Here is a 55,068-nt window from a genome sequence, read left to right on the forward strand (position 1 = left end):
CAGAAGCGGATCGGCAGGGCGAGCAGCATGGTGGCGGCGATCACCTGCAGCATCGGCACACCCAGCCAGCGCCACGGCTCGAGGGACCGGGCGCCGCCGCTCATCGTCCGGCTCCGGCCGGCGGCGTCGCCGTCTTGGCCGCGGGGCTCACCGTCTTGGGCGCCGGCGTCGCGGCGGACGGCGGCGGCGTCGCGGTCTTCGGGGCAGGTGCGACCGTCCTGGGCGTCGGCGCAGCCGCGGCCGGCTGGGCGCCCGCCGCGGGCGCGGACGTCGCAGCGGACGGCGCGACCGGCTCAGGCGGCGGCAGTGTCGGCGCGCCCGGGGTCGGCGGCGGGACGTGGGTCTTGTCCAGCTCGGCGCGGTTGGCGAGCTGGGTGAAATCCTCGAACAGCAGGATGCGCACGTAGTCCACGGGAGCGCGGTCCGAAGCCAGCACCACACGCCAGCGGCCATCCAGGCCCTTCACGGCGCGGCCCACCGGCAGGCCGCGCGGGAACACCCCGCCGTCGCCGGAGGTCAGAACGCGATCGCCGTTCCGCACCGGGTCCTGCCCGCGCAGGTACTCGAGCCGCGGATTCGGGCCGCCGTCGCCCGTCAGGATGGCGCGGGCGTTGGTGCGGTCGATCATCACCGGCGTACGGGAGGCGACGTCCGTGAGGGTCAGCACGCGGCTGACGCCGTCGGTCACCCCCACCACGCGACCGACCAGGCCGTTCTCGCTCATCACCGGATTGCCGACCTTCACGCCCGCTTCCTTGCCGATGTTGGCCAGGCGCGAGTTGGCGAAGGGGCCGCGGCTGTCGGTGACGATGCGTGCGGCGACCATCGGGATCGGCGGATCGGTCTTCAGGCCCAGGAGGGCCCGGTAGCGTTCGTTGTTGTCGCGGAGCGCGATGGCGACGTCGCGCCACTGCCGCATCTCCTTCAGCTCGGCCTTCAGCCGGCGGTTCTCGGAGACGGCGAAGAAGTAGCCCCGGATCGACTCGAAGCCTGCCCCGGTCCAGCGGCCAGGCGCCGACAGGGCGTTCCCCACAGGCTCGAGGGCCTTGTCGGTGGCGGTGCGGGTGCGGCCGTAAGCGTCCGTCTCGAACGCCTCGCGCCGGTCGGACAGCAGGATCGCCACCGACGCGATGAGGACGACGAGGAAGACGATCCCCGCCGTCCAGGTGAGGGGGACCTTCAGTTCACCGAGCGGATTGTCCCGCAAGGACATCTAACCTACGCCCCCAAGCGGCCCCCGCCGCGCCACGACTTCAGGCGGGTATCTTACGCCAGGGTCGATTCCAGGACGCCCTTCATCCACTTGGGATGCTCGAGCACTTTGCCGCAGCCCAGGGCCACGCACGACAGCGGGTCGTCGGCCACGGTCACCGGCAGGCCGGTGTGGTCGCGGATCTCGGCGTCCAGGCCGCGCAGCAGCGCGCCGCCGCCCGTCAGCATGATGCCCTTGTCGGCGATGTCCGAGGCGAGCTCGGGCGGCGTGGCTTCCAACGCCATCTTCACCGCGTCGACGATCTGGCCGACCGGCTCGGACAGCGCGTCCGAAGCCTGCTTCTCGGAAATGCGAACCTCGCGCGGCACGCCCTGCATCAGGTCACGGCCCTTCACCTCGATGGAGAGGCCTTCGCCGTCGGCCGGAGCCCGGGCGGTGCCGATCTCCTTCTTGATGCGCTCGGCGGTCGTCTCGCCGATCAGCAGGTTATGGTTGCGGCGCATGTAGCTGATGATCGCCTCGTCCATCTTGTCGCCGCCGACGCGGACCGAGCGCGAATAGACGATGCCCGAGAGCGACAGCACGGCCACCTCGGTGGTGCCGCCGCCGATGTCGACCACCATCGAGCCGGTAGGCTCGTGGATCGGCAGGCCCGCGCCGATCGCCGCGGCCATCGGCTCGTCGATCAGGCCCACGCGGCGGCCGCCGGCGTTCAGGCAGGAGTCGTTGATGGCGCGGCGTTCCACGGCGGTGGCGCCCGACGGCACGCACACGATCACCTTGGGGTTCACGAAGCCCTTGCGGTTGTGAACCTTGCGGATGAAGTACTTGATCATCTCCTCGGCGACTTCGAAGTCGGCGATGACCCCGTCGCGCATCGGGCGGATGGCCTCCATGTGGCCCGGCGTGCGGCCCAGCATCTGCTTGGCCTCGATGCCCACGGCGTGGACCACCTTGCGGCCGCCGACGTTGCGCAGAGCGACCACCGAGGGCTCGTTCAGCACGATGCCCTTGCCCTTCATGTAGATGAGGGTGTTGGCCGTTCCGAGATCGATGGCGATGTCGTTCGAGATCGCGCCGAAGAGGGATGAGATCATGCAGGGCCCTGGTCGATGGGGGCTTGGAGGGTCGCGTCGCCGGAGACCGTGAAGCGGCCCGACTGACGCCAAGCACAATGCGTCGAGTCGCTACGTTCTGTCCGGCAGGCTTGACGTCCCTCTGCCCTGCCCAAATTGCCATTTCAAGGCTTAAAGAGCGGTGTGCGCCTTCGCGTCGCGCGCGAGTTCTGACGCAGGGGTTTCGCCTTATCGCCGCCATGAATCCGGCGCAGCCGCTCGCGCCAGGATTTCAGGCCTCGTCGACAGGCCGCGAGATCCGCCGGTCGAGCAGCAGCAGCGAGAGCACGACCAGGAAGCCGAAGCCGACCAGCAACGCGCTCAGCGCATGCGCCCGCTCCCATTCCAGCGCCTCCACCAGCCGCCAGATCTCGATGGAGACCACGTCGGTGCGCCCGGGGATGCCGCCGCCGATCATCAGCACGACGCCGAACTCCCCGATGGTGTGGGCGAAGCTCAGCACGGCGGCCACCGCATAGCCCGGCGCCGCCAGCGGCAGAGCCACACGGCGAAACGTCTCCCATCCCGATGCGCCCAGCGTGGCGGCGGCGTCGAGGTTCTCGCCGCTGATCCCTCGAAAAGCGTTGCGCAGCGGCTGCACCGCGAACGGAAGCGAATACACGACTGAGCCGATGACGAGGCCGGTGAAGGTGAAAGCGAGGGTGCGGATGCCCAGCGCCTGCAAAGGGGCCATCAGCGGGCTGTCAGGCCCGAGCGCGATCAGCAGATAGAAGCCCAGCACCGTCGGCGGCAGCACCACCGGCAGGGCGACCAGCGCTCCCACGGCTTCGACCCACCAGGCCCGGCTCCGCGCCAGCCACCACGCAAGGGGCGTCCCGACCACGAGCAGGATCAAGGTCGTGACCAGCGCCAGCTTGACCGTCAGCCAGAGGATCGGAAGGAGCGCGCTCACCGCACCTCGTAGCCGTAGTTGCGGATGACGGCCTTGGCCTCGTCGGTCTTCAGGAAGTCGGCGAAGGCCTTGGCGGCGGGATTGCGCGCGCCGGCCTTCAGCACCAGCGCCTGCTGCTTGATGGGGGTGTGCAGCCTGGCCGGGACAAGCCAGCGGGAGCCGCCCTTCTCCGTCACCACCTGGGACAGCGCCACGAAGCCCAGCTCGGCAGCGCCGGTGCTGGCGAACTGGTACGCCTGGGTGATCGAAGAGCCTTGGACGATCCTTGGCCGAACACGGTCGTACAGGCCGAGCCGCCGAAGCGTCTCGACGGCGGCGAGGCCATAGGGCGCCACCTTCGGATCTGCGATGGCCAGCTTCTCGAAACCGCCCCGCGAAAGCACCTGCCCGTCGGTGTCGACCCGCCTGGGGTCGCGGCTCCACAACACCAGGCGGCCGGCGGCGTAGGTGAAGCGCGTCCCCGGGAGCGCCAGCCCGGCGGCCTCGGCCTGCAGCGGGCGCTCGGCGTCGGCCGAGAGGAAGACCCCGAACGGCGCGCCATTGGCGATCTGGGCCAGAAACTGCCCTGACGAACCGAAACTGAGCACGGCGCGGTGGCCCGTCTTCTGCTCGAAGCGTTCGGCGATCTCCTTGGCGGGCGCGGTGAAATTGGCCGCAACCGCCACCTGGACTTCCGCGGCCTGGGCGAAGGCGGGCGCCAGCATGGCGATCAGGATGGCGAGGAGTCGGGCCATGGTCAGAGCTTAGCCGATCCGCACGCCTACGGGACCAGAGCCTCGACGATCGCCGTCACCTGACCGCCCGACGCCTTCGCGCCGCCGCCGATGGCATAGATCCTGCCGCGCACCGCGGCGGCCGCAAGGCCGTGGCGCGGCGTGCGCATTCCCGGCTCCTGTCGCCATTGGTCGGTCTTCGGATCGTACGACCAGGTCTCGGGAATTACGCCCGGGTTCTCGCCGCCGAACACGTAGAGTCGCCCGCCCGCAGCGGCGCCCGCCAGCCCGCCAGACGCGCGTGGCATGGGCCGGAGCGTCTCCCAGCGGTCCGTCTTGGGGTCATAGCGGTCGAGACGGGCCGAGTTCCCCTCGCCCACCCGACGCCCGCCGGCCAGGTAGAACAGGCCGTCGATCACCGCGCCCGTGGCGCTGTTACGGGCCTCCGGACAGGGCGCGGCCGTGCTCCATCGGCCGCTGCGGACGTCGAAGACCTGATGCAGCGCGATATCGCCCTGGTCGTTCCAGTTGCGGTTCGCTTCGCCCTTCGGCGCGCGGCCCGAGGCGATATGGACGCGGTCGCCGAGCGTCACCGCGACGGTCTCGCACTGCAGCTTCGGCATCCGCGCGACGGCCGTCCAACCGTCCTCACCCAGCACCAGCGCATCGGGAATGGCCACCCAGCCGCCGGCGTCGGTGACACGATAGCCGCCGAAAGCGTAAGCGCGCCCGCGGGCGGCGGCGAGGACCGGGTGGTGCCGCGCGAACGGCAGCTTGGGTCCCTCGGTCCAGCGGTCCGTCGTCGGGTCGTATATGCCGGTGCGGTCCTGTGGATTGATGCCGCCGCCGAGCCCGCCCGCGCCTGGCGACATGCCGCCGGCGATGACGATGCGGTCGCCGAGCGCGGCGCCATAGACCTCCTGCACCGTCCAGGGCACGGCGACGCACGGCTCCCAGCGCGCGACGGCGCGGGCTAGGCCGGGCGCGGCGAAGACGGAAGCGGCGGAGAGCACGGCGCGGCGGTCGATCATTCCGCCATGGAAGCGTTCAGCCCAGCGCGGTCAAGGCCACCCCGGCCGCGGTCAGCACCCCGCCGACAATCGCGCGTGCGCTCAGGCGTTCGCGGAACAGCCGCCGCCCCACGGCCGCCGCCACGGGGGTTTCGATCAGGGCGACGGCGCGCACTGGCCCTGCGGGCGCGAGCGCCAGGGCTCCGAACCAAAAGGCCGAGGCCGCCGAGCCGAAGAACCCTGCGCCCAGCGACTGCCGCCAGGAGACGGCGACGGCCCGCAGCGCCTGGGGTCGAGCCACCGCGAGAATGAGGCCCAGCGCGACGGTCTGCATGGCCTGGGCGATCACCACGGCGGCTGTCGCCGAATAGATCGGATGGCCGGGATCGAGTGCGAGGCCCGCCTGTCGGTAGCCATTGAACGACACCGCGAAGGCGGCGCCGGCGGCGAGCCCCAGCAGGCCGCCGACGAAGGCATGGTGCGTCTGATCCTTGCGGGGCCATGAGACGATCGCGAGTCCGGCGCTGGCGACCGCCACGCCGATCCAGGCCTGGAGCGACAGCGCGTCGCCCAGCGCCAGGCCCATCACCGCCGCCAGCGGCAGCGAGGACTGCTGGAGCACGGTGGCCACCGCGAACCCCGATCGGTGCATGGCCATCAGCAGGAAGCCGGTGGCCGCCACCTGGCTGACCGCGCCGAAACTGACGCCGGTCCAGAAGCGCCATGACAGCACGGGCGCGGCGTCCGGCGTGAAGGCCGCGACGGCGCCGAAGATGAGGATCGAGAACGGCAGGCCAAACAGGAAGCGGACCAGCGTCGCGCCCCAGGGGCCCGCATCGCCGACCAGCCCGCGCTGCGCCGCGTTCCGCGCCACCTGCAGCGGCGCGGCGATCAGGGTGAAAACGATCCAGAGCACGTGAGCCCCCCGCTCCTCCTTAGCCGGAGGAGCCGCGGATCAGAACCCGCTGGCCACGCGGCCGGGAGCGCTCTTCTCCTTGCGGGCGACAAGGTTGTTGAGGGCGTTCACGTACGCCTTGGCCGAAGCCGTCAGCGTATCCGTGTCCGCCGCCTGGCCCGTAGCGATGCGACCATCCTCTTCGAGGCGCACAGAAACCTGGGCCTGCGCGTCGGTGCCTTCGGTCACCGCGTGCACCTGGAAGAGGCGCAGAATGGCGGCGTGCGGGTAGACCTCGTGGATGGCGTTGAACACCGCATCCACCGGACCGTCGCCGGTGGCGTTGGCCGACTTCTCCGCGCCCTCGATGGTCACCGTCAGGAAGGCTTCCTGCGGACCTTCGGTGCCGGCGATGACGCGCAGGTGCTTGACCTGGATCTTGTCCGCCTGGCTGGCCAGGGCGTCGTCCACCAGGGCCACGATGTCGTCGTCGAAGACGTGCTTCTTCTTGTCGGCCAGGTCCTTGAAGCGCTGGAACGCCTCGTTCAGCGCGTTCTGGCCCAGCTCGTAGCCCAGGGCCTTCAGCTTCTCCCGGAAGGCGTGGCGCCCCGAGTGCTTGCCCATGACCAGGTTCGATTCCACCTGGCCCACGTCCTCGGGCTGCATGATCTCGTAGGTGCCGCGGTCCTTCAGCATCCCGTCCTGGTGGATGCCGCTCTCGTGGGCGAAGGCGTTCTTGCCGACGATGGCCTTGTTGAACTGGACCGGGAAGCCGGTGATCGCCGAGACGTAGCGGCTGGCGCGGGTGATGTGCTGGGTCTCGATGCCCGTGTGATAGGGCAGCCGGTCGCCGCGCACCTTCAGCGCCATGACGATCTCTTCCAGCGCCGCGTTGCCCGCGCGCTCGCCGATGCCGTTGATGGCGCACTCGACCTGACGGGCGCCCGCCTGCACGCCGGACAGGCTGTTGGCCACGGCCAGGCCCAGGTCGTTGTGGCAGTGGGTCGAGAAGATCACAGTGTCGGCGCCCGGCACGTTCTCGATCAGGTCGCGGAAGACCTCGGCGTATTCCGACGGATAGGTGTAGCCGACGGTGTCGGGGATGTTGATCGTGGTCGCCCCCGCGCGGATCGCGGCTTCCACGCAACGGCGCAGGAAGTCCTGTTCGGTGCGGGTGGCGTCCTGGGCCGACCACTCCACGTCGCCGCACAGGTTGCGGGCGTGGGTCACCGAGCCGGTGATCATCTCCAGGATATCTTCCTGGCTGGCGCGCAGGATGTGGTCCCGGTGGCTGGGGCTGGTGGACAGGAAGGTGTGGATGCGGCCGCGCTTGGCCTTCTTCACCGCCTCGGCGCAGCGCTCGATATCGGCGATCCCCGCGCGCGCCAGTCCGCAGACGACGCTCTCCGTGACGATCTCGGAGATCTGACGCACGGCCTCGAAGTCGCCGTTCGAGGCGATCGGGAAGCCGGCCTCGATCACATCGACGCGCATGTCCTCCAGGATTTTGGCGAGCTCCAGCTTCTCCTCCAGCGACATGGAGGCGCCGGGCGACTGCTCGCCGTCGCGCATGGTGGTGTCGAAGATGATGACGCGGTCGCGGTCCGACGGCGTGGATACGGCAGAAGTCATGGTTTTACAGGCTCTTCGCGAGGGTTTCGTTCGTCGGGCGGAGGTTCGAAGCCCCTGAGCGCCCGGCCGCGAAGATGCGCGTGCCTAACGGGTCGCCCAGGGGCGGCTAAGCCCCAGCGACAGAAGAAGAAGCGAGCTGTTCGCTTGCGTGCGCATCAAGGCGGCTTCTACCGAACCGGGCTCTTCGTCGCAAGCATCTTGCGTCCGGCGGCGACATTTTCGTTTCAGGAGAAACGGAATTGCCTCCGCGGGGCCACGAGAGGAAAAATCCGCCCGCTAAGCCGCGTGTCGGCGGTCAGCTCTTGTCTCGAGCGGCCGCCGCCTCGCGCGCCTTCAGCCATCGTCGCGCGTACCAGCCGATCGCCAGCCACAAGGCGGCGATGCCCACCAGCAGCGCCACATGTCCGGGGCCGCCCTGTCCGCGCATCACCTGGGCCACCGAATTGCCGGCGAAAGCCGTCAGGGCGATCTTCGGCACGATCCCCAACGCCGTGCCGACGGCGAAGTCGCGGGATCGCATCGGGGTCACGCCGGCCGCCATGTTGACGACGATGAAAGGCGCGGAGGGCACCAGGCGCACGATCAAGCTGGCGAAGAAGCCGTTGCGTCCCACCAGGTCCATGAACTGCCGCAGGCCCTCGCCCTGGAAGGTGGCGAGCGTCCGGGCTCCAGCGAACCGACCCAGGTAGAAGCCGATCAGGGCCGAAACCATTGTGCCCACCCAGGAGTAGGCGAAGCCCTGCCAGGCGCCGAACGCGACGACGCAGGCGGCGATCAGCATGAACTGGGGCACGCCGACGAAGGCCAGGGCGGCGAAGGCCAACACGGCGACGGGCAGCGCCCACGCGCCGTGCGCGGAGCCCAGCCAGGCTTCAACCGTCGCCTCGCCGCCAAAGCCCAGCAACTGGGCGCCGAACACGAAGACGAGGCCCACGCCGCCGAACAGCACGAAGGAGATCAGCAGCGCTCGCCAAGCCTGGGCGTCCATGTTCGAGAGGAACGTGAAGAGGCGGCGCATCAGGCCCCTGAGGTCGCCGATGCAGCAGGTCCGGTCAAGCGCGCCCACTGAGCAGACCACCTTGCTTTTTCTTTAGTTGCGTTTTTACGCAACCTGCACCATTTGACGTACGACAGAGGGGCGTTCGCCTAACGGAGATACCTTAGACATGGAATACGCGTTCGAGACGATCACGCCCGAGCAGGCGCTGAACATCCGCCTCGGCGATACGCTGACCATCAACGGCGGACCGGCCCGGCTGGTGTCGGTGACCTACCAATCCTACGACCCGGTGGCGCTCACGCCCGAGGTGCCGAGCGTCCTGGTGACCTTCGGCGGCAAGACCGTGAAGTTCGGCGTCGGCCTGACGGAAGTCTCGAATGTCGGCGGAATCATCATGGCCGACGGCTCCAAGCTGCTGGTGGGCGACGCTGGCGTCCAGCGGACGTCCGGGACCGACCTCGACGACGGCCTGTTCGGCGGGCCGGGTTCCGACCAGCTCGCGGGGCTCAAGGGCGCCGACCTCATCCACGGCGGCAGTGGTGACGACGTTCTCGCCGGGGGCGAAGGCGCCGACAGCCTGTACGGCGGCCAAGGCGATGACGTGATCTACACGAGCGACTCCGTCACGGGCGTCCCTGGCGAGGCCGGTGATTTCGCGCACGGCAACCTCGGCGACGACGAGATCTTCGGCGGCGCGGGCGACGACTGGCTCTACGGCGGCCAGGGCAACGATCTGATCGCAGGCCGCGACGGGGACGACTACGTCTCAGGCGACCTCGGCGACGACGACCTCTCCGGCGGCCTGGGCGACGATGTCCTGGTCGGCGGGGCCGGCGCCGACACCCTGCAGGGTGGGTTCGGGGCCGATTACCTGAACGGCGGCGATGGCGACGACCATCTCGTGACCCAGGGCCCGGAAGGCACGACCATGCGCGGCGGCTCAGGCAACGACACGCTTGTCGCCTTCAGCTCGGGCCAGGATCAGCTGTGGGGCGGCGATGGCCGCGATCGCTTCGAATTCGTCGCCAACAAGCTGCCGGCCGCTGGCCAGGACGACCTGATCATGGATTGGGAAGCGCACGACACGCTCAGCTTCGCCGATGTCGGCATCCTGACCGCATCGATCCTGCCGCTGAGCTATTCGGAGTTCGTGGCCCACGACTACGCAGAGGCTCTGCGGATCGCCAACGAGCACATCTCGGGTCCGGGGGCGAAGTACGTAGCGGCGCAGGTCGGCGCCGACGTCATCGTCTTCTACGACGCCGGCGATCCCGCGGATGGCGCGGACATGGCCGTGGTTCTCGTTGGCAGGACCCTGAACGACATCAGCCTGGCGAACTTCGTCTAGCGCCGGCTGCAGGCGGCCGGATCGGTGTTTGGAGAGACGGATCCGGCCGCCACCTGCGGCCATCAGGCCAGCTTTCCCTCAGGCGGCTCTATTTGCGTGCGATGCAGCATGGTCTAAACCCCGGCGCAATCTCGTAGTCCCCGAGGGAGATCCCGATCCATGTCGCTCGAATCCGCCGCGCTCGCCCGCGTGAAGCCGTCCGCCACCCTGGCGGCCGACGCGAAGGCCCGCGAGCTGAAAGCGCAGGGCCGGAACGTGATCAGCCTCGCCGCCGGCGAGCCCGACTTCGACACGCCGGAAAACATCAAGGAAGCGGGCATCCGCGCGATCCGCGAGGGCAAGACGAAGTACACCAACGTCGACGGCATCCCCGAGCTGAAGGAAGCCATCTGCGCCAAGTTCGCGCGCGAGAACGGCCTCACCTACAAGCCCAGCCAGATCAACGTCTCGCCCGGCGGCAAGCCGGTCATCTGGAACGCCTTCATCGCCACCCTGAACCCGGGCGACGAGGTGATCGTGCCGACGCCCTACTGGGTCAGCTACTGGGACATCGTGCTGCTGGCCGGCGGCAAGCCGGTCGCCGCGCCGACGTCCGCCGAAACCGGGTTCAAGCTGACGGGCAAGGACCTCGAGGCCAGGATCACGCCCAGGACCAAGTGGGTGATCCTGAACTCTCCGTCGAACCCCTCGGGCGCGGCCTACACCAAGGCCGAGCTGCGCGAACTCGCCGACGTGCTGCTTCGCCATCCGCACGTCTGGATCCTGACGGACGACATGTACGAACACCTGGTGTTCGGCGACTTCGAGTTCTTCACCATCGCCCAGGTCGAGCCGGCGCTCTACGACCGCACCCTCACCATGAACGGCGTCTCCAAGGCCTACGCCATGACCGGCTGGCGCATCGGCTACGCCGGCGGGCCCGAGCCCCTGATCAAGGCGATGGCCAAGGTCATGAGCCAGACCACCTCGAACCCATCGTCGGTCTCGCAGTGGGCCGCCGTCGAGGCGCTGAACGGGCCGCAGGACTTCATCAAGCCGAACGCCAAGCTGTTCGAGGGCCGCCGGGATCTCGTGGTCTCGATGCTGAACCAGGCCAACGGTATCAAGTGCCCGACGCCGGAGGGCGCCTTCTACGTCTATCCTTCGGTGGCGGGCCTGATCGGCAAGACCGCGCCGTCCGGCAAGGTGATTGCGTCCGACGAGGACTTCGCGGTCGAGCTGCTCGAGACCGAGGGCGTCTCCGTGGTGTTCGGCGCGGCGTTCGGCCTCTCGCCCCACTTCCGGATCAGCTACGCGACGTCCAACGCGGTGCTGGAAGACGCCTGCGAACGCATCCAGCGCTTCTGCGCCAACGTGAAGTAGACTGCCGCGCAACCTACATCTTCGTGCGCCAGGCGGCCTTGGCCGCCTCCTTCGTGCGGTTGAGGCAGACGGTGTCGTCATCGACCCGGTCCACCCAGCTCAGCGGGATCATGTGGTGTCTGAGGCCTGACGTGAGGTCGAGCTTCGTCAGTTCTATCTCGTCGCCGATCACGTGATCGACACGGCCGACATGACCGCCGTCGGAGCCGACCACCTCCATGTGCGGGATGATCTCGGAGGGCTGGACCATGCGCGTCTCCTCATGCTTTCGAGGAGCGGAAACGAGCCTGGACCGTGTGGGGTTTCGCTGATGGCCGAGCCGATCAACCTGAACAAGGCGAGGAAGGCCCGCGACAAGGCCAAGGCCAAGGCCCAGGCGGTCGAGAACCGCGTGCGGTTCGGCCGTCCAAAGGCTGACAGCCTGACGTCGAAGCTGGAAGTCGAGCGGGCGCGTCGCGAGCTCGAGGGCAAGAAGCGCGAGGACTAGCGGCTCAGGCGGCCGGCAGGACGTCGCGCGCTTCCGGCGGGATGGAGTCGTAGATGGTTGCAGGCGTTATTCCGAGGCGCTTCCGGGCGGCCTCCAGCGGCTCCGCCATGAGGCGTTCGTAGTCCTCGCCCAGCAGCCACTTGGCGGCCCTGCCCCGCCTGTAGCCCTGCAGGATGGCGCGGACATAGGGGTATTTGCCGCCGCGGGTGCGCGAGATCGCGCCGAGGGCGATCAGAGCCCAGCCGAGGCCCTTTGTCTGCGCGTACGAGAACGCGACCAGGCAGGCTTCGCCGAGGCCATCGCGATGGTAGCCCGAGAGGATGTGCCAGATATCGTGGACATCGCGGGTCCGGCGGCCGAACCAGGCGTAGGGGTGCGCATCTTCGATCGCGCCCGCCCCTTCCCGGCTGACCATCGCCAGACCCTCGGCGGAGAGGTTCTCGGACCGGATGAAGTTGCGATAGGCGGCGCCGACGCTCCCCTCGGGCAGGCTGTCGAGCCAGGCGTCGTCCATCAGCTTCTGGGCGAACTCTTCCCGCTCGTAGGCGATCCGACCGCCCTCGACGGTGGTCAGCAGGCGCTGGTAGCCCTTCGCCGTGGATGCGCCGTTGAGGGCGCGCATGATCTCGAAGACCTGGCGCGTGTCCTCCTTGTCGGCCAGCAGACGCTGGAGCGACCGGATCGCGTGGCCCCAGTCCATCTTCGTCGAGACCAGCCGCGTGGGCGTCGGACGGAAGTCGGCGGTGACGTCGGCCATGGCCATGGGCGCGGAAAACCTTGAATGCTCGTTGGTCGTCAAAAAATGACGACCCCGTCACCTTTTTGCAAGGGCTATGGCGCTCGGGACCTGGAGTTCCTTACAAGAGGCTCCATGCCGCAGCTCAAGAAGCGTTCCGTCCTGCTCTCCGGTCACGCGACCTCAATCGCGCTCGAGCCGGAATTCTGGGCCGTGCTCGACGAGATGGCGCAGGCGCGCGGCGTCAGCCTGGCCGCACTCATCGTAGGGGTCGACCGCGCCCGCGCTGGACGCCCGCTGGCTTCGGCCTGCCGGGTCGCGGCGCTGACGTACGCCCGGGGCGGCTAGCCTACTCCGGCGTCGGGTTGGCCGGGCCGGGCGCGACGTTGCCCGGCGTCGCCGGGGCCGTGCCGTTCGCCGGCGCAGGCGGCATCACCGAAGTCCCCTGCTCGGCCGTCGGATGCGAACCGCCACCCGGCGTGCGGTCGGTCCCGCCGCGCTGGACCATGGCCACCACCAGCCAACCCACAAGCAGCGCAAGCACGACCCAGACGAGCGGCGGGATGCGGCGGCCGGATTTCTGCTGCGGGCCTTGGTCGGTCATCGGATCAGTCTCCTACTGCGGTCTGGGAACCGGCGTGTCGGGGATACGCGGCGCGTCCGGCAGACGCGGTCGCTGGAGAGCCGGAGCCACCTCGACGGCCTCAGCGGCCAGGCGCAAGGCCTGGCTCGCTTCGTCACGCTGACGGAACGCCGCCCATGCCAGGGCCACGGCCAGCATGGCCACGGCGCCGGCGAAGAACGCCACCCAGGGCGCGGTCCTGCGGCCGGTGCGATCCACGAAAACGGCTCCTGCCTCCTGATCGGGTAACGAACCCTCAAGCGGAGCAGTTCCGGTTTCAGGTGGGTTCGCGTAGAGCCGCCTCAGCCAGCAGCCTCTCGATCACGGCCCAGTCAATCGGCGCCGATTTGCGATAGCGGAGACAGCCCTTGCTGCGGCGGACGCGAGACAGCGACTCGCCGTGATCGTCCAGAAGCTCATGGTCGCCGAAATACAGTGAGACGTACTGCTTCTGCTCGGCGAAGCCGAAGATCGCCCGTCCATGCCGCAGGTAAGTCGGCCGGCCCCAGAGCATCCTTTCATGGTGGTCGGCCAACACCCGGCGGGCGATCTCGCGCAACCGGATGAGCTGAGGCTCCCGCGCGGGCGAGACTTCCGCGAGGTAGGCGTCCACGGTCGCGGCCTGCGACTGCACCATCGAAAGGCATCCCGCGACCGGCGCAGGGTTCGCCGGCCGTCGCTGATCAACGCGGACGACCGCGGCAAAGGTCCGGTGTCAGGCGAAGATCGCCGCCAGTTCGGTGGGGCCCATCAACCGATAGCGGCCGGGCTCGAGGTCCGCAGGCAGGTCCAGGCCGCCGATGCGGTCGCGGTGCAGCGCCTCCACATGGTTGCCGACGGCGGCGAACATTCGGCGGACCTGGTGGTAGCGGCCCTCGGTGATGGTCAGGCGCGCGGTCAGGTCCGAGAGCGGCTCCAGCACCGCGGGCGCGAGCGGCTTGTCCTCGCCCTCCAGCATCAGGTCGCCGGCCGCGAAGATGGCGGCCTCGTCGCCGCGCAGCGGTCGCGCGAGCGTCGCGACATAGCGCTTCGCCACGTGCCGCCGCGGCGAGGTGATGCGATGCAGCAGGTCCCCATCATCGGTCAGCAGCAGGAGTCCCGACGTCTCCTTATCGAGCCGACCCACGGTCGAGAGCGCCGGCTCCCGCATCCGCCAGCGCGACGGGAGCAGGCCATAGACCAGTTCGCCCGCCTCCTTGTGCGAACAGGTGACGCCGGTGGGCTTGTGCAGCATCAGCGCCATGCCCGGCAGCGGGTCCAGCGGGCGGCCGTCGACCTGCATCCGGCCCGGCAGATCGGGCGCTAGCGCGATCCTCTGATCCGCCTTCCCGACCGGCGCGCCGTCCAGCGTGATGGCGCCCGCGCGAGCCAGCGCCTGGATCTCTCGGCGCGAGCCGTAGCCCATATTGGCCAAGAGTTTGTCGAGCCGGACGGAGCCGCTCATTTCCGCGCCTCGTACACCTTGAAGCCGCCGCCCTCGGCCCGCAGCTCCGCCTTGCCGAACAGATCGCCCAGCACCGCCTCGTACGGCAGGTGCCGGTTCGCCACCAGCCACAGCACGCCACCCTTGCGCAGCACCGCGTGTCCCCGCCGGATGAACGCCTGACCCAGACCCTTGTCCTCGGCGCCGCCGTCATGGAACGGCGGATTCATCACCACGAAGTCCAGGTCCGCCAAAGGCGGGCCGTTCCGCGCGTCCTGCCAATGGAACCTGGCGCGCGGATCGCTGACGTTGCGCCGCGCGCACTCCACCGCGCGCCGATCAAGGTCGACCAGCGCGAGCTCCGTCACCTCCGGACTCACCAGCACCGCGTGCGAGAGATAGCCGAGGCCGCAACCCAGATCCGCCCCGCGGCCGGCGAGCCTTGGCAGGGCCTGGACCAGCAGCGCGCTGCCCGGATCGAGGCGGTCCCAACTGAAGACGCCCGGCTGGGTCCAGAGGCCGAGCGCTTCGGACAGCCGCGGACGCCCCTCCGCGATCGCCTCGTCCAGGCCGGCCGGTGTCTCGGGGTTGCGGGTCTGGCAGATCCGCTGATGCCGCTGACCCGTCTCGTGGACCTCACAGCCGAACGTCTTGAGCTCCTTGCCCAGGCGCGAGCCGCCCTTCTCCTTGGGCGCCAGCGCCGTGAGCCGTCCGCCGGGGGCCAACGCCCGCAGCGCCAGCGCAAGCACGTAGCGCCGCTCGATCGTGCCCGGCGGAGCGGCGACCACCGCCGTATCCAGGCTCCCCGGAGGGATGTCCTTGAGGCTGGCCGAGCCGGGGATCAGCGGCGAGACCTGCGCCGCGCCGCTCGGCGCAGCCGCGAGCTCCGCGGGCGGCAGGCCATAGACGATGGCGGCGGGAGACGAGCTCAAGCGGGGCAACTCCGTGGCCGCTCAAGCCGCGGCGAGAGCGCGATACCGGCCGTCGCTTCCCACGTCCAGCGGCCGGAACGCAGCGCGAACGTCGGGTGCCCTCGCGCGCTCAGGCGTGCTAAGGGGCTCCGGCAATGTCTTCTGAGTCCTTCGATCCTCCGGCCACCCGCATCAGCGACCTCGCCCGCCCCCGCCCGCAGGCGGCCTTCGACTACCTGGAGGGCCTGAACCCCGAGCAGCGCGCGGCGGTCGAGGCTGTCGAAGGCCCGGTGCTGGTGCTGGCCGGGGCGGGCACAGGCAAGACGCGCGTGCTGACCACCCGCCTCGCCCACATCCTGGCGACCGGCAGGGCGCGGCCGTGGGAGCTGCTGGCGGTCACCTTCACCAACAAGGCCGCGCGCGAAATGCGCGAGCGGATCACCCACATCATCGGCCCGGCGGCCGAGGGGCTGCGCTGGCTTGGCACCTTCCACTCGGTCGCCGCCCAAATCCTGCGCCGTCACGCGGAGCTGGTGGGGCTCAAGTCGAACTACACCATCCTCGACGACGACGATCAGGAGCGGCTGCTCAAGCAGATCCTCGAGGCCGAGAAGATCGACGTGAAGCGCTGGACGCCTAAGGTGCTGTCGGGGCTGATCGACCACTGGAAGAACCGGGGCTGGACACCCGATCGCCTGCCGCCCGCCGAGAGCCAGGCCTTCGCGAACGGTCGCGGCCAGGCGCTGTATCGGCTGTACCAGGAGCGGCTGCGCATCCTGAACGCCTGCGACTTCGGCGACCTCCTGCTGCACAACATCACGATCTTCATGAGCCAGCCCGATGTGCTGGCCGACTACCACGAGCGCTTCAAGTACCTGCTGGTCGACGAGTACCAGGACACCAACGTGGCCCAGTACCTGTGGCTGCGCCTGCTCGCCCAGAAGAGCCAGAACCTCTGCTGCGTGGGCGACGACGACCAGTCGATCTACGGCTGGCGCGGCGCCGAGGTGGACAACATCCTGCGTTTCGAACGCGACTTTCCGGGCGCCAAGGTCGTGCGCCTGGAGCGCAACTACCGCTCTACCAGCCACATCCTCGCCGCCGCGTCCGGCCTCATCGCCGCCAACAAGGGCCGGCTGGGCAAGACCCTTTGGACCGAGGCGGAGGGCGGCGAGAAGGTCGTGGTGCGCGGCGTCTGGGACGGTGAGGCCGAGAGCCGGCTGATCGCCGATGAGGTCGAGCGCGCCCGCAAGCAGGGCCGCAAGTACAGCGACATCGCCATCCTGGTGCGCGCCTCCTTCCAGATGCGCGCCTTCGAAGAGCGCTTCGTGATGCTGCAGATCCCGTATGTGGTGATCGGCGGCCCGCGCTTCTTCGAGCGGGCCGAAATCCGCGACGCCGTGGCCTACCTCCGGCTGATCTTCTCGGAAGACGACGATCTGGCCTTCGAGCGGATCGTCAACACGCCCAAGCGCGGGATCGGCGACACCACCGTCCAGAAGCTGCTGCAAGCCGCGCGGATAAACGGCGTCTCGGCAAGCCGCGCCGCGCGTCAGGTGGTCCTGACCGACGAACTGGCCGCCAAGACCCGTACGGCCCTGGCCAACTTCCTGCGCGACCTCGACCGCTGGCGCTCGCAGATCCAGCAGACGCCGCACTATCGGCTGATGGAAACGGTGCTCGAGGAGAGCGGCTACACCGACGCGTTGCGTCTCGACCGCAGCCCGCAGGCCCAGGGGCGTCTCGAGAACCTGAAGGAGCTCATCAATGCGATGAGCCAGTTCGACACCCTGGAGGCGTTCCTGGAGCACGTGTCGCTGGTCCTCGACCTCGACCGCAGCTCGGGCGACGACCGGGTGCAGATCATGACCCTGCACCAGGCCAAAGGCCTGGAGTTCCCGCTGGTGTTCCTGCCCGGCTGGGAGGAAGGCGTCTTCCCGTCCCAGCGCAGCATGGACGAGAAGGGCGAGAAAGGCCTCGAGGAGGAACGCCGGCTGGCTTACGTCGGGATCACCCGCGCGCGTGAGGAAGCCCGCATCAGCTTCGCCGCGAACCGCCAGGTCTATGGCCGCTGGACCAGCCAGCTTCCGTCGCGCTTCGTGGATGAGCTACCCCTGGCCAATGTCGAGGCCAGCTCCGAGACCGGCTATTACGGCGGCGGGCCCGGCATGCAGCAGCACGGCAGCCGCTGGGACGAAAGCCCCTCCTTCGGCGCCGGCTATTCCTCGCCCGGCTGGCGACGCGCCCAAGCGTCCAACTACAAAGGCAGCCACCCGGGCCGCCAGCAGGTGATCGAGGGCGACGGGCGGCTGGTCGTCACGGGCTCCGAAGCCAACAGCGACTACAGCCGCGGCGACCGCGTATTCCACATCAAATTCGGCTACGGCACCGTTAAGGGCATCGAGGGCAACAAGCTGACGGTGAACTTCGACAAGGCTGGAGAGAAGAAGGTCATCGACAGCTTCGTGGAGAAGCAGTCCTAGGCCGCCCGACGCCTCCGGATATTTCGCGCCAGCAGGGCGGCCACGCCCGCCAAGACAGCCACGCCCGCCACGATCGGCGCTGCGGCGCCGGCGCGACGCATCTTGCCAAGGGTCGCGCGCGGCATGGCCCCCATCGCCACCGCCTGGCCGGGCGGCAACGGCGGGGCGGTCGCGCCATGCTCGGCGGGAGCCTCGGCCCGCGACTCGTCCATGCCGACGACCGACTCCGCTACGGCCGCGGTGATGTGGCCGTCCCGCTTGAAGGTCACGTAGCCGCCGGTGTGATCGATGTCGTCGGCGCGCCAGCCGTGGTCACGCCAGGTGCGCTTGTCGTCGCCCCACCAGGTGCCCCCGGAGCGGGCGGCCTTGGGCAGCGGGAAGCCCAGCACTTCCTCCAGCTCCGCGAAGCTGGCGCGCCACTCGGGCGCATCGTGGCCGGACAGGCGATCGGAGAGGGGCTTGTACTTGCTCATGGCGCCCTAAACGCGCGGGGACGTGATCGGCGCCACCTGGAACTGAAGCTTCAAAAGCACGCTTCGGCTGACGATGGACAAGCTGATCCGAACCCAGGACCTGAAGTCGCTGATGTGGGGCGCCGCCGGCGTCGCGGCCGTGGGCCTCTTCGCCGGGACGGTGATGCAGCCCAACCTGCGCGCGCCCGGCGACGTCGAAGGCCTGCAGATGCAGATGGGCGCCTCTGGCCCGCGAGACTACGCGCTTGGGGATCCGGCCGCCTCTTGGACCAGCTACGCGGCGGGCATCCCGGAATACGTGATAGGGACCGATTGGCTGAAAGCTCCGCAGTACGAGACGGAGCCGGCGCCAGACTATGCCGCCGACGAGCCGCCGTCGGCCTTCGACGAACCCGCCCCGGCGTCCGCGCAGGCTGTCGCCGCCAATGTCTACGAAGAGCCGGCGCGCGAGCCGCCGCACTACCCCTCTATGGAGGGCGGCCGGGCCTATGCGGTCAGCGAAGCGGCGGAGGCCGCCGTGGGCGTGGAGCCGATGGAGACCGCTCTCGATCCAGAGAGCGCCGAACTGGCGGTCGCGACGCCGGGCTGACGCTTCTCCCCTCGCCTTTCCCGCCGAGCCCCGCTAGAGCCTCACGCCCATGAGCGACGAGGCCGTCCAGATCATCGCCCGCGGGCCGCGCCGCGAGGCCGAAGCCGCAGCCGCCGCCCTCGAGGCGGAGCCAGCCACAGAGGCCCTCACCTACTCGATCCTGGAAGAGGACGAGGATCGCGACGTCTGGCGCATCGACGCCTTCCCGACGACTGACGAGGAGCGCGCGGCCATCGAGGCGGTCCTCACGCGCTTCGGCGCTCTTCGTACGGTCGTGGAGAAGCTCGCCGACGCCGACTGGCTGGCCATGGCGCTCTCTGGCCTGCCGCCGGTGCGGGCCGGCCGGTTCTTCGTCTATGGTGCCCATGACAAGGGCTTGGCCCCAGCGAGCACCGTGAACCTCCGCATCGAGGCCGGCGCCGCCTTCGGGACCGGCCACCACGGCACGACCGTGGGCTGCCTGCAGGCCTACCACGATCTCCTGAAGTCGCGCCGGTTCGAGCGGGTGCTGGACGTGGGCTGCGGCACGGGCGTGCTGGCCATCGCCGCCGCGCGCACCGGTTCGCGCATCGCCGTCGGCACCGACATCGACGAGCCCTCCGTGCGCATCGCCAACGAGAATGCGGCGCTGAACAACGCCGGCGCCCGTTTCGTCCACGCCTCGGGCCTGAACCATCCGGAGGTGCGCGGCGACGGGCCCTACGATCTGGTCTTCGCCAACATCCTGGCCCCGCCGCTCGTCGCCCTGTCGCAGGACATCAAGACGGCGCTGAATCCGGGCGGCTTCGCCATCCTCTCGGGCCTGCTGCGCACCCAGGAACGCCGCGTCCTGGCCGCCTATCTCTCCAAGGGCTTCAAGCTGCATCGGCGCCTGCACCGCGACGCCTGGGCGACCCTGGTGCTCCGTCGCGCCGGCTGAAGCCGGAACCCTCTGTCGCGCCTCACGTTTTCCAGGCTGAACGGCAAAGCTTGGAGCGTCGAGATGTCGGAACAGTACGAACGCACCACCGTCACGAACGAACCCGCGCGGACGGTCGAGGTCCGCCGCAGCGGCGGCTCCGCCGGTTGGTGGGTCGCCGCCCTTGTGGCGATCGTCGCGATCGTCGCGGTCTTCTTCCTCTACAGCAACCGCCAGGCGTCCGACCTGCAGGCCGCCCGCGACCAGGGCCGCGCCGAGGCCGCGATGGCCGCTTCAAGCGCGTCGGCGCAGCAGGCGGCGGCCACCGCCGCGCAGGCCGCTCAGGACGCCGCCGCCGGCGCGGCCGCCGCGACCGAGAGCGCCGCCCAGGCCGCCGCCGAGGGCACGCAGGACGTCGCCAACGCGGCCACCGACGCCGCCCAGGATGCGGCCGACGAGGTCCCGAACTAAGCCAGCTTCTTGCCCGCGAGCGCCTCGATCCAGTGGCGCTCGCGACGCTTCAGCAGATCTGAGAGCCCAAGCGGCGTGAGGTCCGGTTCGTCGATCCGCTCCAGCACCCCATAGGCGAACGCCTCCCCGCCATGCGTCTTCAGGGCGGTCTGCACCTCTCGGTTCGGATGCGAGCCCATGCGCAGGACGAAGCCTATGCTGTTCGCCTGGGCGTCGATGTTCTGCGAGACGCCCACCCACACGGCGCCCGCAGCCGGGCAGCGCAGGGCGTAGATTCCCGCGGCGGTCTTCCGCTCCTTGTAGTCGCGCGAGAGCTGGCGGCGGTTCGGTCTGTCCATCGACGCCGTCTAGCGGAGCCGCGCCTCGGCGTCAATTTTGCCCGGGTATAATCTTTGGATTCTCGCCCCTTTGCCGTCCGCCGCCGAACGGCTTACATGCCCGCCATGCGCCAGACCTTCGACGAGACGACCGACCGCAGCTTCGGTCCCAAGCACGTGCCGCTGATCCGCAAGGCCATGCAGGAACAGGGGCTCGACGGCTTCCTCGTGCCGCATGAGGACGAGCACCAGAACGAGTACCTGCCTGAGGCGAACGACCGCCTCGCCTGGGCCTCCGGGTTCACCGGCTCGGCCGGCGCGGCGGTGATCCTCAAGGACAAGGCCGCCATCTTCGTCGACGGTCGTTACACGCTCCAGGTCCGCGACCAGGTGGACCAGAACGTCTTCGAGATCCGCGACCTCGTGGACGGCGGCGTGCCGGCCTATCTCGAAACCGCCGCCGTCCGCGGACAGAAGATCGGCTACGACCCGCGCCTGCACAGCCCCGACGCGCTGCACTGGCTGAAGACCGCCGCCGCCAAGGCCGGGGCCGAGTTGCTGCCTGTGGCCGCCAATCCGCTGGACGCCGCCTGGGGCCGGGCGCGCCCGCCGCAGCCCGTCGCGCCCGTCGTGCCGCATCCGGCCGAGTACTCCGGCGAGGGCTCCGCCGCCAAGCGCGCCCGCATTGGCGAGATCGTCGCCGGCAAGGGCGCGGACGCGGCCGTGCTGACGGCCCCGGCGTCCATCGCCTGGCTGTTCAACGTCCGCGGCGGCGACGTCATCCGCTCGCCCCTGCCGCTGGGCCAGGCGATCCTGAACAAGGACGGCTCGGCGCGGCTCTTCCTCGACCCGCAGAAGGTGACGCCCGAGCTGCCGGCGTGGCTCGGAAACCAGGTCCGCCTTGAGACACCCGGCGACCTGCCGCAGGCGCTGGCCGAACTGAAGGGCCAGAAGGTGGTCGTCGACCCGGCCCAGTCCTCCGCCTGGTACTTCGAGGCCCTGCAGGCCGCCGGCGCCGAAGTCGTCCGCGGCGAGGACCCCTGCGCCCTGCCCCGCGCCTGCAAGAACCCCGGCGAGATCGAAGGCAGCCGCAAGGCCCACATCCGGGACGGCGCGGCGCTGAGCCGCTTCCTCCACTGGCTCGCGACCGAAGGCCAGGTGAACCCGCCCGACGAGATCGAGGTGGTGACGAAGCTGGAGGGCTTCCGCGAGGCGACCGGCGCGCTGAAGGATCTGTCCTTCGACACCATCGCCGGCGCGGCCTCGAACGGCGCCATCGTCCACTATCGGCCGACCGCCCGGCTCAACAAGCGGGCCGAGAGGGGCTCGCTGCTGCTCGTCGATTCCGGCGCCCAGTACCTGGACGGCACGACGGACGTGACCCGCACCGTCGCCATCGGTGAGCCGACGCAGGAGATGCGCGAACGGTTCACGCTGGTGCTGAAGGGCCATCTGGCGCTCGCCCGGGTGAGGTTCCCCGCCGGCACCACCGGCAGCCAGCTCGACGCACTGGCCCGCGCGCCGCTGTGGCAGGCCGGCCTCGACTACGACCACGGCACCGGCCACGGCGTCGGCAGCTATCTCGGCGTGCACGAGGGGCCGCAGAGGATCGCCAAGGCCCCCAACACCGTGGCCCTCCGGCCCGGCATGATCGTCTCCAACGAGCCCGGCTACTACAAGGAAGGCGAGTACGGCATCCGCATCGAGAACCTTCAGTTCGTCACCCCAGCCGAGCCGGTCCCGGGCGGCGAGCGGCCGATGCACGGCTTCGAGACCCTGACCCTGGCGCCGATCGACCGTCGCCTGGTGGTGGCCGAGATGCTGACGGCCGAGGAGCGCGAGCAGTTCAACGCCTACCACGCCCGCGTCCGCGAGACGGTCGGCCCGCTGCTGGACGCCGAAGTGCGGGCGTGGCTGGATGAGGCGACGGCTCCGGTCTGACGCGCCGTTTGGGGGACAGACGATGAAGACGCTTCTCGCCGGCCTGGCGGCGGCGGCCTGCGTGGCGGCGCCGGCCTGCGCCAAGCCGAAGGACGCCGATGAGGCCGCCATCCTGGCCGTCATCCAGGGGTTCTTCCACGGCCTCGGCTCGCAGAACGGTACGGCCATGGAGACGGCCCTGCTGCCAGACGCCATGCTCACCGCGCAGCGCGTTGGGCCCGATGGCGAGGTGAAGCTGTCGCGCCGCCCAGGCGGCGTTTTCATCGACAGCGTCGAGGGGCAGTCGGGCCTCGACGAGAAGATGTGGGATCCGGTGGTCATGCGCCGCGGCCCGATCGCCGTGGTCTGGGCCCCCTACGAGTTTCAGCTGCAGGGCAAGACCACGCACTGCGGGATCGACGTGTTCGACATGGTCAAGGTCGAAGGGACCTGGAAGATCGCCCATCTTATGTGGACGCAGGAACCGGACGCCTGCGGGGAGTTGAAGGGCAAGCGCCGCTGACGTTAGCTGCGTTCCGAGCCTGCGGGAGTCCCGAGTGAGCGACGACGGCCAGACGCGTGGTGAAAGTCCGGCCTCGCCCGAAGGCCGGCTGGACGACTTCATCGAGAGCGTCAGCGACGCCTTCTACGCGGTGGATCCGGAATGGCGGATCGTCGTCTTCAACCGGGCGGCCGAGGAATTCTTCGGCTTCAAGCGCGACGCCGTGCTCGGCCGGTCCATTTGGGAAATCTGGCCCGCCGGCCGCGACACCGAGTTCGGGCGGGCCTGCGAGCGGGCCATGTCCGAGGGGCTCGGCGCGCACATGGAGGCTCCCTCCGCCTTCCGACCCGGCCGGACCGTCGAACTCCGCATCACCCCGCTCCGCGCCGGCGGCGCCAGCGTCGCCCTGACCGACGTCACGGAGCGCGCGCGCATTCAGGCGCAGCTCCGCGAAGCTGAGGAAGACTATCGTCACGCAGCCGAACTGAACCCGCAGGTCGCCTGGACGGCGCAGCCCGATGGCCAACTCGATCGCGTGGCTGCTCGCTGGCGGGAGTGGACCGGTACGACGGGCCTTGGCTCGTCCTACGCCGACGCGCTGCATCCCGACGACGTCCAGCGGACGTTCGATGTCTGGGGTCGCTCGGTGGCCACGGGCGAGCCGTACGACATCCTGCATCGCGTGCGCCGCACGACGGGTGAGCACCGCTGGATCCGCTCCCGGGCCTACCCGCGACGCGATGAGCACGGCGCCATCATCCGCTGGTACGGCTCGACCGAGGACGTTCACGAGCAGAAGCTCGCCGAGGAGCACCTGCGCCTGATGGTGCTGGAGCTGAACCACCGGGTGAAGAACAACCTCGCCACGGTCCAGGCGATCGCCGTCCAGACCCTGCGGGGGACCGAGGCGCCGGAAGCGGCCCGCGAAGCCTTCCTCCAAAGGATCACCGCGCTGGCGGCGGCCCACGACATCCTGACGCGCGAGCAGTGGGACGGCGTCGGCGTCGCCGACATCGCCGAGGGCGTGCTGCGCGCCCTCGACGGCGCCGCCGACCGCGTGCGCCTCGTCGGGCCGGATATTCGCCTTGCGCCAAAGACGGCGCTGGCGCTCTCGATGGCCTTCCACGAGCTCGGCACGAACGCGCTGAAGTACGGCGCGCTCAGCGCGCCAGCGGGCCAGGTGCGCCTGGACTGGCGGGTCGAGGACGCCGCGGGTCCCACACTGGCCCTTCAGTGGGCCGAGAGCGGCGGCCCCGCCGTGGCGGCGCCCAAGCGTCGAGGGTTCGGCTCGCGCCTCCTGGAACGTGGCCTCGCCTCAGAGCTGCGGGGCGAGGTCGAGGTCCTCTACGAGCCCGCCGGCGTCCGTTGCACGATACGCACGCCGCTGGAGGCTCCCGCCGCCTAGGCCTGCTCCACCAACGCAAGCCACTCGTCTTCGGTCATCACCTGGATGCCAAGGTCGTTCGCCGTCTTGAGCTTTGAGCCCGCACCCGGGCCCGCGACGACCAGGTCGGTCTTCTTGGACACCGAACCCGACACCTTGGCGCCCAGTCGCTCCGCCTGGGCCTTGGCCTCGTCGCGGGTCATCCGCTCCAGAGCGCCGGTGAAGACGACCGTCTTGCCGGCGACGGCCGTGTCGGTCTTCGGCTTCTCCGCATCGAGGACGGTGAGCTGGCCCTTAAGGTCCTGGACCATCGCGCGGTTGTGCTCCTCGGCGAAGAACGCCGCCGCCGCCTCGATGACCGCGCCGCCGATCTGGTCCAGGTCGTCCAGCTCCTGCACCGCCTCGGGATCGCGCCCGGCCACCCTGTCCATGGCCGCCAGGAAAGCGTCGACGCTCCCGTAGCCGCGCGCCATCACCACGGCCGTCGTTTCGCCGATGTGACGGATCCCCAGGCCATAGATGAACCGGTCGAGGCTGATGGTGCGCCGGGCCTCGATGCCGTTCAGCAGGTTGGTCACGCTCGTCTCGCCGAACCGCTCCAGCCTCAGCAGCTCCTCGCGCTTCTCGCGCAGGCGGAAGATGTCCGCGGGCGAATTGAGCCAGCCCTTTTCGCTGAACAGCACGAGTTGCTTCTCACCGAGGCCTTCAATGTCGAAGGCGCGGCGGCTCACGAAATGGCGCAGGTGGGCCAGCTTCTGGAACGGACAGGCAAACTCGCCCGAGCAGCGGCGCACCACGGTCTCGGCTCCGGACGCGGTGGTCTCCCGCACCACCTCGGTGTGGAGCGGACAGGGGCAGACGTGTGGAAATTCGTAGGGCTTCGCGTCCGCCTGTCGCTCGTCGGCGACCACGCCGAGGATCTGCGGGATCACGTCGCCGGCGCGCTGCAGGATCACCGTGTCGCCGATGCGGACGTCCAGCCGTTCGATCTCGTCGGCGTTGTGCAGGGTCGCGTTCGTGACCACCACGCCGCCCACCGTCACGGGCGTCAGTCGCGCCACGGGCGTCATCGCGCCCGTTCGCCCCACCTGGATGTCGATGGCCTCCAGCACCGTCCGGGCCTGCTGCGCCGGAAACTTGCGGGCGATCCCCCAGCGCGGGGCCCGGGAGACGAAGCCGAGCCGCTGCTGCCAGTCCAGGCGGTCGACCTTGTACACGACACCGTCGATGTCGAAGCCCAGGTGCGGTCGCTCCGCCTCCATCGCGGCATAGGCGGCCAGGAGCCCGTCGGCGCCCTTCACGCACCGCGACTGCGGCGTGACTTGGAATCCCCAGCTCCGGAGCGCCTCCAGCGCCGCCCACTGGGTCTCCGCGAACGGTGCGCTGAGGTAGCCCCAGGCATAGGCGAAGAAGCGCAACGGGCGCTGGGCGGTGATCTTCGGGTCGATCTGGCGCAGCGATCCCGCCGCGGCGTTGCGCGGGTTCGCGTAGGTCTTCTGCCCGGCCGCTTCGGCCGCGGCGTTCAGCGCTGCGAACTCCGCGTGCCCCAGATAGACCTCCCCGCGGATCTCGATGACGTCCGGCCAACCGGAGCCCGCGAGCCTTTGCGGAATCTCCTTGATGGTGCGGACGTTGGCGGTGACGTCCTCGCCCACCCGGCCATCGCCGCGCGTCGCCGCCTGGACCAGCCGCCCCTGCTCGTAGCGGATCGAGCACGACAGGCCGTCGATCTTGGGCTCGGCGGTGTACGAGACCTCCTCGTCCAGCTTCAGGAAGCGGCGCACGCGGGCGTCGAACTCAAGGGCGTCTTCGTCCGAGAAGGCGTTGTCCAGGCTGAGCATCGGCACGCCATGCTCGACGGGGGCGAACTGCTCCGACCGCGCGGCGCCGACGCGCAGGCTTGGTGAGTTGTCCCGGATCAGGTGCGGAAAGCGGGCCTCGATCGCTGTGTTGCGCTGCTTCAGCGCGTCGTACTCGGCATCCGAGATCGAGGGCGCGTCTTCCTGGTAGTAGCGGATGTCGTGCCGGGCGATCTCGTCGGCCAGCTTCGTCAGCTCTTCGACGGCTTCGGCTTCGGTTAGGGACTCGGGCGGCTTCATCGCCTGAACGTCTAACCTGCCCCGCAAACGGCGTCAGGCGCCGATCAAGGCCCTAGCCGCCGCGCGAGCCGCGTCGGTGATCTGCGCGCCGGCCAGCATCCGCGCGATCTCCTCCTCGCGGTCGGCGGGCGAGAGCACCTCCACCGCCGTGCGAAGGCGTTCGGCGTCGCCGGCCTTGGCGATGCGCCAATGCGCCTCGGCGCGGGCCGCCACCTGCGGCGAGTGGGTGACGACCAGCACCTGCGCGTTCCCGGCGAGCTTCTTCAGGCGCAGGCCCACGGCGTCCGCCACCGCGCCGCCCACGCCCTGGTCCACCTCGTCGAAGATCATAAGCGGCTGCGGCCCGGTCGCGCGGCCGGCCAGCGAGGCCTTCAGCGCCAGCGCGAAGCGCGCCAGCTCGCCGCCCGAGGCGATGGCGCCGAGGTCGCCGAACGGAGCGCCGGGGTTGGTGGCCACCTCGAAGGCGACACGATCGAGGCCCGTGGGCCCCGCGCGCTCTTCCGGCAGCGCCTCGACGGCGACCCGGAAGCGCGCCTTCTCCAGCTTGAGGGGCGAAAGCTCGCCCATCACCGACATCGCCAGCCGCTCGCCGGCGGTCTTGCGGCCATCGGTCAGCCGGGCGGCCGCCTCGATGTAGGCGTCGCGCGCGGCTTTCAGCGCGGCCTCTGCCGCCTTCAACGCGTCCTCCGAGGACTCCACCGCCCGCAGCCGCTCGGCGAAGCGCACGCGCAGCAGCGGCAGCTCCTCCACGGCCACGTTCAGCTTCCGGGCTAGGCCGCGCAGGTCGAACAGCCGCTCCTCCGCCTTCTCCAGGCGGTCAGGCTCGAAGTCGAAGGCGCTGGCGGCCGCATCGATGGCCGCCTCCGCCTCGCCCGCCTCGATCAGCACGCGGTCCAGGGCGGCGGACGCTTCGGTCACCCGAGCCACCGCCGCGCTGTCGGCGCCGGCGCCGGCGGTCACCGCCCGCTCCCGCGCCCGTTCGAGGGCGCGCACGGCTGAAGCCACCTTGGCCGACAGTCCGTCGAAGACCTCGCGGGCCGCGGCGATGTCGGCCAGCGCCTTCTCCGCCGACCCGAGCAGGGCGCGTTCCTCGGCGAGCGCCGTTTCCTCGCCCTCCTTCGGATCCAGGCGATCCAGCTCGGACAACCGGAACGTCAGCTCCTCGGTCTCGGCGGCGGCGCGGGCCACGTCCTCGCGCAGGGCCTCGACCCGCTCCCGGGCCGCGCGCCAGTCGCGGTGCCGCGCCGCGACCTCCGCCGCCAGCGGTTCCAGGCCGCCAAAGGCGTCCAGCATCGGCCGGTGCGTGCGAGCGTCCAGCAGGCCCACGGTCTCGTGCTGCCCATGCACCTCGAGCAGCCGCTCACCGATCTCCCTGAGGACGCCGACGCCGCTCGCCTGGTCGTTGACGAAGGCCCGACTGCGGCCGTCGGCCGACAGCGAGCGACGCAGGACGAGATCTTCGTCGCGGGCGTAAGCCAGGCCCTTCTCTTCGAGCAGGTCCCACACGGGATGGTCGGGCGCCGGCGCGAACACCGCGGTCGCCACCGCCTGAGCCGCACCCCGGCGCACGAGGCCGCTTTCGGCGCGCATGCCGGTGGCGAGGCCCAGCGCGTCCAGGATGATCGACTTGCCCGCTCCGGTCTCACCGGTAAGCGCGGTCAACCCCGGCCCGATGGACAGGTCCAGGGCCTCGATCAGGACGACGTCGCGGATCTGCAGGCCGATCAGCATCAAGGCGCAGGATCGTATGGAATCAGGTCGCCCGGAAAGGGCTCAGTTCGCCTTCGGTTCCGCCGCCGACGCCGCGGCGTCGGTGGAGGTCTGGGGCGCGGGCGGCGTGGGCGCGGGCGGACGGATGGTCCGGCCCTTGTCCTTGATGAACGGCAGGCGGCCAAGGCCCTTCTTGCCGCCGCTCTCCGGCTCCACCGCCGGACGCAGGCCCTTGTCGGTCAGGAGTCTGTAGGCGTCGCGATACCAGGGATCGCCCGGATAGTTGTAGCCCAGCACCGCGCCATTCTTCCGCGCCTCGTCCAGCAGGCCGAGGGTCAGATAGCTCTCCACCAGCCGGTACAGCGCCTCGGGCGTGTGCGTCGTGGTCTGATAGCGGTCGACGACCGTCTTGAAGCGGTTCACGCCGGCCAGGGTGTCGCCGTTCCGCAGGTACCAGCGCCCGACCGTCATCTCCTTGCCCGCGAGCTGGTCGTTGACCATGTCGATCTTCAGGCGAGCGTCCTGGGCGTACTCGGTGGTCGGATAGCGCTGAACCACCGCTCTCAGCGCTTCCAGCGCCTGGCCGGTCGCGGCCTGGTCCCGGCCCACGTCGACGATCTGCTCGAAGTAGCAGATGGCCTTGATGTAGTGGGCGTACGCAGCCGCCGGGTTGCCGGGATACAGCTGGATGAAGCGGTCGGCGTCGCCGATGGCCTCGGGATAGTCGTTCGATTGGTAGTGGGCGTAGGCCTGCATCAGGATCGCGCGGCGCGACCATTCCGAATACGGGTGCTGGCGCTCCACTTCCTGGAAGTAGTTGATCGCCTGGTTCCACAGGCCGCGGTCGAGGCGGTTGGCGCCCGTCGCGTACAGCAGCTCGACCGGCCGCTCCTCATAGACCAGCCGCGGCTTCTTCTTGTTGCCGGCGCAGGCGGCTAGGGCGAGCGCGCAGGTGGCTGCGACAAGGACCACCCGAGTGGAAGTTCGGACCGAAGACACCTTCACCTCAAGACCAACGCGCGCGCCCCCACGCGGAGAGTCGCTTCTACACCACCGACTGTGGCGAGCAAACGGCAGTGCAGTCGCAGCGGATCAGACCGCTTCCGCCAGGTCTTGGACCAGGGTGCGGATACGCCAGGCGTCGGGCCGCGCGGCCACGGCGCGCACCAGGGCGTTATTCAGGCCGTGGCCGGCCAGCACGCCCTCGAAACGGCCCAACAACGGCAGGCCCAGCACGAAGAGATCGCCGATGGCGTCCAGCGCCTTGTGGCGCACGAACTCGTCGGGCCGCCGCAGTCCTTCAGGGTTTAGAACCCGGCCGCCGTCGATAACCACGGCGTTTTCCATCGAGCCGCCGCGAGCGAGCCCCATGGCGCGCAGCGCCTCCACCTCGTGCAGGAAGCCGAAGGTCCGGCAGTCGGCCAGCTCTTCGCGGAACGCTCGCTCGTCCATCGCCAGGTCGACAGCCTGCACGCCGATCGCGGCGCTGTCGAAGCGGATTTCGAAGGCGACCTCGAAGGAGTCCGCCGGCTTCAGCGCCGCACGCTTGTCGCCGTCCACGACCTCGACCGTTTCCAGAATCTCCAGATAGCGGCGCGGCGCCTGCTGCTCGCGACGGCCGGCCCGATCCAGGATCCGCAGGAAAGGCAGGCTGGAGCCGTCCATGATCGGCATCTCGGGCCCGTCCAGCTCGACCACGGCGTTGTCGATGCCCGACATCACCAGGGCCGCCATCAGATGCTCGATCGTCGAGACGGTCACCCCGTCGGCATTGCCGATCACGGTCCCGAGCTGGGTCTTGCAGACCGCTTCGGGTGACACGGGCACGCGATTGTCGCGATCGGCGACGTCGGTGCGCACGAACACGATGCCGGTGTCGGGCGCAGACGGGCGCACGGCCACGCGCGTGTAGGCGCCGGTATGGACGCCGACGCCGGCGAACAGGGCCGGAGCCTTCACGGTATGCTGGAACACGGGCGGCATCAGAGCGGAAAACCTTCCACAAACACAAAAAAGTCCGGTCACAGACGACCGAGCCTTAGCCCCTCAACTGCTGCATAGGATGCTTCGATGCAGCGCAGCAAAACACTTGCTGTTTCGCTGTGTTTCGCCTTTTCCGTGTGGCGCGAGTCCGTCTCGGACGTGTGACGTCAGGCGGCGGGATAGTCCTGAGCGCCCACCAGGTTCATCGACCGATCCTGGATGCGCACCTGAGCGTCGCGCCCAAGCTGCGACATGCAGCGGGCCAGCGCCCTCGCCTGCTCCTCGGCCCGTCGTCCGGACCGGAAGACCAGCGGTTCCAGCTCGGCGCATCGCACCGTCCAGCCGTCCGCCAGCGGGGAAACCCAGATCACCTTCGCGTAGGCCATTGTCCGCCCTCCCTCAGGTGGGACGCCAAAACAATAGCAGGGGGCGAGGCCCCCTGCTTTCGCGTTTGTGTGACAATGGAGGGTCGGCGAGGCCGAACTTAGTTCGCGAGGCGGCGGAGGAAGGACGGGATCTCCAGGTCCTCGGCCGTATCGGGCTCTTCTTCGATCTGCACAGCTTCCAGCGGCTGAGCGCCGCCGCGCACCGGAGCCGCGGTGGCGACCGGGCCGGCCGCGGGGCGAGCGTCCATGCGCGCCTGCGGGGCCGCCGCCGGGGCGTCATAGCGCGGGCGACCGCCGAAGAGGCTCAGGAAACCGCCGCGCGGCTTGCGCTGCTCGAAGGCCGGCTCGGCGAACAGGGGCTCTTCTTCCTCGGCGCGTTCCGCTTCCGCCATCGGCTCGAACGACCGGGCGACGGGCGCCGGCGCGGCCTGGGGCTCCGCCTGCGGGGGCAGGCCGAAGATGTCGGGCTGCTCTTCCTCGCGTGCCTCCATCTCGAACGCGGGCTCGGGCTGCAGCTCGGTCGCGACCGCGGCGGCCATCACCGGCTCCGCCTCGGGGGCCTTCGGGGTGACGGTGGCGCGCAGCGGCTCGGCCGTCAGGGAGCGGCGCTCGACGCGCGGTTCGATCGAGGCGATCGAGGCGCCGTCCATCCCGGTGGCGACCACCGAGACGCGGATCTTGCCTTCCAGGGTCGGATCGAACGCGGCGCCGAAGATGATGTTGGCTTCCGGATCGACCTGCTCCGAAATCGCGTTGGCCGCTTCGTCGACTTCCAGCAGGGTCATGTCCAGGCCGCCGGTGACGTTCACCAGCACGGCCTTGGCGCCCTTCAGCGAGACCTCGTCCAGCAGCGGGTTCTGAATGGCGTTCTGGGCGGCCATCAGGGCGCGATCGTCGCCGGTCGCCTCGCCCGTGCCCATCATCGCCTTGCCCATCTCGGTCATGACCGTGCGGACGTCGGCGAAGTCGAGGTTGATCAGGCCGGGCAGCACCATCAGGTCGGTGATGGAGCGCACGCCCGAGTGCAGGACCTGGTCGGCCATGCCGAACGCTTCGGCGAAGGTCGTCCGCTCGTTGGCGACCCGGAACAGGTTCTGGTTCGGGATGACGATCAGGGTGTCGACGTAGCGTTGCAGCTCGTTGATGCCGGCGTCGGCCAGGCGCATCCGGTGACGCCCCTCGAAGTGGAAGGGCTTCGTGACCACGCCGACGGTCAGGATGCCGCGCTCGCGGGCGCACTTGGCGATGATCGGCGCCGCGCCGGTGCCGGTGCCGCCGCCCATGCCGGCGGTGATGAAGACCATGTGTGCGCCGTCGAGATGCTCGCCGATCTCCGGAATGCTCTCCTCGGCCGCGCTCATGCCGACCTCAGGATGGGCGCCGGCGCCCAGGCCCTGCGTCACCTGCACGCCAAGCTGGATGCGGCGGTCCGTCTTGGCGAACTGCAGCTGTTGGGCGTCGGTGTTGGCGACCACGAACTCCACGCCCTCGAGGCCCGCCTCGATCATGTTGTTCACGGCGTTGCCACCGGCGCCGCCGACGCCGAACACGACGATCCGGGGCTTCAGTTCCGTGGCGCGCGGCGCGGAGAGAGAGATGGCCATGGACCCTGCGTCCTTCCCAAATACAGTCAGAGCGTCCGGCGACCCGCCCGCCGACGCACCCTTGTTTAAGGATGGGTTTATTTGGGGACCGACATCCTTAAGCGAGCGTTAAGGCCATAGCGCGAGTCGCATTTCCGGCGAGCTTAGCCACAGGGAAATTTCCGCTTGCCCCTCAAGGACTCAGCTTCCGCGGCGGCAGGACCGCGGCAGCATGTCTTGGGCGCGGACAATTCACCGCCCGGGCGGGAGAATATCGCGGCGTCCTGAGAGAAGGGCGCGTCAAAGCCCGAGCGCCTTCTTCACCTCGCGCCAATCGACCAGCTTGAAGTTCTGCCGCGCGCCGGCCGGTCCTTCGTCGACATCGTCCTGCATGACCACCAGCCCCTCGGGGAAGCCGCCCACAACGCCGCCGAGCGCGGCCACGCCGTCGGTTCCGGTGACGGCGTCGATGCCGCCCGTCTGCACGACGCTGAAGCGGCCGCGGTACTGGGGCTCAGGCCCGTCCACGCGGTACACGGCGAAGGCGCTGTCGCCCTGGCTCGACGCAATCAGCCACGTCGCCGCGCCGTCCTTCAGCAGCGCCAGCCCCTCGACATCGGGCGCCAGCTCGGCCGACGGCGCCTTGGCGAACAACACGCCAGGCGTGGCGACCGAGCCAAGGTCGAAGCGCCAGATGCCCGCCCCTTCCTCGCCCAGATAAAGCCGGTTCGCGGCCTCGTCGGCGACGCAGCCCTCGGGCTGGGTCGGGACGGAGAACCGCCGCTCTTCCGCCACCTGCGGCTTGCCGTCGGGGCCGGCCGCAATCCTCATCTGGCGTACCTGCCCGTCCGTGCCGTTGACGATGACGAGGAACGTCCCATCCCGGTTCGCCACACACAGGCCATACGGCTCGACGAGGTCGACCGGGATCGCGCCCCAGAAGTCGAGCTTCAGCGTCGCGGGGTCCAGCAGGAACAGGGCCGCACCGGCGCCCGGACGGCCGCGGTCGGAGGCCGCCACCAGCACCCGCACGCCCGCCGGCGTCGGGAATCCCTCACGCAGATCGACGTTGTTCGGCAGCCCGCCGGCCAGGTACTGCAGCTGCTTGCCGGAGAGGTCATAGACATAGAGGCCCGACTTCTTGTCGGTGCCGACGATGACCCCGCGCTGCGGGTTGGCGGGATCGACCCAGATGGCCGGATCGTCGGCGGCGTCGGCGGCGGTCGTGCCCACGGGCGGCGTTTCCGCGGCGGCGGAGACGGGGGCGCCCGCCCCGACGCTCATCTTCGGAGAGTCGGACTGGGCTTCGAATGAAGAGCAGGCAGAGATGAGTATAGACGCAGCCAAGATTGACACAAAACTGTCATCAATACGACGCTTAAACATCACTGGCCCCCATCTGCAGCAAAAACTAATTCCGCCCCCGAATAGAGGCGGCCGGGTTGAAAGGTCAACCGGCCAACAACGGGGGATAGCTACATGACCAAGCGCACGCTTTTCGGGGTCGCGTCCGCGATCTCTTTGGCGGCTTCCGCCCAGGCGTACGCCGCCGACGCCGTCGTCGCCGCCGACGACGCCGACCGGACCAAGACGGTCGAAGAACTTGTCGTCACCGGCGAGATCGCCTTCCGCAACCGCGTCGACGGGCCGGAGCCCGTGCTCTCCTACGACCTGGAGTACTTCCAGCGCTTCGAACCGCTGACCGCCGGCGACGCCCTGAAGCGCGTGCCCAGCGTGGCGTTCCTCTCCGACGTGCTCGAATCGGATGGCGCGCGCCTGCGCGGCCTGGATCCGGGCTATACCCAGATCCTCATCAACGGCGAGAAGGTGCCGGGCGCCGGCCTCGACCGCTCGTTCTTCGTCGACCGCATCCCCGCCGAGCTGATCGAGCGTGTGGAAGTCGTCCGCTCAGCTTCGGCAAACCGCAGCGGCGACGCCATGGCGGGCGCCCTCAACATCGTCCTGCGTGACGGCTACTCGGTAGACGGCGGCTACGTCCGCGCGGGCGCCCTCCATTTCGACGACAAGCGGGTGAAGGGCACGGTCGGCGGCGTCTATTCGGGCGAACTGGGTCCGGGCCGCTTCATCGTCGGCGCGAATATTCAGGGTCGCCGCAACCCGAAGCAGAAGACCAGCTGGCGCTACTCCGAGCCCGGCGGCGCGCTGGACGACATCGAGGTGCAGAGCGATGTGCGCGACGGCGCCGACTACTCGGTCAACGGCAGCTACGATCTCCGCACCGACACCGACTCGCTGAAGCTGTCGGGCTTCTTCGTCCGTACGAACCGCTACGAGGACGAAGATTCCATCGAATACCTCGGCGGTCGCGTCGGCCCCGCGGACCTCTCTACCTACAACGACAACAACGTCGACATCCGCACCGACAACTGGTCCCTCAGCGGGCGCTGGGACAAGGACATGGCCGGCGGCCGCACGCGCCTCAAGCTGGGCTACGCCGAGCTGAAAGACCGCCAGGACGAGGTCGAGGAGGAATACGAGTACCGCCGCGACGCCGTCCCGTTCCCTGACGACGATCGTTTCACAGGCGACCTGACCTTCACCCGCCTGACGGATCGCGAACTGAGCGGCGAAATCTCGCACAAGCGCGACGTCGGCGTGGCGGCCGTCGAGTTCGGCGTCCAGTACGCGAAAAAGGACCGCGACACCGAGATCACCACCGATCGCAACCGGATCACCATCCCGAACCCGCCGGGCGCGCGGCCAACGCTGCCGGGCGCCTACGGCCCCTTCCTTCCGGTCGCAGGCGGCGTGAACCAGATCGAGGAAGAACGGATCGACCCGTTCGTGATGGTCACGGGCGAGGCCGGCGCCCTGAGCTGGGAAGCCGGCCTGCGGTGGGAGAACACCGACACCACCATCGAGGACGCGACGGCGCCGGCCGGCGCCCAGAGCGTGCAGAACGACTACAGCTTCGTGCTGCCGTCCGCCCACCTGCGGTGGAGCCTCACGCCCGCTGACCGGATCAACGTCTCGGTGGCGCGCACCGTGCGGCGTCCGAACTTCGACTTCCTCTCGCCCGCCGAACTCCTGGCCGAACTCGGCGACAACGACTTCCTCGGCAATCCCAACCTCAAGCCGGAGTCGGCCTGGGGTCTGGACGTGGGCTATGAGCGCCGCCTCGGCAGCCGCGGCGTGGCCGGGGTCAATGTCTTCTATCGCGACGTCACCGACCTGGTCGAAGTGGCGAGCACCGGCGAGGAAGGCAGCGAGGGCGACGGCACGTTCGTGCTCACCCCGCGCAACACGGGCGACGGCAAAGTGTGGGGCATCGAGTTCGACGTCTCGACGCCCCTGACCTTCGCAGGGCTTGAGAACACGGGCGTGTTCTTCAATTACTCCTGGCTGGACAGCGACATCAGCGACGAGTTCGGCGGCCGCCGCTTCAACGACCAGGCCAAGTATGTCCTGAACGCCGGCTTCATCCACGACCTGCCGGCCTGGGGCGCGGCCTTCGGAGCCACCTACCGCAAGCAGGGCAGGGCCTATGGCCGGGTGATCGGCGAGGAAGTCACCACCACCTACGGCGCCGATCTTGAGGTGTTCGTCGAGAAGCGGCTGGGCGACCGCTTCGTGGTCCGCCTGACGGGCTCGAACCTGCTCGACAGCAAGAAGAAGGAAGCCTTCGACAAGTTCACGACCATCGAGGATCAGGTTGATCGGAACTACGACGAGTATGAGCTCGAGGAAGAGCAGGCCGGCCCGGTCTTCCAGCTCGTCGCCCGCATGACGTTCTAAGGAGAGCGGAGCAATGCGGCGACGCCACGCGATCCTGATCGGCGCGGCGTCCGCCGCAATCCTGGCCTCCCCGGCGGGGGCCCATCCGGGCCACCGCCACTTCCAGCCCGTAGCGGGCGCGAAGCCCAGCGGGGCGGATCCCGCGCGGCGCACCTGGCTCGCCGGCGACCACCACGTCCACAGCTGGTACAGCGTCGACTGGAAACCCTCCGCAGACGGCAAGGCGCCGCCCGAGCCGATCATGGCCGGCGACAGCCGGAACACCATCCGCGTGAACGCCCGGCAGGCGTCGGCCCACGGCCTCGCCTGGATGGCCGCCACCGACCATGGTGGTCCGAGCCATTCCAAGCTCAGCAAGGAGCGCGCCTATCCCGAGGTGCTGCAGGCCCGGAAGGAGACGCCCGGCCTGATCCTGTTCTTCGGCATGGAGCTCGACACGCCCGGCGCCGAGCACTCCAGCGTCATCGTGCCGAAGACCCCGGCCGAGCGGGACACGCTGTTCGGGATCGAGAAGGGCTACAATCGCCGCGAACCGTGGCCGGCCGACACCGCCTGGGACACCGAGCAGCGCATGCTGGATGCGCTGAATCACATGAAATCCCTCCCCGCGCCGCCGGTGGTGATCGCGAACCATCCCTCCCGTACGGCCGACGGCATCGGCCGGTACGGCAAGGACAGCCCTCACGAGCTGCGCAACTGGAACGACGCCGCCCCGAACGTCGCCGTCGGCATGGAGGGCGCCCCTGGCCACCAGGCCGGCCCCCTGCTCCCGCCTGACAAGGCCGACGAGGAGCACCGCATGCGCGGCGCCTACCGGCGCGCGCCCACCATGGGCGGCTTCGACCAGATGACTGCGGTGCTGGGCGGCTTCTGGGACTCCATGCTCGGCGAAGGCCGCCGCTGGTGGATCACCTCGACCTCGGATTCCCACCGTCACTATACCGACGGCGGCAGCGACTTCTGGCCGGGCGAGTACTCCAAGACCTACGTCAAGGCGGTGAGCAGCTACGACGACGTGCTGGAAGGCCTGCGCAACGGCCGCGTCTTCGTCACCCTGGGCGACTTGGTCTCGGAGGCGGACGTCACCGCTCAGACCGCCGACGGCGCCGGCAAGGCCGAGATCGGCGGCGCGCTGAAGGTCCCGCGCGGCTCGGACGTCACGATCGTCATCCGGCTCCGCGACCCGGCGGGGAAGAATTTCGGCGGCTTCAGCCCTTCCATCGCTCGGGTCGACCTGATCCGCGGCGAGGTCACCGGTCCCGTCGCCGACCGGAGCACGGACAAGAACCCCAGCACGCGCGTGGCAAGACGCTTCGGCCCCTCCGACTGGGTGCGTGACGGCGAGCGGCTGAGCATGGCCTTCACGCTGAAGAACGTGACCACCGACAGCTATGTCCGCGTCCGCGGGACGAACGGCGCCGAGCTCGAACCTCAGCCGGACGCCATCGGCGAAGATCCCTGGAGCGACCTTTGGTTCTACGCCAACCCCATCTTCATCGAGGTGGCGGACTAGGCGTCGGGGAACCGGTGCGGCCAAGCTCTCATTCTTCCTGCGGGTGGAGACCCGGAGGGAAAGATGTCCAGAACCGTGCTGGTGGCCGCCGCGGCCGCGATGGTGCTTTCAGCCTGCTCGACGACCGTGAAGGAGACGCCCCAGCCCGCAGGCGCCGCGACGCCGGCATTCTCCAGCACGCTCAATATCCAGAACGTCTCCGGCTCCTCGTCGGCGGCGAAGGCGCCGGCGGGCACCGTCGAGGCGTTGACCGAGGCGCTGCGGATCGAACTTGCCCAAGGCCCGCAGAGCGGTCCGCCTGCCAAGCTCACCTTCACCATCTCTGACTACAGGGTGGTCGGTAAGGCCACCCGGTTCATGGTCGGCGCCCTGGCCGGCAGCAACAGGATGACGGTCAAGGTGAGCATCACCACGCCCGCCGGCGCGGCGCTGCGCCAGTTCGAGGTGACGCGGGCGGCCAACACCATGGGCGTCGGCGCCTTCATGAACCAGAAGGGAAGCCTGATCGGCGAGACAGCCGAGGCGATCGCCAAGACGGTCCGCGGCGAGCCGACGTCCTGAGCCGCTAGAGGTTCTCGCGCAGCCAGGCGGCGGCCTTGGCCACGGGGTTGGCGCGCGGATCGAGAGGTTCACGCCGCAGCTTGGCCGAGCTCAGCGACTTGGCCGAGACCGCTTCGCGCGGGCCGAAGGCCGCGCGGTGCAGGATGCCCGCCGCCGCCGTGAACGCCGGGCCGGAGGCGGCGTCGGCCAGGTGCGGGACACGGCGCGGCCGCCCCAGGCGCACGGGACGATCGAAGACCCGAACGGCCACTTCGCGGACCCCCGCGAGCTGCGAGGCGCCGCCGGTCAGCACCAGGCCCGCGCCCGGCTCCACCGGCGCGCCCGAAGCCTTCAGCCGATCGCGCAGCAGTTCCAGCGTCTCTTCCACGCGCGGCGCGATGATGCCCTTCAGCAGGGACCGCGGCGCAACCACCGGACCCGCGCCCGGATCATCGCCGCGCGGCGGCGCCTCGATCATCTCGCGGTCCTCGTTGGCCGAGGCGATGGCCGAGCCGTGCAGGGTCTTGATCCGTTCGGCGCCGGCGACCGAGGTGGAAAGGCCGCGGGCGATGTCCTGGGTCACGTGCTGGCCGCCCACCGGCACCGTCTCGACGTGCACCAGGCTGCCCCCCGCGAACACGGCGGCCGACGTCGAGCCGCCGCCCATGTCGATACAGACCGAGCCGAGATCCATCTCGTCTTCTTCCAGCGCCGCCAGCGCCGAGACGAAGGGGGCTGCAACCACGCCCTCGAGCTGCAGGTGGGCGCGCTCGACGCAGGCGCCCAGCGTTTGGAAGACCGTCTCGGCCACCGAGACGACCAGCAGCTCGACGCCGAGCGTCTTGCCGAACATGGCCCGCGGGTCGCGCACGCCGCCCTGCCCGTCTACCGACCACGCGACCGGCAGGATGTGCACGGCGCGCCGGCCAGGAAGCTTGATCTGGGCGAGCGCGTTCTGGATCGCACGGACGAGGTCGTTGTCGCCGATGGGGCGGGCGCCGATGGAGACGCGGCCGGCCACGCGCGACGAGGAGAGCTGTCCGCCCGCGGTGGCGACGGCGACGCCCTGGACGTTCACGCCCGCGACGTTCTCCGCCCGCTCCACCGCCTGGGCGATCGCTTCCGAGGCCTCGTCGAGGTTCACGATCGAGCCGCCGCGCACGCCGCGCGACTGGACGTAGCCCACGCCGCAGGTGGTCAGGGTCCGGTCCGCCTTGCGCACGCCTTCCGGCTTCATGATGAAGCAGGTGACCTTGGAAGCGCCCAGGTCGACGGCGGCGATCACCTTCGGCGGCGCGAGCGCGGCTTTCAGGCCTTCGCGGCTGTCCTTGGCGGCGGCTTCGGGGCGGGTCGGCAGCTTGAGCATCTGCGGGGCTTTTCTTCTCTTCGTTACACGCCGGCGGCGGCGAGGCCGCCGGGCGCGGTGGGATCGATGGGAGCGCGCGGCCGGACGGCCACGACGTCAGGGTTGCGCAGGTCGATGCGCTCGAAGCCCAGCTCAAGGATGCGCGAGCGCAGGTCGAGCTGTTCCAGCTGCGCCAGGGCGTCTTCCTCACCGGCGGCAGGCAGCTGGATCAGCGAGCCGTCCTTCAGGCGAAGGTCCCAGCGGCGGTCGTCGACGCGCACCAGGGCCTCCATCCGCTGCATCAGCTTCGGACGCTGGGCGATCACCGGAAGAATCTCACCCGCGTGTTGCGCCCCGCCGGCGCCGACGACCAGCGGCAGCGTCGGGAAGCGCGCCGGATCGGCTTCTGGAATGACGCGGCCTTTCTCGTCGATGACGACGGTGCGGCCGCCGTGCTGCCACACCGCCAGTTGGCGGCGCTCCTCCACCGCGATGACCAGGGTGTCGGGGAGCAGGCGCACAACCTTGGCTTCCTTCACCCATCCGACCTGCTCGACCCGGCCGCGCAGCGCGTTCAGGTCCATGCCCAGCAGCGGCTGGTCCTTGTGGACGGCGGCGGCGCGCACGATGTCGGGCGTCGCCATCTTGGACGCGCCCTGGACGTGCACCGTCTGCAGCCGGAACCCGGCCTGGCCGAACTGTCCGTCGATTGCGGCCGTGACGCCGGTGGCCAGGGCTTCGCCCCGCCCGCCCGTCGCAAGGGTGGCGGTGACCGCCGCCAGGAGCACGCCCGCAGCGGTCAGCAGGATCAGCTTGGGAGACGCGCCGCCGCCGGCCTTCGCCGGCGCACGCTTGGGACTAGCCTGCCCGCCCGACCTCTTGGCGGGGGCTGCCTTGGGCCGGGGCGTCGCCTGAACTCGCGATGCTCCCCGCTCCGCCGCGGCCATAGGCGTCCTCCGTGATCCACAACACAAGCCGGTCGAAGTCCACGCCCTGCGCCGCCGCCTGCTCGGGGACGAGCGAGGTGGGCGTCATGCCGGGCTGGGTATTGACCTCCAAAAGGACCAGAATGTCGTTAATGTCGTCATAACGGAGGTCCGATCGGGTAACGCCCCGACAACCAAGCGCGGCATGCGCTCGTTCGGATAGTTCCATAGCCTTTTCAAGAGCATGCGGCGGCATGCGGGCCGGCACGATGTGCTGCGAGCCGCCCTGGGCGTACTTCGCCTCGTAATCGTAGAACTCCCGCTCCGTAAGAATTTCGGTGACCGTCATGGCTTTGCCGTCCATCACGCCCACCGCCAGCTCCAGCCCGCGCACGAACGGCTCGACCATCACCTCCTCGCCGTAAGTCCAGGACGGTTCCAGGATCTCCTGCGGCGGACGGTTGGCGCGGTCGCGCACGATGTAGACGCCGACCGACGAGCCTTCGGCGTTCGCCTTCACCACATAGGGCGGCGCCATCACATGCTCCCGGGCCACGTCGAAGCGGTTGTAGAGGCCGCCGCCCGGCACCGTGACGCCCGCCGCCGCCAGCACCGCCTTGGCCTTGGCCTTGTCCATCGCCAGCGCCGAGGCCAGCACGCCCGAGTGGGTGTAGGGGATCTGCAGCGTCTCCAGGATACCCTGCACACAGCCGTCCTCGCCCCACGCGCCGTGCAGCGCGTTGAACACGACGTCGGGTTTCAGCCTGGCCAGCACCTCGGCGACGTCGCGTCCCGCGTCCACGCGGCTGACCTTGGCGCCCAGGCGCTCCAGCGCGTCCGCGCACTCGCGGCCCGAAACCAGGCTCACCTCCCTCTCGGAAGAGATGCCGCCCAGGAGGACGGCGACGTGGTGTCCGGAAAGCGGGGCGTCCATGGCTTCGACTCGATGGGCTGGGGAGAACGTCAGCCCGCCGTCGCCCATGCCGCCCGAAGGGTCAAGTGCGCGCGCCGCCGCGCAGGCTCCGTTCCCAGAAGGCGAACGCCGCGGCCAGGACGCAGCCGGCGACGATGCCGGCGGTGAGGTCGTGCAGCAACGTGAGGCCGAAGGTCGCGAACAGGATGGCGCCGCTCCGCCAGTCCTTCATCAGCCGGACGAACTCGACCTTCTCGGCCATGTTCCAGGCGACCACCACCAGGACGCCTGCCAGCGCCGACAGCGGGATGTAGCCCGCGAGCGGCGCGGCCAGCAGCATGAAGGCCAGCAGGAAGACCGCGTGCAGGATGCCCGCGAACGGGCTGCTGGCGCCGGCGCGGATGTTGGCTGCCGTGCGCGCGATGGTTCCGGTGACCGCGATGCCGCCGAACAGGGCCGAGCCCACGTTGGCGAGGCCCTGCGCCACCAGTTCCATGTTCGCCCGATGGACCCGGCCGGTCATCTTGTCGGCGACGGTCGCCGACAGCAGGCTTTCCACGCCGCCCAGCAGGGTGAACGACAGCGCGGCCGGCAGCACCTTGAGCACCATTTCCGGCGTCATCGTCGGCAAGGCGGGCGCCGGCAGGCTGCGCGGCAGTTCGCCGAAGCGCGCGCCGATGGTTTCCACAGGCAGGTGCAGCAGGGTCGCGAGCACGGTCGCCCCGACCACCGCGAACAGCATTCCCGGCCACGCTGGTCGGTAGCGGCGCAGGATGAGGATGAAGGCGGCGACGCCCACGCCGAGGCCAAGGGCCACGACGTTCATGGTCGGCAAGGCGCCTGCGAGCGCGGTGAGCTTGGGGATCAGCTCGCCCGGCTCGCGGCCGGCCAGCGTCAGTCCGGCCAGATCCTTGATCTGGCTGGCCAGGATGGTCACGGCGATGCCAGTGGTGAAGCCGACGGTTACCTCGTGCGGGATACGGCGGATCTGTGAGCCGAGGCGCGTCAGGCCGACGAGGGTCAGCATCAGCCCGGACAGCAGAACGGTCAGCAGCAGCCCCTCGACGCCGAACTTGGCCGTCGTGGCGCCGACGAGGACGATGAAGGCGCCCGCCGGGCCGCCGATCTGATAGCGGCTGCCGCCCAAGGCCGAGACCAGGAAACCGCCGACGATCGCCGTCCACAGGCCGCGTTCGGGAGAGACGCCCGAAGCCACCGCGATGGCCATGGAGAGCGGCAGCGCCAGGATCGCCACCGTAAGGCCCGCCATGGCGTCGCGACGCAGGGCCACGACGCCATATCCCTCCTTGAGGGTCGTAGCGAGCTTGGGCTTGTAGCGGTGGGCGGTGGCTGCGCCGTTGGGCATCGAGGATGAACGTCGCGCAGACTCACGTGCGACCGCAACTCCGGAGCGGTACGGAGGTCCGCTCCTGCCAGGATGCTGTCAGCAGCGCGCCGCGTCGAAGAGACTAAGGCTAGGGCTTTGCCGCGAGCGCGCGGAAGTCGATGTCGCTGTTCGCGGCCGCGTGCAGGAAGGCCCCCCACACCGCCACGTTCTGCGACAGCTCGGCCGGGTCGATCTTGTCCAGCGTGTCGTCGGCCGAATGGTGCAAGTCGAAGTAGCGCGTCGCGTCCTGGTCGAATTCCACGAACGGCGCACCTGCTCCGATGATCCCCGATACGTCCGCCCCACCGAAGCGCGGCGTCTCGCGGCTGACGATCACCTTCAGGGGTGCGATGGCGCCGCGGAACGCCTGCATGGCCGGATGGTCGACGCTGCCCTTCGGCAGGCGGACCTGCCAGATCCGGCCGGCGCCGGTGTCGCTCTCGCCGACGACGACCATCTGAGCCACCTCGTCCTTGTGCGCGGCGAGGTAGGCGTCGCTGGACCCGCCCTGCTCTTCCGAACCCCACATGACGACCCGCAGCGTCCGCTTCAGCGGCCCCTGGCTCGCGGCCAGCTTGACCGCGGCTGTGGTGATGGCGATGCCGGCCGCATCGTCGACGGCGCCCGTGCCCGGATCCCAGCTATCGAGGTGGCCGCCCACGATCAGCACGCCCGCGTTCGGATCGGTCCCCGGGATCTCGCCCGAGATGTTGTAGGCCGGGACCTTCGCGTCGTAGCGCGAGGTCATGTCGAGCTTGACCCTCACCGGCTTGCCGCGAGCCACCAGATGCTCCAGCAGATCGGCGTCGGGGGTCGACAGCGCCGCCGCCGGAATACCGCCCGGCGCCGCGCCACCGGTGTGCGGCAGCCGGGTGTCGTCGGTCGAGAGCGAGCGCGCCAGGTAGGCGACCGCGCCGCGCTTCGCGGCCTCGGCAGGGCCACGGCTGCGCTGGGCGTTGATCGCCCCATAGCCGGCGCCGTCCTGGGCCTTGGTCATCACCCCTGTGACGACGGCGATCTTGCCTTTCAGCGCGCCTTCCGGCTGGGCCATCAGCTCATCGAAGCTCCGGAACAGCGCCACCTCGGCGGTCAGGCCGCCCTTCGGCGTCGACGTCGAGCGGCCGAGGCCCAGGATGTGCAGCTTGTGCGGATAGGGCCCAACGACCTCGGCAGACTCCTCGCCGCGGAACCAGCCCGAGGCGGTGAAGGTCTCGACCTTCACGTTCTGGAAGCCTTGGGCCTTGAACGTCTCGACGGCCCAGTCCTTGGCCCGGTCCATGGCCGGCGAGCCGACCAGGCGGGGCCCGATCTCGGTCGTCAGCGACTCGGCGATGCTCCAGGCGGTCCCGTCGGTCAGGGCCTTGTCCCGCACGGCGGCGGCGCTGGCGGCGAGGTCTTGAGCGGCGGCGGGCGCGGCGGCGGCCAGCATGCTGGCGGCGGCCACGGTCATGAGAGCGAGGTTGCGCATGGCCTTCGCGTGCGCGGTCGTGGGATTCCCGTCAAGGCCGCCTGCTGCCAAAGCTTGGCAACAGCAGCGGATCAAGCGCTCAGGCGGGCCGGCCGATCCGCTTGATCTCCCAGTCCAGCTCGACGCCGAACTTCGCCTTCACGTCGGCGCGGACCGCCTCGCCCAGACCCTCGAGGTCGGCCGCCGTGGCCTCCCCCGTGTTGATCAGGAAGTTCGAGTGCAGCGGAGAGAACATCGCCCCGCCGAACGGCTTGCCCCGCCAGCCGGCCTCGTCCACCAGCTTCCACGAGGAGTGGCCCGGCGGGTTCTTGAACGTCGAGCCGCCGGTCTTCTCGCGGATGGGTTGGGTCTGCTCGCGCCGGGCGGTGATCTCGGCCATGCGAGTCTCGACCGCCGCCGGTTCGTCGGGTCGGCCCTCATACAGCGCGCCCAGGAAGATCAGTTGCTGGGCGGCCGCCCGCGCGGACTTGCGGTAGCTGTACTCCAACTCGGCGTTGGAGAGCGTGATCCGCTCGCCGGCCCGAGTCAGGGCGTAGGCCTCCACCAGGACGTCCCTGGTCTCGGACCCATAGCAGCCGGCGTTCATCACCAGCGCCCCGCCGATCGTGCCGGGCACCCCGCGATAGAACTCGAGACCCGCGATACCGGCCTTGCCCGCTTCACGCGCGACGGTCGCGTCCAGGGCGGCGGCGCCGGCGTAGATGCGGCTGTTCCCGCGAGGCTCGACCTTCGCGAAGGCCTTTCCCAGCCGGATCACGACCCCATCCACGCCGCCGTCACGGACCAGCGTGTTGGAGCCGACGCCGAGAACCGTCACGGGAACCTCGATCGGAAGGCCCTTCAGGAACGCAGCGAGGTCGTCCTCGTCTTCGGGCAGGAAGATCACGTCGGCCGGACCGCCCACCCGGAACCAGGTGAAAGGGCCGAGCGGCTCGTCCTTCAGCAGCTTGCCGCGAACCGCCGGGAGTTCATCCTTCCAGCTCATTCGGCGGCCTGCCCCAGCGCTTCGAGCTCGCCCGGAAGGGCGTAGGCCCAGCTCGTGATGTCGCCGGCGCCCAGCAGCACCACGAGGTCGCCCGCGTGCGTTTCCTCGCGCACCAGGGCCGCCAGCTCGGCGGGCCCCGCCAGCGGCACGACGCGGCGGTGGCCGTAGCGGCGCAGGCCGCTGACCAGCCCGTCCTTGTCGATTCCCTCGATAGGCGCCTCGCCGGCCGGATAGACGTCGGCCACGATCACGGTGTCCGCGTCGTTGAAGCAGGCGCAGAAGTCGTCGAACAGGTCGCGCAGGCGGGTGTAGCGGTGCGGCTGGACCACGGCGACCACCTTGCCTTCGCTGACCGCCCGGGCGGCCTTCAGCACCGAGGCGATCTCCACGGGATGGTGGCCGTAATCGTCGACGACGCGGACACCGTGCGCCACGCCGGTGGTGGTGAAGCGCCGCTTCACCCCGCCGAAGCCGGCTAGGCCCTTGCGGATGGCGTCCGGCGTCACGCCCAGTTCCCGCGCCACGGCGATGGCGGCCAACGCGTTCTGGACGTTGTGCTGGCCCGCCATCGGCAGCAGCAGGTCGTCGTACGAGGTGAACCCGCCCTCGCGCGGCTGGATGATCACCGAGAAACGCGCGCCCTCCGGTCCCATGCGGATGTTGTGCGCGCGCACCTCGGCCTGCGGATTGACGCCGTAGGTGACGAGCCGGCGGTTCTCCACCCGCGCGGCCATGGCCTGGACCTCGGGATGGTCGGTGCAGACGGCCGCGAAGCCATAGAAGGGGATGTTCTCGACGAAGTCCTGGAAGGCCTTCTTCACGGCCTCGAAGTCGCCGTAGTGGTCGAGGTGCTCAGGGTCGATATTGGTGACGACGGCGCAGGTCGACTTCAGCTTCAGGAACGTGCCGTCGCTCTCGTCGGCCTCGACCACGATCCAGTCGCCGGCCCCAACCTTCGCATTGGTGCCGTAGGCGTTGATGATGCCGCCGTTGACGACCGTCGGGTCGAGCCCACCGGCATCGAGCAAGGTCGCCACCATCGAGGTCGTCGTGGTCTTGCCGTGCGTGCCGCCCACCGCCACTGAAAACTGCAGCCGCATCAGCTCGGCGAGCATCTCGGCCCGGCGCACCAGCGGCAGGCGCTTCTCGCGGCCGGCGATCATCTCCGGATTGTCGGCCTTGACCGCCGTCGAATAGACGATGGCGTAGGCCCCATCGACGTTCGCCGCGTCGTGTCCGATGAAGATCTTGGCGCCCAGCTTCTCCAGCCGTTCGGTGTTGGCCGAGGCCTTCGCGTCCGAGCCCTGCACCTGATAGCCGGTGCGCAGCATGATCTCGGCGATGCCGCTCATGCCGATGCCGCCGATGCCGATGAAGTGCACGGGGCCGATTTCGAACGGGACGGGACGGCGATTCATAGCGATCTGCTACCGCCGACCGCCTCGCCTAGCAAATGCTACCGGCCGCGGGCCGTCTGCTCGACCACGTCGGCCAGGCGCTCGGCGGCGTCGGGGATCGCCACAGACCGGGCGGCGTCGGCCATGCGCTGGAGCCGGGCGGGATTGTTCAGCAGCTTCTCCAGCGCATTGGCCAAGCTGTCGACGGTGAGCTGGTGCTCGCGCGCCACCTCGGCGCCACCGGCATCGGCGAGCAGCTTGGCGTTCTGCCCCTGGTCGTCGTCGATGGCGATGGCCAGCGGCACCAGGATCGACGGCTTCCCGGCGACCGCGAACTCGCAGACGGTGCCCGCGCCCGCCCGGCCGACCACCAGGTGCGCATCGCGCAGGCGGCTGGCGATGTCGCGGAAGAAAGGCGCGATCTCGGCGTCAACGAGAGCGTCCCGATAGGCCCGGCGCGCGGTGTTCATGGACTCCGGCCGGGTCTGCTGCTGGACGACCAGCCGCTTGCGCAGGTCCTCGGGCAAGGCCTTCACCGCCTCGGGCACGAGTTCAGACAGCAGACGCGCGCCCTGGCTGCCCCCGGTGACCAGCAGGCGCACGGGTCCGTTCGGCTCGGGCGGGATGTAGGGCGCGTCGGCCAGGGCGCGGATCGGCGGCCGTACCGGATTGCCCACCACGACGGCGCGGGCGGCGACCTTCTCAGGCGCCTTCTTCAGGGTCGGGAAGGCGCAGGCCACCGTGTTGACGTGGCTCGCCAGCATCCGGTTGGTCCGCCCCATCACCGCATTCTGCTCATGGATGACGGTCGGTCGGCGATCGAGCAGCGCCGCGACCAGGGCGGGCGCGGACGGGTAGCCGCCGAAGCCGACCACGACGTTCGGGCCGATCTCCCGGAACGCTGCCCGGGCGTGCAGCGCCCCGCGCAGCACGGCGAAGCCCGCCCGCATCATGCCGATGGGATCGCCCGGCTTGAACGTGGCGGCGGACAGGCCGATCCGACGCTCGGCCGGGAAGTCCTGGGCCAGGCCAGCAACGCGCTCGTCGGAGGCGAGCACGACGCCCCAGCCGCGGGCGATCAGGGCCTCGGCCAGCGCCTGGGCGGGGAACAGGTGGCCTCCGGTGCCTCCGGCGGCGACGACGGCGATCTTGCGCATGATTGGCCGCGACGCTTAGGCGAACGCGCCCGCCTTGGCGAGCCCTTCGGTCGGCGTATAGGCGCCCGGCCGGCGGCGCGTCAGCGCAAGCGCCATGCCCAGGGTCAGCCCCATGGCCAGCATCGAGGAGCCGCCGTAGCTGATGAACGGCAGGGTCATCCCCTTGGTCGGCATCATGTTCAGGTTCACCGCAAGGTTGATGATCGCCTGCTGGCCCACCAGCACGAACAGGCCCGCCGCCGCCACCTGCTCGAACGGGTCGGACAGCTTCATCGACCGGTAAAGACCGCGCACCACGACGAAGGCGAACAGCGCGATGATCAGCAGCAGGAAGACGAGGCCGAATTCCTCGGCGCCCACAGAGGCGGCGAAGTCGGTGTGCAGGTCGGGCACGCGCCGCTTCATGACGCCCTCCCCGGGTCCGCGCCCGAACAGGCCGCCTGCGGCCTGGGCGATGGCCGCCGCGTCAACCTGGTGGGTATCGGCCTTGTCCGGGCTCAGGAAGCGGTCGACGCGGCTCTGCACGTGCGGGAACAGGAAGTAGGTCGACGAGAGCCCGGCCATCGCCGCGGCCCCCAGCAGCATGACCCACGACATCGGCACGCCCGCCATCCAGAACGCCGCGCCGAAGGCCACGGTGATGAGCACGGTCTGGCCGACGTCCGGCTGGATCAGCAGAAGCGCCACCGAGATCCCGTACAGCACGAAGGCGATGGAAACCCCGGGCACGCCCTGGCCCTTCTGACCCTCGGCGAACATCCAGGCGACCAGGATGATCAGCGCCGGCTTCATGTATTCGGAGGGCTGGAAGGTGAAGCCGCCGAACTCGAGCCAGCGGGTCGCGCCCTTGGCGTTGTGACCGATGAACGGCAGGGCGATCATCACGGCGATCGCCGCCACCCAGATGAAGAAGGCCGCGCGACGGACGCCTTTGACGTCCAGCATCGAGACGGCCAGCAGGATCGTGGTCGCGCCCGCGGCGAACACGCACTGACGCACCGCGAAGTGGAACGGGTCGCCGATGTTCATCCGCATCGCGGCGGCCGGGCTCGACGAGAACGAGATCACCACCCCGATGAAGATCAGGAAGCCGATGACGCCCAGCATCCAGCGGTCGACGGTCCACCACCAGACGCCCAGGGGCGAACGGTCGGAACGGGGGAAAGCGTGGGCCTGCGAGGCGTTGGTCATGCGGCGGAAACCTGGGCTTGGGCCAGGCGCTGGACGGCGGCCCGGAAAGCCTCGCCACGCTGCTCGAAATCGGCGAACTGGTCGAACGAGGCGCAGGCCGGCGAAAGCAGGACGATGGCCTCGCCGCCTGCCGCCTTGGCGTCGGCGAAGGCCTGCTGGACCGCAGCGTCGATCGTTCCGGTCTCCACCGCCGGCGCCTTGCCCTTGAGCGTCTGGGCGAAGGCCGGCGCGGCCTCACCCACCAGATAGGCCTTGGCGATCCGCGGGAAGAGGTCGGTGAGGCTGTCGATGCCGCCGGTCTTGGCGAGGCCGCCGGCGATCCAGAAGAACTTGGGATAGCTGGACATCGCCTGGCGCGCCGCGTCGGCGTTCGTGGCCTTGCTGTCGTTGACGAACCGCACCTTGCCCAGCGTCGCCACCGTCTCCATGCGATGCGCCAGACCCGGGAAGGTCATCAGGTGCTGGGCCGCCTCGTCGCCGGGGACGCCCAGGCCCTTGGCGGCGGCGTAGGCCGCGGCCGCATTCTGCCAGTTGTGCCGGCCGGGCAACGAACGGGCCCGCTTCAGGTCGGCGGCCTCGTGGGCGCGTTCGCCAGTGGCGTCGTACAGCAGCCCGTCCAGCGCATAGACGCCGCGGCTCATCGCCTTCGAGGCCGAGATCGGCACGATGGTCCGGCGGTTGGCTGCGGTGATCTCGGTGCAGATCCGCTGGCCCCAGGGATCGTCCACGCCGATCACGGCCGTGTCGCCCTTGCCCTGGTTCATCAGGATGCGGCGCTTGGCGGCGACGTAGTTTTCCATCGTCCCGTGCCGCTCGAGGTGGTCCGGGGAGATGTTCAGCACGACGGTGACGTCGGCGTGCAGGCTGGACGTCAGGTCTAGCTGATAGGACGACAGCTCCAGGACGTAGACGGCGCCGCCATGCATGTCCTCGAGGCCCAGCACGCCGTAGCCGATATTCCCACCGATGCGGACGTCCCGTCCGGCCTCGGCCAGGATGTGGCCGATCAGCGCCGTGGTGGTCGACTTGCCGTTCGTCCCGGTGATGGCGACGATTTTCGGCCGTTTGTGCTCGGGCGCGGCGTTCACCGTGCGCGCGAAGAGCTCGATGTCGCCGACGATCTCGACGCCCGCCTCGCGCGCCCGCTCCACCGTCCAGTGCGGCGCGGGATGGGTCAGCGGAACGCCCGGCGACAGCATGATCGCGGCGAACTGGCTCCAGTCGGCCCGCGTCAGGTCGGTGAGCTCGAAGCCTTCCGCCACGGCGGCCTCGCGCGAGGCAGGCTTGTCGTCCCACAGCGCCACCTTGGCTCCGCCGGCGATCAACGCGCGCGCGGCGGCAAGGCCCGTGCGGGCCAGGCCGAACACGGCGACCGTCCTGCCTTCGAAGCCGCGGACCGGGATCATGGCGGTGTTCGAGCCCTCCCTAGCGCAGCTTGAGCGTAGCGAGGCCCAGCAGGGCCAGCATGATGGCGACGATCCAGAAGCGGATGACCACGGTCGATTCCGACCAGCCCAGCTTCTCGAAGTGGTGGTGGATCGGCGCCATCAGGAAGATCCGCCGGCCGGTCCGCTTGAACCAGGCCACCTGGATGATCACCGACAGCGTCTCGGCGACGAACAGGCCGCCGATCACCGCCAGGATGATTTCGTGGCGGGTGGCGACCGCCACAGTGCCGACGGCGCCGCCCAGGGCCAGCGAGCCGGTGTCGCCCATGAAGATCTTGGCTGGGGGCGCGTTGTACCAGAGGAAGCCGAGGCCCGCGCCGATCAGCGCCCCGCAGAACACCGAGATCTCGCCGACGCCGGGCACGTGGTGGAGCTGCAGGTAGTTCGAGAAGACGAAGTTGCCCACCAGATAGGCGATCAGGCCATAGGCGGCTGCGGCGATCATCACCGGCACCGTCGCCAGCCCGTCCAGGCCGTCGGTGAAGTTCACCGCATTCGCAGCGCCCACGATGATGAAGGCGCCGAACAGCAGGTAGAACCAGTCGAGGTCGAGGAAGAACTGCTTGAACACCGGGAAGGTCACCGACGTCAGCAGCTCGGGCGTCTCGGCCGGCTTTTGGGCGAAAAGGACGATGAGGGCGACCGCGGCTATCGCGATGCCGGCCTCCAGCGCGAGACGGATCTTCCCCGAGACGCCGGCGGTCGATTGGCGGGTGACCTTGGCATAGTCGTCCATGAAGCCCAGCAGGCCGTAGCCGGCGGTGACCAGCACCACGGCCCAGACATAGACGTTCGACAGGTCGCTCCAGAGCAGCGTCCCGGCGAGCAGGCCCGCCAGGATCATCACCCCGCCCATCGTGGGCGTGCCGGCCTTCTCGATCACGTGGCGCTCGATGCCCTCCGCGCGGATCGGTTGGCCCTTGCCCTGCTTGGCCTGCATCCAGCGGATGAACCGCGAGCCCATGGCCACCACGACGAACTGGGCGGTGAAGATCGCCATGCCCGTCCGGAAGGTCTGGTATTTCAGCAGGTTGAGGATCGGGACATAGCCCGAGGCCGCGAACTGTTCGTACAGCCAGTAGAACATCAGGCCGCCTCCCCTGACCCGGAGCCAAACGCCGCCAGGGCCTGCGCGATGGCGCCGGCCTTCGACCCGTTCGACCCTTTGACCATCACCACGTCGCCGGGCTCTACGGCCTGGACGACCTGCGGCGCGAGCTCCGCAGCGGTTTCGGCGTACCCGCCCCGCCGAGTCGGCGGAAGGGCGTCCCAGAGGGATTTCATCAAGGGACCGGCGCAGAAGACGAGGTCGATCGCCGCAGCCTCCAGCGGCTCGGCCAGGCCAGCGTGGAACGCCTGGGCTTCGGGCCCCAGCTCCAGCATGTCGGTCAGCGCCACGATGCGGCGGCCGGCGGTCTCCCGCGCCCCCAGCGTCCTGATCGCCGAGGCCATCGAGATCGGGTTGGCGTTGTAGCTCTCGTCGATCAGCGTGAAGGTTCCGCTGCCCTTGCGGACCTTGGTCTCCGCCCCGCGTCCGGCCAGCGGCTCGAACGAACCCAGCGCCGCCAGGCTGTCGTTCAGGTCGACCTCGAGCGCCTCCAGCATCAGCAGCACGGCCATGCTGTTCAGGCCCCAGTGCAGCCCCGTCTGCAGGATCGGAAAATCCAGCGCCTTGCCGTGCAGCCGCGCCTGGACGACGGCGTGACCACCGGGAACCTGGAAGTCGATCAGGCGAGCGTCGCAGCTTTCGCCCGTGCCGAAGGTGCGGACCGTCGCGCCGACCTTGGCGGCTTCCGCCTTCAACAGGTCGAACCAGCGGTTGTCGGCGTTCAGCACGGCCACGCCGCCGGGCTCCAGCCCTTCGAAGATCTCGGCCTTGGCGCGGGCGACGCCGGTCTCGCCGTCGGGGAAGTTCTCGGTGTGGACAGGGCCGACGGTCGTCACCACGACGGCATGGGGCCGAACGAACTTCGCCAGCGGCCGGATCTCATCGGCGTGGTTCATGCCGATCTCGAAGACCGCACGCTCCGTGGCCTTCGGCATCCGCGAGAGCGTCAGCGGCACGCCGATGTGGTTGTTGTAGCTCTTCACCGACGAGTGCGCCGGCCCGGCCAGCTTCAGGCCGGCCATGATCGCCTGGGTGACGCTGGTCTTGCCGACCGAGCCCGTGACCGCGCCGCGCCTCACCCGGGGCGCACGGTCCCGCGCGGCGACCCCCAGCGTCTCGAGCGCCTTGAAGGTGTCGGGGACCATCACCGCCGGGGCGTCCACGGCCTGCGAGGCCAGCACGCCGGCCGCGCCCTTGGCCATGGCCTGGGCGACGAACTCGTGGCCGTCGCGGACGCCGGCCAGGGCCACGAACAGGTCGCCCTCCTCGATGCTGCGCGTGTCGATGGAAACGCCGGTCGCGTCGAAGCCGGCGGTAACCTTACCGCCTGTCGCGGCGGCGATCTCGGCCGCGGTCCACAGGGGCTCAGCCATGGACCAGCTCCAGCGCCTGGGCGGTCTCGGCCACGTCGTCGAAGGGATGGGTCACGCCGCCCACGATCTGGCCCTGCTCGTGCCCCTTGCCGGCCACCACCAGGATGTCGCCGTCGCGCAGCATGGCGACGGCCTCGCGGATCGCCTCGCGGCGATCGCCGATGTCCTTGGCGCCCGGGCAGCCGGCCATAACCTCGGCGCGGATGGCGGACGGAACCTCGGAGCGGGGATTGTCGTCGGTGACGATAGCGACGTCGGCCAGGTCGCCGGCGATTCGGCCCATGATCGGACGCTTGGTGCGGTCGCGGTCCCCGCCGGCGCCGAACACCACGATCAGCCGGCCGCGCGCGTGGGGGCGCAGCGCCTTGAGCACCGTCTCCAGACCGTCGGGCGTATGGGCGTAGTCGACATAGGCCTCGCCGCCGCGGGCGCCCTGCCCTACGCGCTGCAGCCGACCCGGCGCGCCTTCCAGCGCCTCCAATCCCGCGAAGGTCTCTTCCAGCGTCAGACCGGCGGCGCGGCAGAGGCCCGCCGCCACCAGCGCGTTCGAAGCCTGGAAGCCGCCGGCCAGCGGCAGGCGCACGTCCCAGGCCCGGCCCTCGCACTGGATGCGCAGCCTCTGGCCTTCCGGCAGCAGTTCGCGGCTGGCGAGCTTCAGATGCTGACCTCGCTCACCGACCGTCATCACCCATTGGCCCGCGATCACCGCCGACGCGGCGAAGGCCGGGAAAGCGTCGCTGTCGGCGTTCAGCACCGCCGTGCCGCCGCGCGGCAGCAGGGTGTCGAACAGGCGCAGCTTGGCGGCCTGATAGGCCTCCATCGTGCCGTGGTAGTCGAGGTGGTCCTGGGTGAGATTCAGGAAGCCCGCGGCGGTCAGCTTCACGCCGTCCAGCCGGCGCTGGTCGACCCCGTGCGACGAGGCCTCCATGGCGAAGTGCGAGACGCCCATGCCCGCCAGCGTCGCGAGCCACTCGGCCACGTCGGCGGCGTCGGGCGTCGTAAGCCCCGGCGGGGTCAGTTGCTCGACCGCGCCTCCGGGACGCGAAACCGTGACGCCTAGCGTTCCCATGCTGGCCGAGGTGCGGCCGGCGCGGGCGAACATCTGGCGGCAGAAGTTGGCGACCGAGGTCTTGCCGTTGGTGCCGGTGACGGCGACGCAGACCTGCGGCTGGCGGCCGAAGAACTCGGCGGCGGCGAGCGCATAGGCCCGGCGCGGGTCCTTGGCGACGATGGTCGGTACCGACAGCCCCAGGTCCCGCTCGGCGATCACCGCGGCCGCGCCCGCCTGCACCGCGGCCGGCGCGAAGCTCGCGCCGTCCACCTTCGTGCCCGGCAGGGCGGCGAACAGCACGCCCGGCTTCACCTTGCGGCTGTCGGCGGTGACGCCGGTGATCTCCGCGTCGCCCTCGACGCCGCGCTTGACGATCTGGGACAGGCGCATCACTGGCCGTCCCCCGCCGGGGCCAGGCCCGTGGCGGTATCGATGATCTCCGGCTGGCGCGGCACGCCGAGGAACGGCGCGATGCGTTCGATCACGCGGCCTGCGGCCGGCGCGGCCACCCAGCCGCCGGTCGCATAGCCGGCGGAACGCGCGGTGCCGTGCGGCTCGTCCAGCAGGATCAGCACGAAGTACCGCTTGGCCTCGACCGGCCCGCTGGTCGGGAACACGGCGGCGAACGACGAGACCTGGCGCTGGTGGTTGTAGCCGCGGATGGCCGGATCGTACTTCTCGCCGGTGCCGGTCTTGCCGCCCACCGACAGGCCCGGGATGTTGGCCGAGCGGCCGCTGCCCGCCTCGCCCGCGACGTTGGCGCGCATGATCGACAGCATCTGCAGCGTCGTGCGTTCCGACATGACCCGGGGACCATCCACGCCGGCCCCCGGTTCCTTCTTGCGGATCGTCAGCGGGATCAGCCGGCCGCCGTTCAGGATCGTGCCGTAGGCGCGCGCCAGGGCCAGCGGCGTGACGTTGATGCCGTGGCCGAACGAGGTGGAGGCCACCGCGTCCTCGTTCCACACCTTGGGCGTCAGCGGCCGGGCGGTTTCGATCAGCTCGACAGGCGCCGGCGAGGTCAGGCCGAGGTTCTTGAAGTACTTGCCCATCCGCTCGGGGCCGACGCCGACGGCCAGCTTGGCGGTGCCGATGTTGGAAGAGTGCTGGAAGACCTCCACAAGGGTCAGCACGGCGCGCGCGGCGTGGTAGTCGTGGATCGTGCGATAGCCCAGCTTGAAAGGCACCGTCGCGTCGAACGTCGTCGTCGGCGTCGCCACGCCCGTGTCCAGGCCGATCGCGACCGTGAACGCCTTGAAGGTCGAGCCCATCTCGAACACCGTCGCCGCGGCGCGGTTCGTCTGTGCGTAGACGCCGGCCTTGCCCGGCTTG

The 55,068-nt window shown here is 69.8% G+C and carries 53 protein-coding genes (2 of these 53 running past the window's edge); 14 read left to right on the forward strand and 39 right to left on the reverse strand.

Annotated elements, in window-relative coordinates; translation table 11 throughout:
• The 9 genes from ACO2Q0_RS03440 to ACO2Q0_RS03480 all read right to left on the reverse strand — a co-directional run.
• On the reverse strand, positions 1-104 hold the beginning of the coding sequence (locus ACO2Q0_RS03440) for a hypothetical protein (protein ID WP_423350075.1). It extends 409 nt beyond the left edge of the window; only the first 104 of its 513 coding nucleotides appear in the window; its start codon is at positions 102-104; its stop codon lies beyond the left edge, outside the window.
• Complete coding sequence (mreC, locus tag ACO2Q0_RS03445) at positions 101-1,213, reverse strand: rod shape-determining protein MreC (protein ID WP_423350076.1); 1,113 nt, start codon at positions 1,211-1,213, stop codon at positions 101-103. The genes ACO2Q0_RS03440 and mreC overlap by 4 nt, the downstream gene beginning before the upstream one ends.
• Before the next feature lie 53 nt (positions 1,214-1,266).
• Positions 1,267-2,310 carry a rod shape-determining protein gene (locus tag ACO2Q0_RS03450; RefSeq protein ID WP_012522835.1) on the reverse strand — a complete coding sequence of 348 codons (1,044 nt, stop codon included), beginning with the start codon at positions 2,308-2,310 and terminating at the stop codon, positions 1,267-1,269.
• Positions 2,311-2,560: 250 nt separating this feature from the next.
• Positions 2,561-3,241, reverse strand: a complete 681-nt coding sequence (gene modB, locus ACO2Q0_RS03455) for a molybdate ABC transporter permease subunit (RefSeq protein WP_423350077.1) — start codon at positions 3,239-3,241, stop codon at positions 2,561-2,563.
• Positions 3,238-3,975 carry a molybdate ABC transporter substrate-binding protein gene (modA, locus tag ACO2Q0_RS03460; RefSeq protein WP_423350078.1) on the reverse strand — a complete coding sequence of 246 codons (738 nt, stop codon included), beginning with the start codon at positions 3,973-3,975 and terminating at the stop codon, positions 3,238-3,240. Before modA ends, modB begins: the two co-directional genes overlap by 4 nt.
• A gap of 26 nt (positions 3,976-4,001) precedes the next feature.
• A complete protein-coding gene (locus ACO2Q0_RS03465) occupies positions 4,002-4,985 on the reverse strand; it encodes a Kelch repeat-containing protein (RefSeq protein ID WP_423350079.1) in 984 nt (327 codons plus the stop codon).
• 16 nt (positions 4,986-5,001) lie between these two features.
• A complete protein-coding gene (locus ACO2Q0_RS03470; RefSeq protein ID WP_423350080.1) occupies positions 5,002-5,880 on the reverse strand; it encodes an EamA/RhaT family transporter in 879 nt (292 codons plus the stop codon).
• A 39-nt stretch (positions 5,881-5,919) separates the two neighbouring features.
• Positions 5,920-7,491 carry a 2-isopropylmalate synthase gene (locus ACO2Q0_RS03475; protein ID WP_423350081.1) on the reverse strand — a complete coding sequence of 524 codons (1,572 nt, stop codon included), beginning with the start codon at positions 7,489-7,491 and terminating at the stop codon, positions 5,920-5,922.
• Positions 7,492-7,786: 295 nt separating this feature from the next.
• Positions 7,787-8,512: a TVP38/TMEM64 family protein gene (locus ACO2Q0_RS03480; RefSeq protein WP_423350518.1), complete on the reverse strand. Its 726-nt coding sequence runs from the start codon at positions 8,510-8,512 to the stop codon at positions 7,787-7,789.
• A gap of 145 nt (positions 8,513-8,657) precedes the next feature.
• Here ACO2Q0_RS03480 and ACO2Q0_RS03485 point away from each other — a divergent pair, with 145 nt between their 5' ends.
• The gene (locus ACO2Q0_RS03485; protein ID WP_423350082.1) at positions 8,658-9,839 is read left to right on the forward strand and encodes a calcium-binding protein; all 1,182 of its coding nucleotides are present in this window, start codon (positions 8,658-8,660) and stop codon (positions 9,837-9,839) included.
• A gap of 159 nt (positions 9,840-9,998) precedes the next feature.
• Complete coding sequence (locus ACO2Q0_RS03490) at positions 9,999-11,201, forward strand: pyridoxal phosphate-dependent aminotransferase (protein WP_423350083.1); 1,203 nt, start codon at positions 9,999-10,001, stop codon at positions 11,199-11,201.
• 13 nt (positions 11,202-11,214) lie between these two features.
• On the opposite strand, the gene ACO2Q0_RS03495 is transcribed toward ACO2Q0_RS03490, so the two are convergent.
• Positions 11,215-11,451, reverse strand: coding sequence for a DUF2171 domain-containing protein (locus tag ACO2Q0_RS03495; protein ID WP_423350084.1), 237 nt, complete (start codon positions 11,449-11,451; stop codon positions 11,215-11,217).
• A 60-nt stretch (positions 11,452-11,511) separates the two neighbouring features.
• Between ACO2Q0_RS03495 and ACO2Q0_RS03500 the strand changes: the two genes are divergently transcribed.
• Positions 11,512-11,688, forward strand: a complete 177-nt coding sequence (locus ACO2Q0_RS03500) for a DUF4169 family protein (RefSeq protein WP_423350085.1) — start codon at positions 11,512-11,514, stop codon at positions 11,686-11,688.
• Positions 11,689-11,692: 4 nt separating this feature from the next.
• Here the strand turns inward: ACO2Q0_RS03500 and ACO2Q0_RS03505 are convergent, their stop codons facing one another.
• Positions 11,693-12,451 carry a Coq4 family protein gene (locus tag ACO2Q0_RS03505; RefSeq protein ID WP_423350086.1) on the reverse strand — a complete coding sequence of 253 codons (759 nt, stop codon included), beginning with the start codon at positions 12,449-12,451 and terminating at the stop codon, positions 11,693-11,695.
• Between the two features lie 108 nt (positions 12,452-12,559).
• On the opposite strand from ACO2Q0_RS03505, the gene ACO2Q0_RS03510 reads away from it, so the two are divergent.
• Positions 12,560-12,772: a ribbon-helix-helix domain-containing protein gene (locus ACO2Q0_RS03510; RefSeq protein ID WP_423350087.1), complete on the forward strand. Its 213-nt coding sequence runs from the start codon at positions 12,560-12,562 to the stop codon at positions 12,770-12,772.
• 1 nt (position 12,773) lies between these two features.
• Here ACO2Q0_RS03510 and ACO2Q0_RS03515 read toward each other — a convergent pair whose 3' ends face one another.
• The 5 genes from ACO2Q0_RS03515 to ACO2Q0_RS03535 all read right to left on the reverse strand — a co-directional run bounded on the left by ACO2Q0_RS03515 (position 12,774) and on the right by ACO2Q0_RS03535 (position 15,401).
• Positions 12,774-13,028: a hypothetical protein gene (locus tag ACO2Q0_RS03515; RefSeq protein WP_423350088.1), complete on the reverse strand. Its 255-nt coding sequence runs from the start codon at positions 13,026-13,028 to the stop codon at positions 12,774-12,776.
• A 12-nt stretch (positions 13,029-13,040) separates the two neighbouring features.
• Entirely contained in the window at positions 13,041-13,265 is a 225-nt protein-coding gene (locus tag ACO2Q0_RS03520; protein WP_423350089.1) for a hypothetical protein, read from the reverse strand.
• Positions 13,266-13,323: 58 nt separating this feature from the next.
• Positions 13,324-13,683, reverse strand: a complete 360-nt coding sequence (locus ACO2Q0_RS03525; protein ID WP_423350090.1) for an iron chaperone — start codon at positions 13,681-13,683, stop codon at positions 13,324-13,326.
• 78 nt (positions 13,684-13,761) lie between these two features.
• The gene (locus ACO2Q0_RS03530) at positions 13,762-14,490 is read right to left on the reverse strand and encodes a pseudouridine synthase (protein WP_423350091.1); all 729 of its coding nucleotides are present in this window, start codon (positions 14,488-14,490) and stop codon (positions 13,762-13,764) included.
• The gene (locus ACO2Q0_RS03535) at positions 14,487-15,401 is read right to left on the reverse strand and encodes a class I SAM-dependent methyltransferase (protein ID WP_423350092.1); all 915 of its coding nucleotides are present in this window, start codon (positions 15,399-15,401) and stop codon (positions 14,487-14,489) included. Before ACO2Q0_RS03535 ends, ACO2Q0_RS03530 begins: the two co-directional genes overlap by 4 nt.
• Positions 15,402-15,535: 134 nt before the next feature.
• Between ACO2Q0_RS03535 and ACO2Q0_RS03540 the strand changes: the two genes are divergently transcribed.
• Positions 15,536-17,863 (forward strand): UvrD-helicase domain-containing protein, encoded by a 2,328-nt coding sequence (locus ACO2Q0_RS03540; protein ID WP_423350093.1) that lies wholly within the window; start codon positions 15,536-15,538, stop codon positions 17,861-17,863.
• Here ACO2Q0_RS03540 and ACO2Q0_RS03545 read toward each other — a convergent pair.
• On the reverse strand, positions 17,860-18,336 hold the full coding sequence (locus ACO2Q0_RS03545; RefSeq protein ID WP_423350094.1) for a DUF7662 domain-containing protein: 477 nt from the start codon (positions 18,334-18,336) through the stop codon (positions 17,860-17,862). The genes ACO2Q0_RS03540 and ACO2Q0_RS03545 overlap by 4 nt on opposite strands.
• Before the next feature lie 73 nt (positions 18,337-18,409).
• On the opposite strand from ACO2Q0_RS03545, the gene ACO2Q0_RS03550 reads away from it, so the two are divergent.
• From ACO2Q0_RS03550 to ACO2Q0_RS03560, 3 genes are all read left to right on the forward strand, one after another.
• The gene (locus ACO2Q0_RS03550; RefSeq protein WP_423350095.1) at positions 18,410-18,925 is read left to right on the forward strand and encodes a hypothetical protein; all 516 of its coding nucleotides are present in this window, start codon (positions 18,410-18,412) and stop codon (positions 18,923-18,925) included.
• Between the two features lie 49 nt (positions 18,926-18,974).
• Positions 18,975-19,844 carry a 50S ribosomal protein L11 methyltransferase gene (locus tag ACO2Q0_RS03555; RefSeq protein WP_423350096.1) on the forward strand — a complete coding sequence of 290 codons (870 nt, stop codon included), beginning with the start codon at positions 18,975-18,977 and terminating at the stop codon, positions 19,842-19,844.
• Between the two features lie 63 nt (positions 19,845-19,907).
• Positions 19,908-20,294 carry a hypothetical protein gene (locus tag ACO2Q0_RS03560; RefSeq protein WP_423350097.1) on the forward strand — a complete coding sequence of 129 codons (387 nt, stop codon included), beginning with the start codon at positions 19,908-19,910 and terminating at the stop codon, positions 20,292-20,294.
• Here ACO2Q0_RS03560 and ACO2Q0_RS03565 read toward each other — a convergent pair.
• Positions 20,291-20,632, reverse strand: coding sequence for a GIY-YIG nuclease family protein (locus ACO2Q0_RS03565; protein ID WP_423350098.1), 342 nt, complete (start codon positions 20,630-20,632; stop codon positions 20,291-20,293). The two genes, ACO2Q0_RS03560 and ACO2Q0_RS03565, sit on opposite strands and share 4 nt — an antisense overlap.
• Before the next feature lie 105 nt (positions 20,633-20,737).
• Here ACO2Q0_RS03565 and ACO2Q0_RS03570 point away from each other — a divergent pair, with 105 nt between their 5' ends.
• Genes ACO2Q0_RS03570 through ACO2Q0_RS03580 form a run of 3 tightly spaced genes read left to right on the forward strand, consistent with a single transcriptional unit; the run spans position 20,738 to position 24,438 of the window.
• Positions 20,738-22,552 carry an aminopeptidase P family protein gene (locus tag ACO2Q0_RS03570; protein ID WP_423350099.1) on the forward strand — a complete coding sequence of 605 codons (1,815 nt, stop codon included), beginning with the start codon at positions 20,738-20,740 and terminating at the stop codon, positions 22,550-22,552.
• Positions 22,553-22,574: 22 nt separating this feature from the next.
• Entirely contained in the window at positions 22,575-23,054 is a 480-nt protein-coding gene (locus ACO2Q0_RS03575; RefSeq protein WP_423350100.1) for a nuclear transport factor 2 family protein, read from the forward strand.
• A 34-nt stretch (positions 23,055-23,088) separates the two neighbouring features.
• Positions 23,089-24,438 (forward strand): sensor histidine kinase, encoded by a 1,350-nt coding sequence (locus ACO2Q0_RS03580; protein WP_423350101.1) that lies wholly within the window; start codon positions 23,089-23,091, stop codon positions 24,436-24,438.
• On the opposite strand, the gene ligA is transcribed toward ACO2Q0_RS03580, so the two are convergent.
• The 7 genes from ligA to ACO2Q0_RS03615 all read right to left on the reverse strand — a co-directional run bounded on the left by ligA (position 24,435) and on the right by ACO2Q0_RS03615 (position 33,564).
• On the reverse strand, positions 24,435-26,516 hold the full coding sequence (gene ligA / locus ACO2Q0_RS03585; RefSeq protein ID WP_423350102.1) for an NAD-dependent DNA ligase LigA: 2,082 nt from the start codon (positions 26,514-26,516) through the stop codon (positions 24,435-24,437). The genes ACO2Q0_RS03580 and ligA overlap by 4 nt on opposite strands.
• Positions 26,517-26,549: 33 nt before the next feature.
• Positions 26,550-28,247 carry a DNA repair protein RecN gene (recN, locus tag ACO2Q0_RS03590; protein WP_423350519.1) on the reverse strand — a complete coding sequence of 566 codons (1,698 nt, stop codon included), beginning with the start codon at positions 28,245-28,247 and terminating at the stop codon, positions 26,550-26,552.
• 42 nt (positions 28,248-28,289) lie between these two features.
• Positions 28,290-29,198 (reverse strand): outer membrane protein assembly factor BamD, encoded by a 909-nt coding sequence (locus ACO2Q0_RS03595; protein WP_423350103.1) that lies wholly within the window; start codon positions 29,196-29,198, stop codon positions 28,290-28,292.
• Positions 29,199-29,318: 120 nt separating this feature from the next.
• A complete protein-coding gene (lpxC, locus tag ACO2Q0_RS03600; RefSeq protein WP_423350104.1) occupies positions 29,319-30,209 on the reverse strand; it encodes a UDP-3-O-acyl-N-acetylglucosamine deacetylase in 891 nt (296 codons plus the stop codon).
• A gap of 167 nt (positions 30,210-30,376) precedes the next feature.
• Positions 30,377-30,595: a hypothetical protein gene (locus tag ACO2Q0_RS03605; protein ID WP_423350105.1), complete on the reverse strand. Its 219-nt coding sequence runs from the start codon at positions 30,593-30,595 to the stop codon at positions 30,377-30,379.
• Between the two features lie 98 nt (positions 30,596-30,693).
• Complete coding sequence (ftsZ, locus tag ACO2Q0_RS03610) at positions 30,694-32,199, reverse strand: cell division protein FtsZ (protein ID WP_423350106.1); 1,506 nt, start codon at positions 32,197-32,199, stop codon at positions 30,694-30,696.
• A 279-nt stretch (positions 32,200-32,478) separates the two neighbouring features.
• Positions 32,479-33,564 carry a phytase gene (locus ACO2Q0_RS03615; protein WP_423350107.1) on the reverse strand — a complete coding sequence of 362 codons (1,086 nt, stop codon included), beginning with the start codon at positions 33,562-33,564 and terminating at the stop codon, positions 32,479-32,481.
• 93 nt (positions 33,565-33,657) lie between these two features.
• Between ACO2Q0_RS03615 and ACO2Q0_RS03620 the strand changes: the two genes are divergently transcribed.
• The 3 genes from ACO2Q0_RS03620 to ACO2Q0_RS03630 all read left to right on the forward strand — a co-directional run bounded on the left by ACO2Q0_RS03620 (position 33,658) and on the right by ACO2Q0_RS03630 (position 38,008).
• Positions 33,658-35,934, forward strand: a complete 2,277-nt coding sequence (locus ACO2Q0_RS03620; protein WP_423350108.1) for a TonB-dependent receptor plug domain-containing protein — start codon at positions 33,658-33,660, stop codon at positions 35,932-35,934.
• 13 nt (positions 35,935-35,947) lie between these two features.
• Complete coding sequence (locus ACO2Q0_RS03625; protein ID WP_423350109.1) at positions 35,948-37,447, forward strand: phosphoesterase; 1,500 nt, start codon at positions 35,948-35,950, stop codon at positions 37,445-37,447.
• A gap of 63 nt (positions 37,448-37,510) precedes the next feature.
• Positions 37,511-38,008: a hypothetical protein gene (locus ACO2Q0_RS03630; protein WP_423350110.1), complete on the forward strand. Its 498-nt coding sequence runs from the start codon at positions 37,511-37,513 to the stop codon at positions 38,006-38,008.
• A 4-nt stretch (positions 38,009-38,012) separates the two neighbouring features.
• On the opposite strand, the gene ftsA is transcribed toward ACO2Q0_RS03630, so the two are convergent.
• The 14 genes from ftsA to ACO2Q0_RS03700 all read right to left on the reverse strand — a co-directional run.
• Entirely contained in the window at positions 38,013-39,353 is a 1,341-nt protein-coding gene (ftsA, locus tag ACO2Q0_RS03635) for a cell division protein FtsA (RefSeq protein ID WP_423350111.1), read from the reverse strand.
• A 23-nt stretch (positions 39,354-39,376) separates the two neighbouring features.
• A complete protein-coding gene (locus ACO2Q0_RS03640; protein WP_423350112.1) occupies positions 39,377-40,279 on the reverse strand; it encodes a cell division protein FtsQ/DivIB in 903 nt (300 codons plus the stop codon).
• Positions 40,191-41,192: a D-alanine--D-alanine ligase gene (locus ACO2Q0_RS03645; protein ID WP_423350520.1), complete on the reverse strand. Its 1,002-nt coding sequence runs from the start codon at positions 41,190-41,192 to the stop codon at positions 40,191-40,193. Before ACO2Q0_RS03645 ends, ACO2Q0_RS03640 begins: the two co-directional genes overlap by 89 nt.
• Before the next feature lie 61 nt (positions 41,193-41,253).
• Positions 41,254-42,537: a SulP family inorganic anion transporter gene (locus tag ACO2Q0_RS03650; RefSeq protein WP_423350113.1), complete on the reverse strand. Its 1,284-nt coding sequence runs from the start codon at positions 42,535-42,537 to the stop codon at positions 41,254-41,256.
• Between the two features lie 109 nt (positions 42,538-42,646).
• Positions 42,647-44,026 carry a M20/M25/M40 family metallo-hydrolase gene (locus ACO2Q0_RS03655; protein ID WP_423350114.1) on the reverse strand — a complete coding sequence of 460 codons (1,380 nt, stop codon included), beginning with the start codon at positions 44,024-44,026 and terminating at the stop codon, positions 42,647-42,649.
• 79 nt (positions 44,027-44,105) lie between these two features.
• Complete coding sequence (gene murB / locus ACO2Q0_RS03660; RefSeq protein ID WP_423350115.1) at positions 44,106-45,011, reverse strand: UDP-N-acetylmuramate dehydrogenase; 906 nt, start codon at positions 45,009-45,011, stop codon at positions 44,106-44,108.
• Entirely contained in the window at positions 45,008-46,435 is a 1,428-nt protein-coding gene (murC, locus tag ACO2Q0_RS03665; protein ID WP_423350521.1) for a UDP-N-acetylmuramate--L-alanine ligase, read from the reverse strand. Before murC ends, murB begins: the two co-directional genes overlap by 4 nt.
• Before the next feature lie 32 nt (positions 46,436-46,467).
• Complete coding sequence (gene murG, locus ACO2Q0_RS03670) at positions 46,468-47,565, reverse strand: undecaprenyldiphospho-muramoylpentapeptide beta-N-acetylglucosaminyltransferase (protein ID WP_423350116.1); 1,098 nt, start codon at positions 47,563-47,565, stop codon at positions 46,468-46,470.
• 15 nt (positions 47,566-47,580) lie between these two features.
• Positions 47,581-48,756 (reverse strand): peptidoglycan glycosyltransferase FtsW, encoded by a 1,176-nt coding sequence (locus tag ACO2Q0_RS03675; protein WP_423350117.1) that lies wholly within the window; start codon positions 48,754-48,756, stop codon positions 47,581-47,583.
• Positions 48,753-50,162, reverse strand: a complete 1,410-nt coding sequence (gene murD / locus ACO2Q0_RS03680; protein ID WP_423350118.1) for a UDP-N-acetylmuramoyl-L-alanine--D-glutamate ligase — start codon at positions 50,160-50,162, stop codon at positions 48,753-48,755. Before murD ends, ACO2Q0_RS03675 begins: the two co-directional genes overlap by 4 nt.
• A 19-nt stretch (positions 50,163-50,181) precedes the next feature.
• Positions 50,182-51,291: a phospho-N-acetylmuramoyl-pentapeptide-transferase gene (mraY, locus tag ACO2Q0_RS03685; protein ID WP_423350119.1), complete on the reverse strand. Its 1,110-nt coding sequence runs from the start codon at positions 51,289-51,291 to the stop codon at positions 50,182-50,184.
• The gene (locus ACO2Q0_RS03690) at positions 51,291-52,685 is read right to left on the reverse strand and encodes a UDP-N-acetylmuramoyl-tripeptide--D-alanyl-D-alanine ligase (protein ID WP_423350120.1); all 1,395 of its coding nucleotides are present in this window, start codon (positions 52,683-52,685) and stop codon (positions 51,291-51,293) included. Before ACO2Q0_RS03690 ends, mraY begins: the two co-directional genes overlap by 1 nt.
• A complete protein-coding gene (locus tag ACO2Q0_RS03695) occupies positions 52,678-54,126 on the reverse strand; it encodes a UDP-N-acetylmuramoyl-L-alanyl-D-glutamate--2,6-diaminopimelate ligase (RefSeq protein ID WP_423350121.1) in 1,449 nt (482 codons plus the stop codon). The genes ACO2Q0_RS03690 and ACO2Q0_RS03695 overlap by 8 nt, the downstream gene beginning before the upstream one ends.
• Positions 54,126-55,068, reverse strand: the 3' portion of a protein-coding gene (locus ACO2Q0_RS03700; RefSeq protein ID WP_423350122.1) for a peptidoglycan D,D-transpeptidase FtsI family protein. Its footprint extends 800 nt past the window's final position; 943 of the gene's 1,743 nt are visible here — the last part of the coding sequence; its start codon lies beyond the right edge, outside the window — the gene reads right to left on this strand; its stop codon occupies positions 54,126-54,128. Before ACO2Q0_RS03700 ends, ACO2Q0_RS03695 begins: the two co-directional genes overlap by 1 nt.

This window comes from Phenylobacterium sp. VNQ135 (assembly GCF_049445735.1).
Taxonomy (GTDB): Bacteria; Pseudomonadota; Alphaproteobacteria; order Caulobacterales; family Caulobacteraceae; genus Phenylobacterium.

Excerpts from the sequence above, each read along its gene's own strand:
- mreC (WP_423350076.1), bottom strand. The coding sequence starts at position 1,213 with ATGTCCTTGCGGGACAATCCGCTCGGTGAACTGAAGGTCCCCCTCACC.
- ACO2Q0_RS03450 (WP_012522835.1), bottom strand. The coding sequence starts at position 2,310 with ATGATCTCATCCCTCTTCGGCGCGATCTCGAACGACATCGCCATCGAT.
- modA (WP_423350078.1), bottom strand. The coding sequence starts at position 3,975 with ATGGCCCGACTCCTCGCCATCCTGATCGCCATGCTGGCGCCCGCCTTC.
- ACO2Q0_RS03465 (WP_423350079.1), bottom strand. The coding sequence starts at position 4,985 with ATGATCGACCGCCGCGCCGTGCTCTCCGCCGCTTCCGTCTTCGCCGCG.
- ACO2Q0_RS03475 (WP_423350081.1), bottom strand. The coding sequence starts at position 7,491 with ATGACTTCTGCCGTATCCACGCCGTCGGACCGCGACCGCGTCATCATC.
- ACO2Q0_RS03485 (WP_423350082.1), top strand. The coding sequence starts at position 8,658 with ATGGAATACGCGTTCGAGACGATCACGCCCGAGCAGGCGCTGAACATC.
- ACO2Q0_RS03490 (WP_423350083.1), top strand. The coding sequence starts at position 9,999 with ATGTCGCTCGAATCCGCCGCGCTCGCCCGCGTGAAGCCGTCCGCCACC.
- ACO2Q0_RS03495 (WP_423350084.1), bottom strand. The coding sequence starts at position 11,451 with ATGGTCCAGCCCTCCGAGATCATCCCGCACATGGAGGTGGTCGGCTCC.
- ACO2Q0_RS03500 (WP_423350085.1), top strand. The coding sequence starts at position 11,512 with ATGGCCGAGCCGATCAACCTGAACAAGGCGAGGAAGGCCCGCGACAAG.
- ACO2Q0_RS03505 (WP_423350086.1), bottom strand. The coding sequence starts at position 12,451 with ATGGCCATGGCCGACGTCACCGCCGACTTCCGTCCGACGCCCACGCGG.
- ACO2Q0_RS03510 (WP_423350087.1), top strand. The coding sequence starts at position 12,560 with ATGCCGCAGCTCAAGAAGCGTTCCGTCCTGCTCTCCGGTCACGCGACC.
- ACO2Q0_RS03515 (WP_423350088.1), bottom strand. The coding sequence starts at position 13,028 with ATGACCGACCAAGGCCCGCAGCAGAAATCCGGCCGCCGCATCCCGCCG.
- ACO2Q0_RS03525 (WP_423350090.1), bottom strand. The coding sequence starts at position 13,683 with ATGGTGCAGTCGCAGGCCGCGACCGTGGACGCCTACCTCGCGGAAGTC.
- ACO2Q0_RS03530 (WP_423350091.1), bottom strand. The coding sequence starts at position 14,490 with ATGAGCGGCTCCGTCCGGCTCGACAAACTCTTGGCCAATATGGGCTAC.
- ACO2Q0_RS03540 (WP_423350093.1), top strand. The coding sequence starts at position 15,536 with ATGTCTTCTGAGTCCTTCGATCCTCCGGCCACCCGCATCAGCGACCTC.
- ACO2Q0_RS03545 (WP_423350094.1), bottom strand. The coding sequence starts at position 18,336 with ATGAGCAAGTACAAGCCCCTCTCCGATCGCCTGTCCGGCCACGATGCG.
- ACO2Q0_RS03550 (WP_423350095.1), top strand. The coding sequence starts at position 18,410 with ATGGACAAGCTGATCCGAACCCAGGACCTGAAGTCGCTGATGTGGGGC.
- ACO2Q0_RS03555 (WP_423350096.1), top strand. The coding sequence starts at position 18,975 with ATGAGCGACGAGGCCGTCCAGATCATCGCCCGCGGGCCGCGCCGCGAG.
- ACO2Q0_RS03560 (WP_423350097.1), top strand. The coding sequence starts at position 19,908 with ATGTCGGAACAGTACGAACGCACCACCGTCACGAACGAACCCGCGCGG.
- ACO2Q0_RS03565 (WP_423350098.1), bottom strand. The coding sequence starts at position 20,632 with ATGGACAGACCGAACCGCCGCCAGCTCTCGCGCGACTACAAGGAGCGG.
- ACO2Q0_RS03570 (WP_423350099.1), top strand. The coding sequence starts at position 20,738 with ATGCGCCAGACCTTCGACGAGACGACCGACCGCAGCTTCGGTCCCAAG.
- ACO2Q0_RS03575 (WP_423350100.1), top strand. The coding sequence starts at position 22,575 with ATGAAGACGCTTCTCGCCGGCCTGGCGGCGGCGGCCTGCGTGGCGGCG.
- ligA (WP_423350102.1), bottom strand. The coding sequence starts at position 26,516 with ATGAAGCCGCCCGAGTCCCTAACCGAAGCCGAAGCCGTCGAAGAGCTG.
- recN (WP_423350519.1), bottom strand. The coding sequence starts at position 28,247 with ATGCTGATCGGCCTGCAGATCCGCGACGTCGTCCTGATCGAGGCCCTG.
- lpxC (WP_423350104.1), bottom strand. The coding sequence starts at position 30,209 with ATGCCGCCCGTGTTCCAGCATACCGTGAAGGCTCCGGCCCTGTTCGCC.
- ACO2Q0_RS03605 (WP_423350105.1), bottom strand. The coding sequence starts at position 30,595 with ATGGCCTACGCGAAGGTGATCTGGGTTTCCCCGCTGGCGGACGGCTGG.
- ftsZ (WP_423350106.1), bottom strand. The coding sequence starts at position 32,199 with ATGGCCATCTCTCTCTCCGCGCCGCGCGCCACGGAACTGAAGCCCCGG.
- ACO2Q0_RS03615 (WP_423350107.1), bottom strand. The coding sequence starts at position 33,564 with ATGTTTAAGCGTCGTATTGATGACAGTTTTGTGTCAATCTTGGCTGCG.
- ACO2Q0_RS03620 (WP_423350108.1), top strand. The coding sequence starts at position 33,658 with ATGACCAAGCGCACGCTTTTCGGGGTCGCGTCCGCGATCTCTTTGGCG.
- ACO2Q0_RS03625 (WP_423350109.1), top strand. The coding sequence starts at position 35,948 with ATGCGGCGACGCCACGCGATCCTGATCGGCGCGGCGTCCGCCGCAATC.
- ACO2Q0_RS03630 (WP_423350110.1), top strand. The coding sequence starts at position 37,511 with ATGTCCAGAACCGTGCTGGTGGCCGCCGCGGCCGCGATGGTGCTTTCA.
- ftsA (WP_423350111.1), bottom strand. The coding sequence starts at position 39,353 with ATGCTCAAGCTGCCGACCCGCCCCGAAGCCGCCGCCAAGGACAGCCGC.
- ACO2Q0_RS03640 (WP_423350112.1), bottom strand. The coding sequence starts at position 40,279 with ATGGCCGCGGCGGAGCGGGGAGCATCGCGAGTTCAGGCGACGCCCCGG.
- ACO2Q0_RS03645 (WP_423350520.1), bottom strand. The coding sequence starts at position 41,192 with ATGGACGCCCCGCTTTCCGGACACCACGTCGCCGTCCTCCTGGGCGGC.
- ACO2Q0_RS03650 (WP_423350113.1), bottom strand. The coding sequence starts at position 42,537 with ATGCCCAACGGCGCAGCCACCGCCCACCGCTACAAGCCCAAGCTCGCT.
- ACO2Q0_RS03655 (WP_423350114.1), bottom strand. The coding sequence starts at position 44,026 with ATGCGCAACCTCGCTCTCATGACCGTGGCCGCCGCCAGCATGCTGGCC.
- murB (WP_423350115.1), bottom strand. The coding sequence starts at position 45,011 with ATGAGCTGGAAGGATGAACTCCCGGCGGTTCGCGGCAAGCTGCTGAAG.
- murG (WP_423350116.1), bottom strand. The coding sequence starts at position 47,565 with ATGCGCAAGATCGCCGTCGTCGCCGCCGGAGGCACCGGAGGCCACCTG.
- ACO2Q0_RS03675 (WP_423350117.1), bottom strand. The coding sequence starts at position 48,756 with ATGACCAACGCCTCGCAGGCCCACGCTTTCCCCCGTTCCGACCGTTCG.
- murD (WP_423350118.1), bottom strand. The coding sequence starts at position 50,162 with ATGATCCCGGTCCGCGGCTTCGAAGGCAGGACGGTCGCCGTGTTCGGC.
- mraY (WP_423350119.1), bottom strand. The coding sequence starts at position 51,291 with ATGTTCTACTGGCTGTACGAACAGTTCGCGGCCTCGGGCTATGTCCCG.
- ACO2Q0_RS03690 (WP_423350120.1), bottom strand. The coding sequence starts at position 52,685 with ATGGCTGAGCCCCTGTGGACCGCGGCCGAGATCGCCGCCGCGACAGGC.
- ACO2Q0_RS03695 (WP_423350121.1), bottom strand. The coding sequence starts at position 54,126 with ATGCGCCTGTCCCAGATCGTCAAGCGCGGCGTCGAGGGCGACGCGGAG.